This window comes from Methylophaga lonarensis MPL (assembly GCF_000349205.1).
Taxonomy (GTDB): domain Bacteria; phylum Pseudomonadota; class Gammaproteobacteria; order Nitrosococcales; family Methylophagaceae; genus Methylophaga; species Methylophaga lonarensis.
Window position 1 is genome coordinate 1 of record NZ_APHR01000002.1, and the last position, 57,671, is coordinate 57,671.

Here is a 57,671-nt window from a genome sequence, read left to right on the forward strand (position 1 = left end):
AGCCTCACCACCACCATGAGACCTTCTCAGCAGCAGCGGAGCTGGCAATTGAACACCTCACTCAGCGGATTACAGGAATATATTCTTCACGCAGCAGGTAGAGTTCACCCTTACCGGAGACTTTTTTGATATCACTGCTGACAATCTCGACTGACTCAACAATTGAAAGCAACGGAATAATGAACTTCTCGTAGCCAAGCGAGACGGTTTGACCATCCATAATGGCCAGCGTCAGTGGCAGTCGAATGGTAAATTTCGAGCCAACACCAGGCGCTGACTCAACCTCTACATAACCCCCGAGGCTCAGGATGTTTTTGCGCACCACATCCATGCCAACACCACGACCAGAAAGGTCGCTGACTGCTTCAGCAGTGGAGAATCCGGGCAGGAAAATAAGCTCATGAATCCTGTCTGCGGACAATTGCTCATCGGCACGGATCAAGCCGCGTTCAACCGCTTTTGCAAAAATTTTCTGCTCATTCAGGCCAGCACCATCATCGGTGATTTCAATGACAATATTGCCGCCTTGATGTGAAGCATGCAGATGCAAAACGCCTGTTTCAGACTTGCCGCAAGCCCGACGAACTTCGGGCAACTCCAGGCCATGGTCCATAGAGTTGCGCACCAGATGCACCAGCGGATCACTGATGCTCTCCATGACCGTTTTGTCCAGTTCAGTTTGTTCACCGGTGATTTTGAGTTCAACCTGCTTGCCGGTTTTCTCGCACAAATCATGCACCAGACGTGGAAAACGATTAAACACGAAGCTTATCGGCAACATGCGAATGCCCAGAATACCTTCCTGTAACTGCCGGGTATTCCTCTCTAGCTCAACCAGCCCATCTTTCAGTTGAGCCAGTTTTTCAGGGCTGAAATCTTCACCAATCTGTCCAAGCATGGATTGCGTGATCACCAGCTCACCCATCATATTGATCAGCGCATCAATTTTGTCGGTCGCGACTCGAATCGAAGCGACTGCCTGGGTTTGAGCTTGGCTCTGGCGCCCAGCCTCTGGACTGGCAGCGACTGTTACCGATGTGATTGTCGATGAAGACTGCTCAGGCAGATCAGTCACTACCGCAGGTGATGACGTCTGCGGTTCGACCTTTTCAATGGTCAGTTCGCAATCACCCTCAACCCACTCAAACACCTCATCAAGTGCGGGCTTGTCAAACTCGCCGTCAAGGTGCAATTGCCAATTCAGATAGAGGTTTTCTGGTTCCAGGTCAGCAAAATCCGGTAACGCAGCAGTATCCACGTTCACCGACATGTTGCCGAGTTGATTGAGCTCACGAAACATTCGAACCGGATCATTACCAGTGAACATCAAGTCGGCAAAAGGACTGAAGCTGATTTGCCAGCTATTACGCTCAGATCCATCCGAGTCGGCCGATGGGCTGAACGCCTGTGGCACAGTTTCACCGCTTGCAGTGTCATCCAGCAGGTTCTGCAGTTGTGTCGTCGCCTGCAATGTTTCCGCCTGGTCAAACTCCTCACCTGCCTGAACAGCCGATAACATACCTCTCAACACATCAACCGACTTCAACAATACACCGGTCAGCTCATTACTAATGGCTCGCTGCTCGTTACGAATCTCGTCAAGCAAGGTTTCCATCAGGTGAGTAAAAGACGAAATGGTATTAAAACCAAAAGTGCCCGCGCCCCCTTTGATGGAATGAGCCGCACGAAAGATAGTGTTGATGGCTTCTGAGCTGCTGTCCTGCGCCAGATTCAACAGGCCATTTTCCATCACATCCAGCCCTTCGAAGCTTTCTTCAAAGAACACTTGATGAAACTGGCTGACATCAATCGTCATGTCAGGGTCCCGATCCTGCCGCTAACCCAGCACCTTGGCCACCGTGGCCAGAAGCTGTTCCGGGTTGAAAGGTTTGACTAACCAGCCTGTAGCACCTGCCGCCCGACCTTCTTGTTTTTTATCAGTTCCAGCTTCTGTAGTGAGTATCAGGATCGGCGTAAATCGATACCCTGGCAATTGCCTGATCTCACGTGTCAGCGCCAGTCCATCCATCACCGGCATATTGACATCAGTCAATACCAGATCAAATGACTGCCCCTTGGCAATTTGCAATGCCTGCTGCCCATCGGCGGCTTCAGTGACCGAATGTCCGGCCGCTTTGAGTGTAAAAGCAACCATCTGCCTCATTGAAGCGGAATCGTCCACGGTTAGAATATTTGCCATTTAGCTGTCCTCTCGATGTCAGATATGTTGTTGTTGGATATTTATTTTTTCGGCAAGCCCCAATAACTCCAGACTTTCTTTTAGGGCCTGAGAAGGCTCCTGCCAGTCAATCGGTAATTGCTGCTGCGCACAGGCTTGAGCAAAAGCGAATACAAGTTGGGCCCCTGCGGCATCCACTCGTTGAAGATTCGCGCTGTTTATCGATACTGCCTCACCAGCGAGCAGCACTTCAAGCATACGCAGGTAACAGTCTGTTACCTCTGCGACGGTGAGCTTGTCACCCAACTCGATGGTGCTTAACGATGAATCTGTCATCAAGAGGCCTCTTTTCAAGCTGCGACTGAAATATTGTGCCAGCCTCTACTGGCTCAATCTGCCGCCGGCTGTCAGTTCAGCGGCGAATATTGCCGCTTTGATTACCGGTATTTGCGTGTCTCAATAGCCATATTTTCTCCAAGGTTATGATGGCTAACCTCAATGAAATATGGGCCTTGCCGACATTCACTCACCTCAAACTCTGACGAATTAATCACTGCTACGAAGCGATTGGCGTGAATGCTTGATACTAATTGCAGAGACTGTGCCAGCGATTGTGTTCTGGCAAGCTAACGAGGGATTCTTTTCCACAAAGCCATGGAGTGTTCATCGGCTTCTGATTGCTCCTTGCGAGACAACTGCTGCCGCTGCTCAATCTGATAACGAGTGACAAGCGTCTGCACCGCCTGCTCTCGCTGACGTTTCTCCTGCCAATGTTGTTGATGTTGATTAACGATTTTTCTGGAACGTTGAATTTGTTGTTCCTGGAGCGTGATTGCCTGATCGAGCTGTGCGAGGAATGCACGAAGTTCCAATGCTTTTTGAGCCGGCATGTGCATCGGGTCGGCACGTCTGAAACGCTGCAGGTATTCCTCACGATACTGGAGCAGGCTGTCCAGTTGCTGTTGATCCCGCTGCAACACCGCGTTCGCTTCTGCCAGGCCGCGTGCAGCTTGCTCCACCGCTTGCGAAGCCATTTTTACCACAGGTGATAATTTAGCAGCTCGATTCATCACTCAATTCTATAGTCTTTGAGCCTGACAGACACTGTTTTCAGTAAGACTCTAGAAGCCTGTGGAAACGGTATCAGGAAGATGACTACTTGGCGACATCAAGGCTTTTTCCAAGGCATCGCTACTCTGAGTCCAGTTGCGTGCTTCATGCATGGCTTGCTTCAGCATCGCCTGTAGCTGAGGATAAGCCGCAATGGCCTGATCAATAAAGGTATCGCTGCCAGAAGCATAGGCACCAATGTTGATGAGATCCTGATTCTGTCGATAGGTGGAGTAAATTTGCTTAAAAATCTGGGCTCGTCTCAAATGTTCAGCGCTGACCACTTGTGGCATCACCCGGCTGATGGAAGCCTCAATATCAATCGCTGGATAATGGCCTGATTCCGCCAGTTGCCGTGACAAGACAATGTGGCCATCCAGTATCGCACGCGCAGCATCTGCCACAGGATCCTGCTGATCATCACCTTCAGTCAGAACTGTGTAGACTGCGGTTATCGCGCCGCCCCCCCTCGGGGCCGTTGCCAGCACGTTCTACCAGTTGAGGCAGCAGCGCAAATACCGAAGGTGGATAGCCTTTGGTCGCAGGAGGCTCACCAATAGCCAAAGCGATTTCTCGCTGTGCCTGTGCATAGCGTGTCAAAGAATCCATCAGCAACAAGACCTGCTTGCCCTGATCACGGAAATACTCAGCGATACTGGTAGCCAGCATCGCGCCATGCAACCGCATCAGTGGTGAGTGATCGGCCGGAGAAGCCACCACAACTGAACGAGACAGTCCCTGTTCACCGAGAATATCTTCGATAAATTCCTTGACCTCTCGGCCACGCTCACCGATCAGTCCGACCACAATGACATCGGCTTCAGTAAAGCGAGTCATCATGCCAAGCAATACACTCTTTCCGACACCACTACCGGCAAACAGCCCCAGTCGCTGGCCACGACCAACGGTTAACAGGGCGTTGATTGCCTGTACCCCGACATCAAGGTGCTCTCTGACAGGTGAGCGCGCCAAGGGGTTGACCTGCTGTCCATGTAAAGGCTGTTTATCATGAACATTAAGCGGACCTTTGCCATCCAATGGTTTGCCTGCCCCATCCACCACTCGTCCAAGCAATGCTTCACCGACCGGCACCATTGAATCATTGCGGATGGGGCGAACCCGGGCATTGGGCACCAGTCCTCGGATATCCCCAGTCGGCATCAGAAACAGGGTTTGATCATGAAAGCCCACCACCTCGGCTTCAATAGTGCCGCCATGATGGCTATGAATTTCACAGCGGCTGCCGACCGGGGCCTGAAAACCGACCGCTTCGAGCGTCAATCCGACCATGCGGGTCAGACGCCCTTCGGCAACCGTCAAGGATTGAGGATCAACCTGCTGTAGTTTGTGTTCAAACTGCTTGATTTTTGCCTGCAGCCGATGATGCTGTTCACTGCGCAGGGTCATGATGTCGAGCCTCCCCCCAGACAGCTTGAATCAGACTGTTCAGGCGAGCTTCTACCGTGGCATCAATACTGGTATCTGCGGTTTCGAGCCGCACACCGCCTCGTGTCAGCAGCGGATCTTCAATCCAGTGCCACTTTTGCTCATCTTGCTGAATTGAGAATGCACCCTGAAGAATTTCCAGATCCAGTGGATGCACATAAACCTTGAGCTTACGTTCACTCAATGGCAATGCAGTCAATGCTGAACGCATCGCTGCGACGACTTGATCAGGCTGAGTGCTCAATTCACGACGAACCAGTTGCTTAGCCATCAAAATGACCATTTGCACCAGATCCTGCTCCATGGTTTCGTGCAGCGATTCCAGCGGTTGCGCTAAAAAGTCCACAATGGACTGCAGGTGTTCAATCCGTTGCTTGATTTCATTTTCTGCAGCCTTGAGTCCCGCGCTGAACCCAGCTTGATGGCCTGATTCATACCCCGCTTTGTAGCCTTCTTCCTCAGCCTGCTTTTGCAGCGACTCCAGTGCTTCAATATTGAGGAGGCTCTGTGCTTGTTCTTTTTCGGCATCATCAGCAGATAACACTCTGGGGGCTTGCCAGCGCTTGTAAGCATTGGCTAGTTCTTCTGCCGATAAAACATCCGGTAGTTCGGTCAATAACTCATCAGATGAAGTCATCGCCAGCCCCACCGCCCAGCATGATATCGCCTCTGTCGGCCAGACTTCTTGCTGTAGCCAGAATCGCTTTTTGGGCAGTTTCTACGTCACTGACGCGCACTGGTCCCATTGCTTCAAGATCGTCACGCATCATTTCGGCAGCGCGTTGTGACATATTGCGCAGGAATTTTTCTTTGAGGTTTTCATCTGCACCTTTAAGTGCCAGTTGCAGTTGATCCGTCTGAATTTCTCGCATCAAGGTTTGCATGCCACGGTCGTCGACATCAATCAGATTCTCGAACACAAACATCAAGTCTTCGATGTTCTGCCCCAAGTCAGGCTCAGCTTCCTTAATTTTCTCCATGATTGCCGCTTCGCGGGCGCTTTCGACAAAGTTGAGAATATCAGCAGCCGTTTTGGGGCCACCCACCGTCGTGGTCTGAGTACCGGCATTACCACTGAACTGACGTTCGAGAATGTCATTTAATTCGTTGAGTGCAGATGGTTGAACACCGTCGAGTGTAGCAATCCGCAAGAGCACGCCCGCCTGATCCCGTTCAGGGAACATCGACAACACCTGCGCCGCCTGATCAGCTTCCAGAAATGAGCAGACAATTGCGATGATTTGCGGGTGTTCCAGCCGGATAACTTCATAAATACCGCGAGGATCCATCCATTTGAGCTGTTCCAGGCCACTGGTATTTCCACCCGAAAGGATCCTGTCCAGAATACTTCCAGCCCGATCTTCTCCCAGTGCCCCTACCAGCATCTTGCGCACATAATCGTGGGAGCCGATACCGAGTCCGGTCTCCTGCTCAACGGTACTGACAAAAGTGTCGAGCACTGATTTGACTTCTTCCCTGGTGACATTGGCAAGTGTGGCCATGGCCGTGCCGACTTTTTGTACTTCCTTGGGGTTCATGTGCCGCAACACCAGTGCCGCATCTTCTTCCCCCAGGGAACGGAGGAAGACTGCGGCTCTTTCTGTACCTGTCAGTTTACGGCTTTGCTCGGCCATTATGCGTCACTCGCTGTCCAGTTTTTGACTACTTGTGCAACCAATGCAGGATCTTGTTGCACCAGACTGCGTACATTATCAAGTTGCTTTTCCATTGTCTCTGAACCTGTCGTCAGTTTAGCAATCTCGTCACCCCCGGCGCCAGCAGCGGCAGCAACCTGAGCGGTCAGACTATCCTGATCGCCTTCTGCAGTGCGCTGACCCGCAGGTGCTTTGTTGAGATCACGAAACGCTGGACGAAGCACACCAAATATCAGGAACAATACAACCATGGCACCGAGTACTTGCTTGGCAATATCCCATGCCCAGGCTTGCTGCCAGATCGGAACCGATGGCAATGGTTCGATTTCGGTCTCCATGAAAGGCGCATTGACCACATTTAGGCTGTCACCCCGGGCCACATTGAAGCCAACCGCATCCATGACCAAGGCGTTGATTCTATCCATCTCGGTCTCGCTCAATGGTTCTGAGACGACATTTCCACCAGCATCAACTGTTCTGCGCTCGTCAATCAACACCGCAACGCTCAGCTTTCTGACAGCTCCAGGTGCCAGGCGACTGTGACTAATCGTACGGTCGAGTTCAAAGTTCCGGGTTGACTGTCTGCTGGAACTACCGGGAATCACTTGCTGAGCCGCTTCCTCACCCTCAGGTGGCAAAGCTTGTTCAGGTGCAATGCCGCCACCTGGAGGTTGGTTTGCCAATGCGCCGGGCACACCCAACGGACCGCCAGCACCTACACGCTCATCTTCTCGCAATTGTTCGCTTCGCAGTGCGGCCAGATCCGGATTGTAACTCTCGTGAGTCTGCTCTGTAACTGTGAAATCAACATCAGCAACTACCTGAGCTCTGACGCCACCCATACCAGCAATCGGCATCAAAATATTTTCAATCCGCTGGATATAGAGTTGCTCGAGCTTTTGGGTGTATTCCAGCTGACTGTCGCTCATTGCGATGGTGCTGTCGCGTTGTGGTTGTGTTAACAAATTACCTCGCTGATCAACCACAGTGACGTCACTGCTGGTCATGTCCGAGACACTGGAGGCAACCATATGGGTGATCGCGGCAACCTGACTGCGTTCCAGTGTCCGACCTGAATAGAGGTTCACCACCACCGAAGCGGTAGGCGCTTTACGATCTCTGACAAATACCGACTGCTTGGGAATCGCCAAGTGAACACGCGCCGAGCGCACATTCTGTAACTCACTAATTGAGCGGGACAGTTCCTGTTCGAGTGCTCGCTGATAGCGGGCACGTTCGATAAATTGGCTGGTACCAAAGCCTGATCCTGATTCAGAATGTCCATACCTTGGGAAGCACTTCGAGGCAGACCTTCTGCCGCCAGACGCATTCTTAATCCCTGAAGCTCTGAAGCCGGAACCAATATCGCACCACTGCTGGGATCGAGCCTGTAATTCACTCGCATTTGCTGCAGGGCATCAGCAACTTCTGCAGACTCCTGGGCTTGCATGCCATTGAATAACACCTGGTATGACGGTGTTTGTGACCACATCAACACATAGCCACCCAAGGCGATACTGGCGGCGATTGCCAGCAAAAACATGATCTGTTTTGTCGCAGGCTGACGTGCCATGTTGCTTTGCATAATGGCCAGCGCTGAATTGCCGGACATTAGACCCGTACCTGTTGATGCGCCTTGTCTGGTAGTTACTGGTGCGTTTTCCATTTATAGACTCTCTGATATTAGGGGGGCCAAGTTCAAACTGGCATCCGCATCACTTCTTCATAGGCCTGTACCAGTTTATTACGCACCTGTACCGTTGCCTCAAACGCCACACTGGCTTTTTGTGAACTGATCATCACATCCACCAGATTGACATTGGGATCCCCCAATTCAAATGCCGTTCTGAGTGAGTTGGCTGATTGCTGTGTGGCATTGACCTGATCAACGGCCCCTTTCATCAAGTTGGCAAAATCTACACGACCTGATTGATTGTCTTGCTGACCCGGCATGTTAGTCGGAGACTGGGTGGCCTGGGTTTGCATCGCACGCATTTGCATCAGTAGCTGGTTAGGATCAATCGCTTTAATCATGTCGTGGCTCCACAGAAATTGGGGTTGATGTCAGATAATCGTCTCTAACAGGGGTTATGCAGTCTTCTTGCCAAACTTGTCAGGAATCTCGATACCCGCTTCTCTGAACCTGGCAATCTTATAGCGGAGTGTTCGCTCACTTATGCCCAACTCAGCAGCAGAGAGCCTTCTGCTACCACCATGTTTTGCCAAAGTCTCCAAAATATGACGCTGCTCATGACTTCTCAAATCATCATTTGCCTGGACGCTGACCGGCGCTTGCGTCTCCCAAAAACTTGTCACAGACGGCATCGCCTCTGTGGTAAACCGCTCAAATGCCAAATCTCTGGCGGACAGGTTTTGACCTGATTGCAAAATCAGTGCACGTTGTAAAACATTGTCCAACTCGCGAACATTGCCCGGCCAGCTGTGTTGTTGAAGCGCCTCCACTGCCGAATCGTCAATCAACGGCACCACACGACTCTGGTTTCGACAGTGACGTGTCAATAATTGTTGTGCCAAGGGCACAATGTCCTGAACACGCTCTCTGAGCGGTAGCAAGCGAAGTGGAAACACATTGAGGCGGTAAAATAAATCTTCTCTGAAACGGCCGGCAATGACCTCATCCTTGAGTGTCCGGTTGCTGGTCGCCAGCACTCGCACATCGAGCGACAATACTTTTCTGCCACCAATACGCTCTACCTCACGCTCTTGCAAAACGCGCAGTAACTTGGCTTGCAGGCCCAAATCCATTTCCGATATCTCATCCAGCAAAATGGTGCCGGTATGCGCCTGCTCAAACTTACCTGCATAGGCCTGACTTGCCCCTGTGAAAGCCCCTTTTTCATAACCAAACAAGGTTGCTTCAAGCATGTTTTCAGGAATTGCAGCACAGTTAATCGCCACAAATGGACCATTACGACGCGCGGAATGTTTGTGTAAAAACCGTGCCAGTACCTCTTTACCCGTGCCACTCTCGCCGTTAATCATGACAGTTGCGTCGGTATCTGCAACGCGTCTGGCAAGTGTCAACAAATCCTGTGAGGCTTTGGACACTGCGACCATTTCTTCGGCGGGTAACTCCGTGCGCACGTAACGCTGAACTCTGTCGAGCAGATCATCCGCTTCAAACGGCTTAATCAGATAATCACAGGCTCCCTCATGCATGGCTTCGACAGCGCTCTGCACAGTGCCATAAGCGGTCATCAAGACGATCGGCAGTGACGGCAACATGGCTCTGGCCTTACGCATCAGAGTATGACCATCCATCGGTTGCATTTGAATATCACTGAGCAGCAAACCAAAGCTTTCATTGCTCAGTTTGTCCAGAGCCGCCTGACCATGATCCGTGGCTGTCACCTGATAGCCGGCCAACTCTAGAATATCGCACAGAGCACCGCGTAAATTGATGTCATCTTCAACCACCAGAATGTTTGATTGTTTCATTATTGAACTCCTCTTCGAGTCATCTGATGAGTGGATGGCCCCATATAAGGGCGATATATAGGTAGTCGCATGCCGAACGTGCTGCCTTCGCCAGGCTCACTGTCCAGCCAGAAGCTGCCTTTGTGTGCCTTGATAATTGAGCTGGCTACCGCCAGTCCAAGTCCTGTTCCAGCGGGACGCGTGGTGAAAAACGGCTGTAATACCCGATCCTTGTCGCTTGCACTGATGCCACAACCATTATCTTCGACGGTGATTTCAATGCATTGCTCGCCCGCATCACCCGCCACATAATCTGCGTAGATAGTGATTTCACCCTGCTCACCGCAGGCCTCTCTGGCATTATTCAGTAAATTGTTGAGTACACTGACCAAAGCGGGCTGACTGCCATAGAGATAGCCATCAACCACACTATTCACCACCTGCAAAGCATATCGCTGGGCATCTGGCTGAGCATCGAACTGTTGCTGTACTTCGTCCAGTAATTGCTCCAGGGCGACAGGGCCGGTTTCATTCATATCACCACGGGCAAAAGCCAGCATATTGCGCACCAGCTGCTCCATATGAGTGAGACTCTGATGTAGTTTGCTGGCAAAACGTTGCTTTAATTCAGGTTCGGTCTGCTGTTTCAGTATTGGCGCCAAATACAGCAACGCTGAAGAAAGTGGTGTTCTGATTTGATGCGCGAGCCTTGCCGCCATCTCTCCCATGGCAGACAAGCGCTGCAAGTGAGACACTTTTTGCTGTAGTGCTCGCGTCTCGGTCACATCTTGCAACAACACAATCTGGCCAGGCTCGTCTTCCAGAGGGCTGGTTGAAATATGACAGCGTCGGCCATTTTTCAGTGATACATCGTGTCCATCATCAGGTTGAGGCGAAAAGGCACGATCAATTACCGAAATCCATTTTTGACCGTTAAGTGGCTCTCCCAACAAGGCAATCGCCGCCGCATTACTCTGCTGCACTCGTCCGGCACCATCCAAAACCACAACGCCTGCAGGCAAAACCTGCATCAGACGGGTCATTCGATTTTCCAGTCTTCGGGTATTTTCCGCTTGGCGGTTTTTGCGAACAGCTTGTGACAAGCCACGACTAAAATCGAATACCTGATTGTTCGTGACTAAATCGGAGGATGCACTGCTAACGGGCAGCGCTGAGCGAGGCTCACGGGTAACCGATAATTCTGGATGCATGACATTTTCACCAAATGGATTCATGCATCCATTTGTGCAAAAACCATGCCCCCGAATAATATCAGTTAAAAATCAAACACTTGAAGATGCAAGTCAAAATGGTGGCGGACAAGTATTCTGTCACCAACAGGCGTTATTACTATTCACCATCTCGCTGAATACCATACTTGCGCATTTTTTCAACCAGTGTTGTGCGTCGCATCTTCAAACGTTGTGCAGCATGAGCCACCACACCACTGGCTTCATCCAATGCCTGCTTGATCAGCAGATATTCAAGGTTAGCCAAATGTTCTTTCAGATCAAGACCATCCTCGGGCAAATTATCAATCACAGCTTGTGGTGTGATCACAGTATCTGGTGCATCGTCGGGTGTTGCAGTATCTGACTCAACCTGTTGGCTATGTGGGGCAATTCTATTGGCCGAGGCAGGGGTTGCCGCAATGATCTCAGCAATCACATCAGGTAACTCATCACCTTCCACTCTGTATTTTTCCGGCAAGTCATCAAAATCAACCGTGCCGTATGGATAGAGGATAACCAGCCGCTCAACAACATTGGCCAGCTCTCTCACATTACCCGGCCAGGCAAAGCGACATAACGATCCAATCGCCGCCGGCGTCAATCTAACCGTGCCCCGGTTTTCATGTTCAATGCGTTTTATCAGTTCGTTAATCAGTAATGGGATGTCTTCCGGCCGTTCTCTGAGCGCAGGCATTTCAATCGGAAACACATTCAAGCGATAGAATAAATCTTCACGAAATTTGCCATCTTTGATCTGATCTTCAAGATTTCTATGCGTGGCTGCAATCACTCTGACATTGGCTACTTGAGTTTTGTTACTGCCCACCCGCTCATAGGTTCGTTCCTGAAGTACTCGCAGCAGCTTGACTTGCATTGGCATTGGCATATCGCCAATCTCGTCAAGAAACAGTGTTCCGCCTTCTGCCATTTCAAAACGACCTTTGCGGGCAGTGATGGCTCCTGTGAACGCGCCTTTTTCATGGCCGAACAGCTCACTTTCAAGCAATTCACCCGGGATGGCGCCACAGTTGACGGGCACAAACGGTTTTTCGCGGCGTGATGAGTAATAGTGTAGGTTGCGCGCGACTACCTCCTTGCCCGTACCTGACTCGCCCAGAATAAGTACATTGGCTTCTGAGTCGGAAACTTGGTCGATCATCTTTTGTACCGACTTCATTGCCGGACTGTTGCCCACCAGCACTCTGAATGATGGTGTGACTTGATCACGTTGGCGCGGTTGCCCGCGATAGAAAGTTGCCTGCTGCAAGGCGTTACTGAGTTGTGGGTATTTGATTGGGAATCTGAGCGAGCCAAGCACACCGGGGAAATCCACAACTTCACAGTTAGGACATTCCAGCGTGAATACCGGGACTCTGGCTTCGTGATTGACCAGCTCTCTCAACAATTGCTTGGTTTGATGTTTGTCGCCGCAGTCGCCAACAATTGCCATCGCCACATCATCCAACTCGTCAATCACTTCTGGCCAGGCATCGGCACCGTTGACTTCAAGCGGTTGGCAGTTAATGAATGCAATCAGGGTGGATAACATCTCGCGTCGTTGTTCGTCAGTCTCTATGACGAGGACGTTATTGGCACTCATTGCATGGCTTTCCTCATATTGTTCGCACCAGATGGCTACAGGCTGTTAGTGGCAGTTAAGCATCATCAGGAAAGGTTTGTCAAAAAAATGACACGTGAATACCAACCATTACGAGGGCTTGTTCCATGATGCTTTCGGGATGTGTTTGTTACGTTTGGAGGGCAAAGTTCACAAAAGTGAAAATGCTTTATTCCTGATAGGCCTTACGCGCCTTGTCACTTTTTTTGAGTAACTGTAATTGCTGCAACAGCTCAGTACGTTGTGACTGACATAGTTGCTCAAGTTGTTCGTTGAGACTGATTAATTGTGCCAACCCTTCACGCACTTGGGTCACTTCATCAGGATCGACGGTTGAGACATCCAGCTGCTTGACCAGCGCTTGCCTCTGCGGCTCGAGCTTCTGAAAAACCTCCCAATCGCCTTGTTCAGCGATTTGGATCAGACGCTCACTGAGCGCAATGCCCTGGCCGATAGTTTTCTTCAGCTCAGACATCAAACTCATGCGTCCCGGTTGTCATGAAGTTCTGTGGGAATTGCATCCCAGCCAGCTTTGATCTCCAGCATCAATTGAGCGACTTCATCAAGAATGCTGTCATCATTTTTGAGATTGGCCTCCAGCAGTCGCTGCTCCATGTAGGTATAGAGCTCACGCAAGTTCACAGCCATTTCGCCACCCGCTTGCGGGTTGAGACACGCTCGAAGGTTATCTATGATGGCGATTGCCCAGCTGATCTGCTCACCTTTTTGGGCAACATTACCTTGCCCCATAAAACGACGTGCGTTGATTATCCTTTCAACCACTCCTTCCATCAACATCTGAACTAAACGATGCGGCGATGCGCTTTCAACACCGCCATGGATATGGTTTTGACGATATTGCTGCGTTGCAAGACTTGCATTCATCTTGGAGTCCTTATTCATAAGCGGTTAGTTCACCCTGCAAATAGGTTATCGACCGAGAATCTGTTGGCTTGATAGTTGAAAGTGAGTTTTTTCTTCAAACCGCATCATCGCGCTTATCGCCGTCTGCCAATTGAATTGGGCTGTGGCAGGTTTGACAGCTGTTGTTCCAGATAGCCACTCAAGCCTTGCAGCTGCCCGACCAGGATATCCATCGCCGTAAACTGCGCACGATATCTTGATTCCAGGGCTTCCATACGGGTATCTAGCCGCTCACGCTCATTGTCGATCTGTCCAATTCTGGACTGAATGCCATTAGTGCGTGAACTGAGAATGCCATCGCTTGCGACATAGCGATCCAAGATGCCATCAAGCGTTTTTGTCAGGCCATTTTCAGAAGCAAATAGATTGGCAATCGCGCTGAAGTCCTGGGCAATGACTTCATCCAGTCTTGTGTTGTTAATGGTTAACTGACCACTGGAGTTGGTGGTCACGCCAATTTCTGCCAATGTGGAAAATGTGCCATCGCCTACAGAACCTGAAAGCGCTTGTCGGATCTGACTCTGAACACCACGTAACGCCGAATCTCCAAGCAAAGGACCGGCATCGCCTGTGTCTGCATTGAAGGCCGACAACTGATTCATCACTCCAACCAGTTCGTTGTAAGCACTGACAAAGGTTTCAACTCTGGTTTTGACAGAAGCCGTATCCAAGGTAACTGTGAGTGTGCCAGTGACGTTTTCATCAGCTTTTCGCAAGTTCAATGTCACACCTTGAATCACATCCGAGACGGTATTGCTGTCGCGGCGAACTTCCAGCCCATCGACAAACACAATTGCATCCTGAGCGGCTTGAACGGTGTTAAGGCTATTGAATCTTTCCAGGCCACCACCGGGAACATCGTCATCAGTCGCCGTAATGGAAATATCATTGCCTTCACCGACACGGTTAGAAGTCAATACCAGTCGACTGTCACCTGGCCCTGCTGAGATGATGGATGCTGTGATGCCAGGATTATTACTGGCTGCATTGATAGCATCTCGAATACCTTCAAGCGTGTTGTTTTCACTATCAATATCGAGCGTAAAACTGTCACTGCCCAGACTGAGCGTCATGGAACCTGTGCCAATGTTTTCACTAGGGTCGAAGGCGTCACTGCGCATCTTGGCCGCTTGTGCCAGTTGTTGCACATTGATGCTGTAGGTACCTGCCACAGCATCTTTTGTTGACGTGCCGGTGAAAAGGTCCGTGTTACTTGATGAGGTTCTGCGAGCCTGGAAGGTATCTGGGTTTTGCAAACCTTTCACAGCGGTCTGAAAGGTACTTAAGGCACTCTTGAGAGTGCCATAAGCAGACAAGTTTCCAAGCAGACTGGCTTCTTTCCGATCCAGCCGTAACGACACGGGCTGCCGCTCTGCCGCAACCAATTGCCTAACCAGACCATCAATATCCAAACCCGAACCAATACCGCCAGCGGTAATTGCCATAACCTACTCCCCCTCTGTTTAGTTCCTGGAACGCTCCGGTATCAATCAGGCTTCCGAGCTAAACAGATTAATAGTGTCATCCTGTTGTTCAACAATACGACGCGCAAAGGCAAGCACCTCTTCCGCCGGAAATTGTCGAATAATTTCTTCAGTTTGCTTATCCAGCACAGTCACAACATTACGACCACTGCCTTCATCAATACTGAATTGCAGACTCCGCTGCAAGTTTTGTGCAAAGTCATTAATGCTCGCCACCGCAGCCGACAATTCTTCAGGAGATACGCGGGCTGTTTCGGGCTTGCTTTCCTGAGTTGACACAGATTTGCTTGCCTCTTCAACCACCGGATTTACGGGTGTTTTAAGCACAAAATCCCCAGCAGCAGCTCGTGCCGGTGGGGAAATATTATTAATATTTTCCATGTCCATAATCTCTGCCCCTTTTACCTTGATAAAAGGGGGTGCCTGTCAAAAAACAGGCACCCTCAGGGTTAATATTACAACAGACTCAATACGTTCTGTGGTAATGCGTTGGCCTGAGCCAACATCGCTGTACCCGCCTGCTGCAGAATCTGTGCTCTGGTCAGGTTGGCAGTTTCAGCAGCAAAGTCAGCATCCAGAATCCGTGAGCGTGACGCTGACAGGTTCTCAGATGAAATGCTCAGGTTGGCAATGGTCGACTCAAAACGCAGTTGCACCGCACCCAGTTCAGCTCGCAGGCTGTTGACCTGAGTCAAAGCACCGTCAACGATGGCCAAAGCTTCTGCTGCGCCAAAACGGTCACTGACATCGATATCAGTCAGGTTGCTTTGTGCAGAGTCATCCTCATCGAACATAGCAATTTCGGTATCGTCTTCGTCGTCCAGAGTGACTGTACCACCATCTGCAACAAACTCACTATCAAAGGCACCACGAATAGTGATAGTGGTGTTGCCAGCATTGTCAACAATCAGTGCTGCACTCAGGCCCGCTTTTCTGACAGCATCGACGTCATCCGGATCACCGGTGAAATCTTGAATGGCTGTGTTGATTTCACGAACAGCGTCTTCCAAGGTTGTGACGCCAGACAGATCCACCTCGATATCAATTTCCAGATCTGTATCTTCACCCAGAACACCCACACGGTTCAGCGTGATAGTGATGTCATCAATAGATGCGATGTCAAAGTCGTTGATCTGTGACTGAGTCATACCTTCTGCGCCAGTGACTGTGGCTGCACCGAGCTCTGTACTTCTGGCATCAACACCATCTACAGCAATATTCTGACCTTGGTTGGCACCGATCTGGAAGAACAGGTTACTCAAGCTACCGTCCAGAATCCGCTGACCGTTGAATTCAGTCGCATTGGCTACACGGCCGATTTCTGAAATCAGCTGTTGCACCTCGTCATTGAGTGCTCGACGATCTGATGAAGAGTTAGAGTCGTTCACTGCCTGAACTGACAGCTCACGGATACGTTGCAATGCATCACCGATAGTACCCAAAGCACCCTCAGCAGTTTGTGCAAATGAAATACCATCATTGGCGTTACGAATCGCCTGGTTCAAACCGCGGATTTGTGATGTGAAGCGCTCGGAAATAGCCAGACCGGCAGCGTCGTCTTTAGCACTGTTAATACGCAGACCTGAAGACAAACGTTCCAGTGATGTTGCCAGTGAACCTTGTGAACCTGTCAGGTTACGTTGTGCATTCAGTGACGAGACGTTGGTGTTGATAATTAAAGCCATGGTGTTTCTCCTGATTGAAGCGGGCACCCACCCGGTTTGTTAATGACAGATAGACATTCACGATGTCTTTACTGCCTCCGGAGTGGTTAACGACTCGATCAAGTGAAACTTTAGTACCAGTACACTTAAATTAAATGCTTTGTTGTGAAATTGTGAACTAGTACCCAAAACAATTTTCCAGGCATTGATGCCTGCGGCCAACAACCTGCGCTACCTCGGCTCTCCTCCTCCCTTATGCAAGGGAGGAGGCCAGGAGAAACCGGGGCCGGCCCAATATTAGCCCAACAAGTTCAACACATTCTGTGGCAAGGCATTTGCCTGAGCCAGCATGGCAGTACCCGCCTGCTGTAGAATCTGAGCTCTTGTCAGATTGGCCGTTTCAGCCGCGAAGTCGGCATCCATGATCCGTGATCGTGATGCAGAGAGGTTCTCGGATGAAATGCTCAGGTTGGCGATAGTTGATTCAAAACGCGCCTGTACCGCACCGAGTTCGGCTCGCAAGCCGCTGATTTGCGTCAAGGCTCCATCGACAATCGCCAGTGCCTCAGTTGCACCAAAGCGAGTACCCACATCAATGTCGGTCAAATTTTTGACGACTGAAGCAGTGTCATTAAAAAACTCAACTTCGGTATCATCATCGTCATCCAGTGTTACTGTTCCACCTGCGATTTCAAACTCAGTATCAAAACCACCTCGAATGGCAATCGTTGTAATACCTTCATTGTCAACAACCAATGCCGCACTCAATTGGGCAGCTCGAACAGCCAACGTTTCGCTGTCGTCAGCACCAACAAAGGTTGTGATGGCAGTATTGATTTCACGAACAGCATCTTCCAGAGTGGTAATACCGGTCAGGTCGACTTCGATTTCAATTCCCAAATCTTCCAGAATGCCAACCGTATCCAGTGTGATTGTAATGTCATCAATTGACGCAATACCCACCTGGTTAATCTGATCCTGGGACAAACCTGCTTCGCCCATGGATATCGCACGGCCCAGCTCAGTATTACGAGCATCAACGCCTGAAACGGCGATGCTCTGTCCCTGATTGGCACCGATTTGGAAGAACAAATCGCGCAAACTGCCATCAAGCACTAACTGACCGTTGAACTCTGTTGAGTTTGCAACCCTGCCAACTTCAGAGATCAACTGCTGAACTTCATTATTCAGCGCCTGACGATCAGAAGCTGAGTTGGAGTCATTGGCTGCCTGAACAGATAGTTCACGAATGCGTTGCAGTGCATCGCCAATTGTACCGAGTGCACCTTCCGCCGTTTGAGCAAAAGAAATACCGTCATTAGCATTTCTGACTGCCTGATTCAAACCACGAATCTGTGTAGTAAAGCGCTCAGAGATTGCCAGACCAGCCGCATCATCTTTTGCACTGTTAATTCTTAACCCTGAGGACAAGCGTTCAAGCGAAGTCGCCAGAGAGTTTTGCGTTGAATTCAAATTTCGTTGCGCATTAAGCGACGAAATATTGGTGTTAATAATTTGGGCCATGATGTTTTCTCCTGAATGAGCCGGGCATCAACCCGGTATGTGTTTGCACACAAGGCATCCCACATCTGCGTCAATGCCAAGTGCTTCAAACAACCAGTCAAATGATAAAAATCACTTCCTTTAATTGAGTGATACCCATGCTCAGCAAACACCATACCAAGTTTTTAACTTATTGTTTTATATGTTATTTTTAGGGGTAATGTAGCATACAAACAACGCGCAAGCAGTGTGGTGACGATCAGTCAGTTATTTGGCGCAAGTAGCTTGAGGGGGTCGGGAATTCAAAATGAGCTCAGCTAGAAACGGCATCGGCATAAACTCGATGGTCCGTTGAGCGTGGCTCATCATCCCTGCAGGCGGTATTTCCCAGTGAAACGGAAGTGAAGCCATGACATGGTTGATTGATTATAAAAAGCTCTGAACAGCAAGCCTGTTGGGGACTTTCAGGCTATGAAAGGATGGACTTTAAAACGAAGCTTGACTGAGCAAGCACAGTCACCTGCTGCACGACTTTGGCTTTTGTATGACTTGATAAACTGCCTAGAGGAAGTTGAAAAGTGACAGGCTTTGCACACGGCTAAAGGTTTGCTGGGCAGCTTGCAGCCCTGTCAATTGCCGGGTCAGCCGCGAAATCGCTTCTGCATAATCAAGATCCTGTATTTCAGAAATACTTTTTTCCATCGCAAAAGCCAGACTTTCATTGATTTCTGTTTGTTGATCAATCGCATTCAATCGACCACCGACCTGTGCCCGTCCATCGACAATTCTGTCCAGCGCCGCGTCCATGTTGATCAGAAAATCACCATTATTGGGCGAATCACCCGCCCCGACCCTGTTTTCAGCCAGTGCATTGGCAAAATTCTGAATGGTGATAAACATGGTTTGCGCTTCATCGGCAGGTTCTTTGGTGATGGTCAGTTGATCACCATCATCAGGTGTCCCTTCCAATCGAATACCCAATCCTGGAAATGCAGGGTCAAGTTCACCGAGGTTGACGGTCATGCCTGGTTGATAACTAAAGCTGGCGCTGTTCACGCCATCGGTGACCGTATATTCACCCGGCGGATCCGCATAGGTAAAAGTCAGCTCCGGAAAAGTCGCCGCCACACCACTGTTGTTGGTGACGGTGATTTGTCCTGAACCGGTATTGCCGCCATCGGGAGTGATCAGTGTTTGGGTAAAGGCTGCTTCAAAAAGTTTTGAGGCCGGATCGTTGGTGGCGATAAACACCCCTGCACCCACCTTCATGTTTCGCTGACCTTCATCACCCTGATAACTGCCGTAGATATTGTCATAAGGCTGAATATCTGTTGCAAAACCAGAAAACAAATAATCACCATTGGCATCACGTGTATTGGCCAACGACAATAATTGTTGATTCAGCTGATTGATCTCCGTGGAGATGGCTTTTCTGTCGGCCGGTGTATTGGTGTCATTCAATGCCTGTACCGCCAACTCACGAATGCGCTGCAATAAGTCGGTCGCACTGGCAAGCGCACCTTCTTCCCGCTCGAGTTTATTTCGCGCATTGACACCATTGGAGACATACTGCTCGGAAAGGCTGAACTCTCTTTGCAGATTTAACAATTGAACTGAGCCAGCGGGATCATCCGATGGATTGAGAATTCGTTTCCCCGTGGACACTTGTTGCTGTGTCTGCGCAACATTCGTCTGCTGAGCCAGCATAGATGCCAGGCTCTGATTAAAAATCTGTGAGGTTGAAATCCGCATGGCTGCTCCTAGAAAGCGTTCAGCAAGGTGTCAAAAATGGTTCTTGAAACCGTAATGATCTGCGCCGCCGCCTGATAAGACTGCTGATATTTGATGAGGTTGGCAGCTTCCTCATCAAGGTTGACGCCAGATACCGCTTCAAGCCTCGCCTGGGTTTGCTCCATAAGTCCCTGCTGTGTCACCTGACTTAAGCCAGCCTGCCGGGTTTTGGTGGCAACACTGGCTACCAGATTGCCATAAGCATCAGCAAATGAGCGGGTACCACCATCCAGTACTTTCTGTACCTGCAGTTCTGCCATGGCCAGTGCGTTACGGTTATCCCCCGCAGCCCCTGTGCTGTTATTGACCACAAAACTATCGCCATCGGCCGGAACACCTGTCAGCGTAATAGTCAGCGGAGGTGGTTCATCGGTGGGCGCAAATGTCAGCTCGCTCAGATCAAAACTGCGGCCACTATCAATCGCCGGGTTATAGTTTAGTGTTGCCGTGTTGCCGTTGTAGTTGACCGTATATTCATTGGTCGCCTGGTTAAAACTGAAACTCAGTGGCCCTGCCAGAGCATTGCTTGCATCAAAGGCAGGATCACTGCCGTCAACTGAAGCAACCGTCAGTCCACCACTGCCAGAATTCAAGCTATTAGTCGTTACAGCAACCGGAAAAGCGACTGCCAGATCACGTGGATCAGCAATGGCTACAGCAATCGCTGCTGCTGCACCGGCTGGCCAGTCGGCAGGGAGCGGGTCTGGAATCGCAAACAAATTGCCGCCAGCAGAACCATTCAGTGTTAAACCAGTGGAGTGCTGCTGATTGAGTGCTTCGGCAATATTCGCGGCCAGCTCGTCAATCTCCGCTCGTGCCGGATCAATAATTTCACTTCTGACCGTTAATAACCCTCCTAACGCTCCGCCGACAATCTGGCTTGTGACCACGGTACCACTGGAGCCAAATGCAATATCCAACCGTGTTGCGTCTGTGGGATCCACCGCTGTGGTCAGTTCGTTCAGGGTACTGCCAACTACCAGCCCCTGACCGTTACCGACAAAGATGTTAATCGCCCCATTACTCTGTTCAACCGTTTGAACCGATACCAATTTTGACAGGTCGTTGATCAAGCGATCCCTTTGATCCAGCAGGTCGTTGGGTGCTCTGGAACCGGCCTCAACGATCACCTGATTGAGTTCCGCAATACCTCGGGTGATGGTGTTGATATCCTGAACAGTAGCTTCGATGTTCTGATTTATCTGACGATTGATTGAGTCGAATTGGGTATTCAGCGTGTTAAACCGTTTTGCCAGCGAATCAGCTTCGGTCAATAATACCTGGCGGGCGGGAATAGAGGTCGGATCATCAGCCACTTCCTGCATGGCGTTAAAAAAGCTCTCCATGCCGCTGGCAATGGACAACTGTGGCGAACCGAGCATGTCATCAACTTGCTTTGCGAATGTGCCAAAGGTCTTGAAGTTTTGTTCTTGTGACGTGAACTGTCTGAGCTGATCTGCCAAAAATTTGTCAAACAGTCGTTCGATGCTGGTGATTTGCACGCCGGAGCCAATGTACTGACCACCATAAAAATTCGCTGGGGTGGTGCCCTGGACGACTCTTTGACGACTGTAGCCTTCAGTATTGACGTTACTGATATTGTGGCTGGTCGTGGTCAAAGCCCCCTGTGTGGTCAGCAGTGCAGAAGTACCAATATTTAACATGCTCATAAGGTGATCCCCGGTTCAGCCTGTTGTGGCTGGATTCATGAATACGCTGACCCATGCGAGTTTTGTGCCACGGTTGCCCCTTGCATAATCCGTTTTATCTTGTCGGCATAATTCGGGTCAGTGGCATAACCGGCCCGGTGCAGCTCTTCAATGAATCGCTCCGGATTATGGCTGTATCTCAGTGCGGTCTGATAACGCGGCTGGGTTTGCAAAAATTCGACGTAGTCATCAAAGCTCTGCTGATAGGAGCCATAGGATCTGAACTGTGACAATTCCCTGACGGCTTTGCCATCATGAAACTCTAGTGCATTCAGTTGCGTGGTGTTGCCGGTCCAGCTTCGGCCGGCTTTGATGTTGAACAAGTTATGGCTGGAACTACCATCTGAATTTTGTAGCACATGCTTGCCCCAGCCAGTTTCAAGCGCTGCCTGAGCAATAATGACTTCCGGCGACACACCTATTTTTTCAGCGGCTTGTTCGGCCATTGGCCATAGTTGACGCACAAAGCTGGCCGGTGAATCGAATACCAGTGGTTTTCCGCTCTGGATTGCTCGAATGTTATCGAGTTCAAGCTGATCCCTGGGTGTTAACCTGTCAGGCTTCGCCTGACGTACCTGCTCCAAAATTCGTTGTTCCGCATGAGGCATCAAGCTGCTGCGAATATTGACGGTATCCATTGAAAAACCCTTGGCAGCAGGGGTATCTTCCAAAACCGAGGGTTTCTCATTGCCGCCCAGTTGCCGCATGATGACATCCTGTAAACCCAGGCCACCTCGCCCCGCCATATCCATGGCCATCTGCTGATCTGCCATTTCTCGATACATCTTGCTTTGAGAAGAATCAAAAATTCCATCGGCCAGGCTGGCTTCACGCATGCTCTTGAGCATCATGCTGATGAACAAGGCTTCAAACTGTCCGGCAACCTCACGCAAAACCTGCTGCTGATCTTTATCCCCAGCAGAGGTCTGGGCAGCTTGATTTCTGAGCTGATTGAGCCCATGAAAATCCAGCGCATTTTGCTTGACAGCATTCAAGGTCATCGGAGTACCTATATGATGACCAAATCTGCACGAAGTGCACCGACCTGCTTGAGCGCTTCAAGGATGGCCACCAGATCACCTGGCGCAGCTCCTACCTGATTAACAGCCCGGACAATTTCATCCAGAGTCACGCCCGGGTTGAAGACAAACATCCGGCTGGCTTCTTCAGTAATCTCAATATCGTAGTTAGGTGTAATCACGGTCTCTCCCGGTGAGAAAGCACCCGGCTGACTGACCTCTGGACTGGCCGCAATTGTCACCGACAAACTGCCATGAGTAACGGCCGCTGGACTCACTCTGACATTCTGGCCGATAACGACGGTTCCGCTTCTGGAATTCACCACGACTCTGGCTGCTGCTTCACCCGGGCTGACTTCAAGGTTTTCAATCATCGATAAAAACGGCACACGCTGATTCGGATCACGCGGCGCAAATACAGTGACTGAACCGGCATCAATCGTGCGAGCGGTCCCGGTGCCGAGATTTTGATTGATTGCTTCAGCCAGACGGCTGGCCGTCGTAAAATCAGGCTGATGCAGGTTCAGTGTAATGGTATCGCCGACATTAAACGCATTGTTGACGGTACGCTCGACAGTGGCGCCATTGGGGATTCTTCCAGCACTGGGTACATTGACAGTGATCCTGGAACCATCTCTGGCCTCTGCCCCAAAACCACCCACAACAAGATTACCCTGAGCAACGGCATAAATCTGTCCGTCAATACCGCGCAAAGGCGTCATCAACAAACTGCCTCCACGCAAACTATTGGCATCACCCAGCGATGACACCGTGATATCAATGGTTTGACCTGGGCTTGCAAATGGCGGCAAATCAGCATGGATACTCACGGCAGCAATGTTTCTGCTTTTTGGGTCAATACCGGGAGGCAGTGAAACCCCCATTTCGCCCAGAAAGCTTCTTAAACTCTGCCCGGTAAATCGGGTTCGATCGCCAGTACCACTGAGGCCAACGACCAGCCCATAACCTACCAGCTGGTTATTCCTGACCCCGGCAATTGACGCCATGTCTTTGATCCGCTCAGCGGCTTGAACGCCGGAAGATATCGCCAGCAATGCCGAGACCAGAATCCACTTGATGTTCATAGTTGTGTCCCCTTAAAACGGCATCAGCGCACTAACAAAGAATCTGCTCAGCCAGCCCATGACATTGGCGTCATTGGTAGCACCATCACCGGTATAGGAGATCTGTGCATCAGCGATTCGAATTGAAGAAATGGTATTGCTGCCGTCAATATCTCTGGGGCTGACAATGCCTGACAGCCGAATGTATTCGTTACCCTGATTGATGGTGACGATTTTTTCACCACGAATAATCATGTTGCCGTTGGGCAGGACCTCGACCACTGAAACACTGATATCCCCCACCAGGCGATTACTCAGATCACTATCGCCCTGACCACGGAAGTTGTGGCTGGAGCTGACGCCAAACGCCAGATTGTTGTTGCTGGTATCAGCCAAAGGCAGTTGATTGGGTAAACTGAATTGCGGCTGTGTTCCAAACACCGTTGGATTGTCGATATTGCTGTTGTTTTGCTTTCGAACGGTTGTTTCGCTCTCTTTTTCACCAAGCGTTCGCTCTTCAAGCCGCACCGTCAAAATATCGCCAACCCGTCTCGCCCGATAATCTTCAAACAATGAGATATTGGTCGCAGTATTGAAAATCGCGCCATCATTTCGCTCAACCTGTGGAACAGCAACAGGTCTGGTGGCGGCATAAGCCGGATCACGCTTGGGCGTATCGTTGGCACATCCGACCACAGCAACGAGTGCCAATGGTGTCAAAATTTTGTATCGCAACTTCATGATAGCCTCCGATAATGCGTGTTGATTCATTCGCTGCAGGCTTCATGCCAGAACCTGAAAAATGTCAGTAGTGCCGTGATGTTCGGAGGTTATGGCCAGAGCCAGCGACTCATTGAATACACTTTTCCTGAATCTTTTCAGGTCATGCATCCATGCAGGGATAAAAAACAAGAGATGCAGGTGCCTTTGCCAATCATGACAAAGACACCTAAAAAAACCGATTACAAATTCTGACTGGCGTATTGCAGCATCTGATCTGCGGTTGAGATCGCTTTTGAGTTCATCTCATAAGCTCTTTGTGTCTCAATCATGTTAATCAGCTCTGTCACCACGTTGACATTCGAGGTTTCCAGTGCCCCGCCAACCACGGTACCAATGCCATCCAGGCCCGGAATTCCAACAATCGCTGGACCACTGGCACCCGATTCTTTAAACAGGTTTTCACCTACAGGCTGCAAACCTGCCGGATTGACAAAGTCTGCCAGCTCAATTTCGCCAATAATGACTGGCTCGTTTTGACCCGGCTGAGTCACACTGACCGTGCCATCGACACCGATAGTGATGCTCAAAGCATCTTCAGGAATTACCAAGCCGGGTTCGAGCAGATAGCCGTTAGACATGACAACCTCACCATCGGAGTTCAGCTGAAAGCTGCCATCGCGGGTGTAGGCCAAATCACCATCTGGCATCAAAATCTGGAAGAAGCCTCTTCCTTGGATGGCAATATCCAGTGCATTCTGCGTTTGAATGATATTGCCCTGGGTATGTAATTTTTGGGTGGCAACAGTTCTAACACCAGTGCCCACCATCAAGCCTGAAGGCAGCTCAGTATCTGTTGTTGATTGGGCGCCAGGCTGTCGAATGGTCTGGTAAAGCAAGTCCTCAAAAACCGCTCTATCTTGCTTAAAACCAGTGGTATTTACGTTTGCCAGATTGTTTGAAATCACTGACATTCTGGTTTGTTGAGCATCAAGCCCTGTCTTGGCGATCCATAAAGCCTGATTCATAGTCGTTCTCCAAATTTTTGACGCTATTCGCGCTTATCCACCAAGCTGCAACAAGCGTGCCGATGCTGCACTGTTTTCTTCTGCTGTTGACATCATCTTGACCTGCATTTCGTATTTACGCTGCAGCTCAATCATGTTCACCAGCGCACCGACAGCATTAACGTTACTGCTTTCAATCGTGCCAGAGGCCACTTTGACAGAAGCATCCAACGGTGCTTCACCACCATCACGCATCCGCATCAGGCCATCACTGTCTTTAAAGATGTCCTGCAAGTCAGGTTTTACCAGCTTGATCCTATCCAGCACCGCGAGAGCATTTTCCTCAGCCCCAACAGGACGAATCGAGATGGTACCGTCAGCGCCAATTTCAATTTTTTCCGCGGGTGGAATAGCAATTGGGCCGTTATCCCCCATCACGGCCAGTCCCGTCCCAGTCAGTAACTGTCCGGTTTCAGTGAGATGAAAATCCCCCGCACGGGTATAACCTTCACGACCATCCACCCCAATGACGGCAATAAAGCCTTCTCCCTGAACTGAAACATCCAGCTCACGCCCGGTAGAGACAACCGGACCCTGCTGATAATCAGTTGCAGGCCGCTCGGTCATCGAATAGACCCGGCTCGGCATTCCCTCACCAAACACCGGCATCGCGCGAAACTGTTCCAGATCAGCGCGAAACCCGGTGGTGTTGATATTGGCCAGGTTGTTGTTATTGGTCGCCTGAGCCAGCATGGTTTGCTGGGCGGCATTCATCGAGATGTACAACATGCGGTCCATAAAGCTAGCCCTCTTTAATCCAGGTCATTACCTCAGATTGATAATGGTCTGAGTAATGGCATTGTTGGTCTCGATGGCTTTTGAGTTTGCCTGGAAGTTACGCTGTGCTGTGATCAGTCCCACCAGCTCCTTGGTGAGATCAACATTTGAAGTTTCCAGAGCACCCGCTTTGACTTCACCAAAGCTTCCGGTACCGGCTTCACCCGCAATTACAGGGCCGGAATCCGTTGTTTCCTTCCAGGAGGTATTGCCGATTTTGTTCAAAGCCTGTGGGTTAGCAAAATTACCTAAGGCAATTTTGCCGATAGGCACAGCCTGACCGTTACTATAGGTTGCCCGGATAAGACCATCGTCACTGACATCCACTCCGGTCAGGCGGCCTGTCGGGAAGCCATTGACCGTTAACGCGCCAACATTGAACGGGCCGGAGTTCTGCGTCGTGCCAGCGAAACTGACATTCACATCCTGAACTGCAGCACCACTTTGGAATTGCGTCGTTGGCGGACTGAAATTCAGTTCAAGCGGCGGATCAACGCTATCCAGTGCGCCTTGAGTGGTAAAACTCAGTCGTGATTCACCCAAAAGCACTCGACCATTTACACCCGCGTTATCGAAAATATCGTCCGCAGAAATATAAGCCGCTACCTGCCATTGGTTGAAACCCACAGGACCACCACCATCATCAGCATCTGGGTCGATTTTCTGATAGTAGTAGGTAATGACATGTTCATTCCCCAATGAGTCATAAATCGTAGCCGAGGTTGAATGGTTGTAAGTCGTTGGATCTGATGGGTCAATCGTCAGTACGTTGCCTGCACCATCATCAATCCCTGTCGCGTTCGATGGCAAGTTGGTCGCAATTCGAAGATCCGTCGTTGACTCTGGCGCTCCAACTGCAGGTGGCAATTGTAACGGCTGTGTCGCATTCATTGTGGTAGCAGAGATATTACCCTCAGCATCGACAGGGAATGTGCGTAAATACCAACCTTGATTATTCACCACATAACCATCCTTGTTAACACCAAACTCACCGGCACGGGTGTAAATGATCTCACCGGAACCCAGCTCAGGTGCCAGAGCAAAGAACCCTTCACCACTGATGGCAAGATCTAGAGCATTTTCAGTGAACTCAAGGTTACCCTGGGCAAATTGCTGCGAAACATTCCTTAACACAACACCATTACCAATCGCTGTATTACTGGTAGTGCCAAAGGCAGATACCGCAAACACGTCAGCAAACTCGGCTCGAGAGTTTTTGAAACCGGTTGTGTTAACGTTAGCGATGTTATTGGATTTGACATTTAAATCGGCAGTTGCCGCATTCAAACCACTTAATGCTGTACTGAAAGACATTGACTGCCTCCTTAAATAATTTCCTGAACTTCACTGAAGGGTACCGAACCAATGGCACCCAGATTTATCGTCAACCCCTGACCGCCAGATCCCACCAAAACGCTGTCTACTTTGGCAATCACGGCAGTTCCAAATGCATTGTTTTTACCATCCACGGTTCCTGTAGCTCGGAATTGATAAACGGCTTCAGGGGCTACTTCACCATTGTCATCAAACCCATCCCAGGTAAAGTTGGTGTAGCCTCGGGCTGCGCCCATGTCGATGGTTCTGACCACAACCCCTGCTTCGTTGTAGATGGTGACTTTCAAGTCAGTGACCGGCTCAGCGACATTGATTTGTCCTTTAAGGCCAGTCTCTGCCGACAGGTAGCCAATAGAGGCTGGAACCAGTACCGAACGCCCCACCAGTGAAGATCCCTGAAGAGCTTGATCTGATTGCATGGCCTTGGCAAAGCTGGCAAATGATTTCTGCAAATCTGAGATGCCACTGACCGTTCCAAACGAGGCAATTTGCCCCAGGAAATCACCACTCTCCATTGGCGAAAGCGGATCCTGATTCATCAACTGGGTTGTCATCAGAGACATGAAATCCTCCATTGCCAGCTGACCTACGTTTTTCTCCTCATCTTTGCTATTCAAATTTGAGTTGAGGAAAGCATATGGGTTGTCGCCTACACCGTTGATTGCCATGTCGATGCCTCAGTGAATAAGGTTGCAGAGCTCATGCTGCTCAGCAACCAGAAGATTAGTAAAAAGTTGTTGTTGGTAAGGCTGTTGCCTGGCTGGGAAGTCCAATTCGTCGACAACCACCCCAGATTGAGCAGGGCTTGGCAAATCCTGCCACCAGATGATGGCTGGCATGCCTGATTGCAAATCAATCGCTATCGGATTTTGGTAGGTGTGACTGCTCATACTATTTACCCATCTGCAGTGTGCGTATCAGCAACTGTTTGGATGTGTTGGCTATCTCGACATTGTTTTGATACGAACGGGATGCCGACATCATGTTGGCCATTTCAGCAATGGGATCGACATTTGAGTGGTACACAAAACCATTTTCATCGGCCATCGGGTGTGCAGGGTTGTATTCCTGTTTAACCGGCGCCTGGCTTTCGACAATGCCTCGAACTTGAACGGAACCGGGTTTGAAACCATCCTGCGCATCATCAAGCACCGTCGCGAAAACTGGCTGTCTTGAGCGGTAAGTTTCGCCAACACTACTGCTCACACTATCTGCATTGGCCAGGTTACTGGCTGTGGTGTTGAGCCGAAGCGATTGAGCACTCATTCCGCTTCCTGCAATATCGAAAATATTGAATAACGACATCGTATTATTCTCCTCGGATAGCCTTGGTCAGGCTCTGAAAGCGACTGCCAAGGAACTCAAGACTTGCCTGATACTGGACTGCATTTTGCATAAACTGTGATTGTTCGACTTGCTCATCGACCGTGTTGCCATCCAGAGAATCTTGCATGGTTTGACGGTACTGCAGCTGCGAGTCAAAACTGCTGCTTCCGGAACCGGCAATATGTTTCTGATGGGTGGTATTAAGAGAAGGTGAAGTCTGGCCGCTGGCGGCCATTTTCAGGGCTGATTGAAAATCAATATCCCGAGCTTTGTAATTAGGGGTATCAGCATTGGCCAGATTCGTTGCCAGCAGCTCAGCGCGCTGAGAACGCACACGCAAGGCGTCTGCGTGAATTCCTAGGGCTGAATCGAAGTTTATCGGCATGGTTGACTCCAACTTTAATCTTTTTGTACAGAATCAAAGCATCAAACATGCCATAACGAAAAATTATATATAATTCAATTAGATAAAAATAATGCGGCAACAGCGTCAAAAAAATAGCGGCAAGCTTTGCCGCTCTCCGGCAAACACCGGTCAAAGCCTCCTAAGTCTTTGATAAATGACAACCAATTCACGCTTTTGTGAAATTGTCCTGATGGATCATCAATAAGGCTTGACCCTGCAATATCCAGGGTCTATAACAAAACATAAACTCAATATTGAGGCCAGCAGGTGAATACAACTCGTTACACCGGCGGTTTCACGATCATCGAGCTGATGATTACCTTGTTCATTGCAGGGATTTTGGTTGCCGTCGCGGCACCCAGTTTTAATCGGCTACTCGTGGATAACCGCCTGACCACAGAAGCAAATTTATTGCTTTCAAGCCTACAGACAGCTCGCAGTGAAGCGGCAATGCGGGGTGTTAACGTCACCCTGCGCATACCCGATGCGGCTGCCAATCAAGTGTGGGATCAAGGCTGGATATTGTTCACTGATTGGGGCGCAAACGCGACGCCCGGTGCCAATATTGATACTGGCAATTGCGCCAACGAAGAAAATTGCATTTTGCAACAGAGGGATGCAGTCACTGCAACTGGCCTCACCATTCGAAGCAACAACTACGCAAGATGGATTTCATTTGATCCATCAGGCAGACCCCGAAGTGCTGCCTTACCTAACGGTACGTTCACTCTGTGCATTGGTGATCAGGGCCGTCAGGTCATAGTGAACAACACTGGCCGCTCTCGAGTTCAGGAGGCACCGAATGGCACCTGTCCTTAGACATCAAAAAGGCTTCAGTCTGTTTGAGGTACTCATTGCCTTGTTTGTGCTGGCCGTTGGCTTGTTAGGACTGGCACACCTTCAACTGACTACACTCAAAAACGTGCAGAGTGCAGAGTTTCGCTCCCAGGCGTCTATCTTAGCTGCCGATATTTTTGACAAAATGCGCGCCAATCAGCCAGCCGCAAGAGCAGGAAACTATAATTTTGCTTTCGATGATGATGCGCCAGTGGCCCCTGATACAGTTGCAGAATTTGACCTCATCGACTGGCTGGGTGCTGTATCAACATCCCTGCCCCAAGGTAGCGGCGCCATTGGCTGTCCCAACTTTAATCCCGGTGCAGATTTTATCTGTCAAATCACCATTCGCTGGAACGAAACACAAATCGGTGACGCTGATACTGATTACGGTGAGCTCGGCCAGTCAGAATTCATTTTCTCCGGAGCCATCTGATGAATGGCATAAAACATCTGCAAAAGGGTCTGTCCTTAATCGAGCTCATGGTGGCGATTGTGATTGGTTTACTGCTGGTTGCTGGTGTAACCCAACTCTTTGCTAACAATCGTCAGGTCTACAATGTTCAGGACAATCGCGCTCGCATGCAGGAAAATGGACGTTATGCACTGCATGCCCTGACAGAAGCAATTCAGCGTGCAGGCTATATCGGTTGTGCCACTCGAAGTGGTCCAAACATCACCAATACACTGGATAGTAACCCCGGCTTTCTTGAAGACTTTGAAATTTCACTTCAAGGTAACAATGCCAGCGGACCAAGCAATTGGACGCCTAGCCAGGATGCCAGCATCAGCAGCCCACTATCTGGAAATGACATTATCACGGTCAGAACAGGCATTGGTTCTCCTATTCGGGTATTGGATCACGATAGCAGTAATCAGCAGATTGAGCTGGGCTCCAATCATGGCCTTGCTGCCAATGACATCGTCATGGTCTCTGATTGCTTAAGCGCCGTCATCCTTCAAATTGAGAACGTTGTTGGCAATAACATTACCTACGATGCAGATATTGATCTGCAATTTGATATCCCAAGTGCCCATATCACTCGACTGGCCACCCGTAGTTTGTACATCAGAACGAATCCTGATGGTCTTCCCGCTCTCTACCAGCGTATCAACAACGATGCGGCACAAGAGCTGGTAACCGGAATAGAAAATCTGCAAATCTTGTTCGGTGAAGATACCAATCAGGATGGGGCCGCCAATGTTTACGTTTCTGCCAATACCATTGGTGATTGGGGAGATGTGGTGAGCGTGAGAGTCATGCTGGACGCCACCAGCATTGAAGACAACGTGGCATTGCAACAACGCGCAGAAGGCGATCGCCGTCTGAGTACCAGCTTCCAGAAAACAATCGCTCTCAGGAATCGATTGCCATGAACCGATTTCACCGAATCAAGTCAATCCAACAAACAGGCGCCACTCTGATTATAAGCTTGATCGTCTTGGTGTTAATGACCATTATCGGTCTTGCCGCTATGAGAAGTAGCATGATGCAGGAACGCATGGCGTCTAATACCCGCGACTACGAACTGGCCAGTCAAGCTGCTGAAACAGCACTCCGCGAAGCTGAGAACTGGCTGATTTCCCAGGTCAACGAGCCCATCCCTGGTGCATCTCGCGTGTGGTTGCTCAACGATATGCATCCCAATCCCAATGAAGCTCGAAACTGGTGGGAAATGCCGGCAAGAGGACGCGCCTGGTGGCTTGCGAATGCAGTTGCATACTCGGGTCCAGCTTTGGCAAACATTAACAGCCAACCCAGATCAATAATCGAACATCAGTCCTTTATCACCGACGACTTGCTAATCGGCACAGGTAGCAATACGACCGGAATCGACTACTATCGCATCACTGCTCGAGGTTCAGGTGGTAGTGACCAGTCCCGTGTGCTGATACAGAGCACTGTGAGTAAAAGGTATTAGCCATGAAAACTGCTTTAAACAGATATTTTGCGATGCTGGTGCTGAGCGTCCTATCAGCTTCAAATGTCGCCAGCTCAGAACTGGATCTGGCTCAGGTTCCGCTCTACCTGACTTCGGGTGTTGATCCCAACATCATGTTTATTATTGACGATTCAGGCTCAATGTTTTTCGAGGTTACCCCGGACTCTGTTGCTTTTCCTGAAAGTGCCAGTTCTTATGCTGCTTACGTGTATCCAAGAGCTAATAATGTCTATGGCCCATCAGACTATTCTCATACATTACTCAGAGTTGCTGAGGTCACTGATACAGATCCGTATGCGGCAATGACCCGTACACACACTATTAATACTAACTACTACGATCCAAGTAAAACCTACACGCCATGGATACGAGCTGATGGTTCACTCTATCCTAATGCGACTCCAGCATGTGCGTGGCATAATCCCGAAAATACTGGCACCTGCCCAAGTGGCTCTGGAACTGATGGGGCGGTCAATAACCTTGCCCGAGACCTGACACGTAACAACGGACGCTGGAATAGCAACACCTGGCAAACCTGTACTAGTGCAGGAACTTGTACCAGTTCAAGTACCGCGAGAACTTTCTGGCCAGCTGTTTATTACACTCATACAGGTGGTGATATTTGGAATCGTAATAATTACACGCGCACCGAAATTCGCTCCACCACCGCCACATACTCTGGACACGGCCGTATCAACCGAACCGACTGTACCGCAGGTGTCTGTAGCTACGCACAGGAAATACAGAATTTTGCCAACTGGTATACCTACTATCGCTCTCGCATACTTGCTTCCCGGGCAGGTATCGGAAGGGCATTTGCACAGCAAGGCCCTAATATGCGGGTTGGCTACGGCACCATCAACAAAGGCAACTCCACTGTTGATGGACAGAGTAACACCAGCACCATCGTTCGTGGTGTTCGTCAGTTTACTGGCACTGGACGTACTAACTTCTTTAACGAGCTGTATACACGGGACATTCCGGCATCCGGTACGCCGCTGCGCAAAGCACTTGATGATGCCGGTCAATACTTCTCCAGAACCGATTCTCGAGGTCCATGGAGTGACACCCCAGGTAGCCCAGATGGTGAGGACTTGATGTGCCGTCAAAGCTTTACCATCCTGATGACTGACGGTTACTGGTCTGGTGGCACAAGTTTTCAGGCCAGCACGGCAGCAGCCCGTGCCAACGTCGACAATTCCGTCGGGCCGGTAATCACCGGCCCGGGCGGTCAGAGTTATCAATACACCCCAACAGACCCATACAGAGACAACCAAAATAACACACTGGCCGATGTTGCCATGTACTATTGGTATCGCGATTTAAGGCCAGATCTGGATAATCTGGTGCCAACGACACCGCAAAACGAGGCGTTCTGGCAACATATGGTGACCTTTGGTGTCGCCTTTGGTTTGACCGGCTCAGTTGATGCAGATGACGCTTGGGCAGCCGTCTCAACTGGCACAGCTATTAACTGGCCGGATACCGACTCAAACTCAAGTGTGGCGAACTGCCCTACGGATATTTGCCCAGCACGACTTGATGACTTGTTGCATGCTTCGATCAACGGTCGTGGTGGGTTCTTCAGCGCAGCTGATCCGGATACCTTTGCCACTGAGTTGAGTGGTGTTTTGTCTAATATCGCTGACAGAACCTCCTCTGCCGCCTCAGTAGCACTCAACTCCGGCACAATTTCTGGAAGCACACGTGTCTATCAGGCACGTTTTGAGAGCGGTGGTTGGACAGGACAGCTTTTAGCTTATCCAATCCAAAGTAATGGAACCCTGGGTGGGCTTGAATGGGATGCTGGAAGTCTGATACCTGCGGCGAACAGCCGAGTCATTATTTCCCATGATGGAACGGAAGGGGTGCCGTTTCGCTGGAGTAATCTTTCAGCCTCGCAACAGACTCAGCTGGTTAATGAAAACGTGCTCAACTACATTCGTGGTTCGCAATCCAACGAGGCTGTTAATGGTGGTACATTTCGAAATCGAACTCGAGTACTCGGAGATATCATCAACTCAAGTCCTGTCTTTTCTGGCGCACCTAATTCAAGATATCCAGATAACTGGGGCATCGGCGCCGCTGAAAACGCACAGCCCTATCGTAATTTCCGCATAGCACAAGCAAATCGCACTCCCTTGGTATTGGTAGGCGCTAATGATGGTATGTTGCATGGATTTAATGCCAACACAGGCGTTGAAATGTTCTCCTATGTACCTGCCAGCGTCTACTCACAATTACCTTTGCTAACCAACCCGAACTACAGTCATCGTTATTTCGTTGATGGCAATCCAACGGTAGTTGATGCCTTTATCAATGGACAGTGGAGAACAGTGCTGGTCTCTGGATTAGGTGCTGGCGGGCAAGGAGTTTTTGCTCTCGATATCACAGATCCAGATTCATTTGCATCAGAAGCGACTGCTTCAAATAATGTCTTGTGGGAGTTCACTGATCTGGATGACAGGGATATGGGTTATAGTTTCGGTCAACCCAGTGTGGTCCGCCTCAACAACGGTAGCTGGGCCGTAATATTCACAGGCGGTTACAACAATACTGCTGACAACGGTAATACTGGTAACAGTACCAACGACAGCTTAACCGGTAATGCCGTGCTTTATATCGTTGATCTTGCTACTGGTGATTTAATCAGAAAATTTGACACAGGTGTCGGACGAGCCCAGGATCCTACAGGTAACAACAGACCCAATGGGCTTGCCTCTCCAGCGGTTGTTGATATCAATGGTAGCTCCAGTGCAGATGCTGTTTACGCTGGCGATTTATTCGGCAACGTCTGGAAAATCAATCTCGCCAGTAGTGACCCGACAAGCTGGAATTTTGCCTACAACTCAGGAGGAAATCCTCAGCCACTGTTCACAGCCTGTCATGGTGTAAGCTGTAACTCTGGAAATTCACAACCAATCACCACCAGACCACAGGTTGTTCGCCATCCATCAGGAGCAGGATATCTGGTCCTGTTCGGGACCGGTCAGTACATGGAAGTTGGTGACAACGCCATATCGGGTCAGACCACCCAGAGTTTTTACGCGATATGGGACAAAGCACAATCAACCCTAACGCCTTTCAATCGAAGCAATTTGCTACAGCAAGAAATCATGTTCGAGATAAGTCAGGCAAATGGTGATTTCCGTATCACCTCTGACACAAGTATTGATTGGAATAGTCAGAATGGGTGGTTTCTGGACTTACAATATGGTGCAGAAAATTTCGGAGAGCGCCAAGTAAGTAATGCCTTGGTAAGAAGCAACAGAATTATATTCACCACGCTAATGCCCTCTGAAGATCCCTGCCAATTTGGTGGAAGTGGCTGGCTGATGGAACTGGATATTTTCTCAGGGGCGAGGTTGCCGTTTTCTCCATTCGATCTCAATGACGACGGAATCTTTGATATCAATGACTTTATCAATGTTGGAGACATCACAGGCGATGGAAATGACGATTACCTGCCTGCCAGTGGCCGCAAGTCAACCGTGGGAATTATCCCAACACCGAGTATCGTCAATGACACGGGGGGACAACGCGAGTTCAAGTTCTTGAGTGGTTCCTCTGGCGAAATTGAAGTCATTACGGAAAACCCTGGTCCCGGTGAAACAGGCCGCCAGTCCTGGTATCCTCTGGACTTTATTTTTCAGTGATTTTGGAGCCTGATGAATGAAAAACATTGTTTTGAATGCAGTCTTCATATTGCTGATGTTGGTTTCAGCGAAAGCAGTATTGGCAATCGCACCTTTTGAACATTCTGGAGAAGTAACGCTATTAAGTTCGGATATCCGCCAGATCATCATTAATGGAACGCGATATGAACTTGCCGATCCACTCTTAGTGAATGGTAAACCCTTCACAGGCAACGATTTACCATTTTCTGTAGGAAGCCAGGTGGGTATAACGATTCGTCAACAGGATCTGGGGAGACTACCGGTAGTTGATGAAATATGGCTATTGGATACTCAGGAGGGGGACTCACCATGAGCTTTTCCGGCAAAAAACAAACAGGGGTCACCCTGATAGAACTAATGATTGTCATTGTCATCGTAGCGATTATCGTCGCCATCGCCTATCCATCCTACCTGACCCAAGTACAACAAACCCGTCGGGCCAATGCTCAGGCAGATCTGGTAGAACTGGCCGCATATATGGAAAGGTTTTACACAGAAAACTTCACCTATGCTGGTGCAGCATTGCCTTACAACACCTCCCCCAAATCAGGCGGACAAAGCTTCTATAACATTGCGCTTGGTAATGCAACCGCAACCACTTATACGCTCACGGCAACACCACAGGGTCCTCAAGTAGGCGATGCTTGTGGCAATATGACAATAAACCAACGCGGACAGGGAACCCCGGCAAATTGTTGGTAACTGTTGTTTTGATTTAGCCGGTTAACATTAAACAAAAATGCCGACGAAAGTCGGCATTTTTGTTTTGAATACAGGCCAAAATTAACTTTGATCAACCTGAATCTGACCTTGTGAAAGCAATGAGTTAATGATCTCGGCTTGTTGCGTGGCAGGGTCAAAATGCCCCACACCAAGATCACCCAATGAGGTTCCTTGCAAGGTTATTGTCTGAAACTCAGCTCCATCTCCATTGGGAGACAAGTTCAATACCACATCATCACCCACTTGCTCGATTCTGATGTAGTCAGTGAGATTGCCTGCTTCTTCACCCTGTAACAGGTCAGAAATATCAAGAACATCCGCTTGCCCATTGTTGAAGTCGGTAATCGTATCAGATGCTGGCCTCATAGCACTGGCATCGCCACTTTTCCAGACAAACACATCGCGACCACCACCGCCAGTCATTATATCGTTGCCAGCGCCACCGTAGATAATTTCATTTGCTTCAGAGCCAATCAATGTGTCAGCCTGACGAGTGCCTTCGAGTAAAATCGGCGGCAGTGCGGTTACGGTGATCGTAAGCGGAATCTCGGTTGTCGCAGTGAGTGAACCGCACACCTCTGAAGGATCCAGTGAGTCTGCCAGACTTTCTTCCGAGGTTGCAGAGACAGTGAGCTGGAACTCTGTTGTCTCATAAACTGCATTGCCCGGCACTTGCAAAGATAGCAACGAAAGATCCCAATCCTTGACATCAATCTCATTCAAGTCATCTGTAGCTGTGAATGTATTTGTGCCATCAGTCAACACAAAGCCTGATGGAATATTGCTCACCACAATTTTTGTAATGCTTTCGGAGCCATCGGTATCAGTCAATGCCGCCGAGATTGACAGAAAGACTGAGTCACCAGCCTCGACAGTAATTTCATCTCCGCTATCTACCCATTCTGTGTAGGTGATGCTGTTGATCAGATAATCATCGCCTTCACCTTTGGCAGAAAATCTGATTTCGTTGAATGGAACACCGCTGGATGGTTGAAAAGTAAACGGACCATCGACTCTGTCAGTACCACCGGCATGTTCGATCGACTCAATCAGCACGCCGTCCATATAGAAGGAAATAACCGCGGTTTCTCCTTCAATGGCACCACTTCCAGTCACCGAGTTGTAGTTATATCCATGCTTCCATGCAAATGACACATCAACCGTGGTCACATCGTTTTCAAACTTAACGACCAGATGCTCGGAGGCGCCGAGATTGAAATCAAAACCAATTTCGTCAGGGTTGCCTTGATTTGCCCCGCCGAATGTCGCACCAGAGACACCAAACCCCGGGGCAAAAGTACCTCCGCGAATTGAAATATCAACAGGTGAAGCATCAGGAGCATCCGGATCAACACCCGCAGCAAACGCGAGTACTGTATATGTGCCCGCTGTATCCGTTACATTATATGTATTGATAGTGACTGTACGCGGCTCTTTACTTGAAACAGACAGTTCTGGCGCGTCAGCAACAGGCGTTACATCAATAGTCATTGTGCTGGATGAAGGGCTCCAGTCGGTGCCATCAGATACACTGAACTCAAAGCTCGCGTAATCAGTTTTCATATTGCCCGTGGTGGTATCGTCACCATATTCGTCACGACCCGAGGCGTTTTCTTCTGGCATAAACGTCAACAGACCATTTTCGATATCTTCTGCCGAGATTTCGAGACCAGGTTCAATCACAGCAATGCCGTTGAAAAATAGCTGCCCATCGAGAGGCAGTGAGTCGATACGGATAAACTGAACCGTATCTCCATCAGCATCGCTGTATCTGAAATCAGCTAACTGAAAAGTCAGTAATGTGTCCTCACAGGTAATCGCGTTTGAGCTTGCTGCCTGTGGAGGTGTGTTGGGCGGTGTCACATCAGGATCATCACCATTGACTGGCGGAAAGATCGCATCATCCCCGGTGTTCAACAAACCAAGAGTAGGCTCCGGATCGAAGAAATCGAAGCTGATGCCCGTTGTTTCAAAACCGTTATCTGGTCTGGTTTCAGGAGCGTTGAACTGGTTATAGAAAGGTTCACGTGTACCTTCACTCCCCGCCTCAGGGCCTGCACCAGCAGCTGTAGCTTCAGCTATTTGTGTAGGGTCAGCACCTTCAAGAATGGCTTGTTGAATCAGATCGACATCATCAACCAGGGCTTCGTCTTGTGCGTCTGCCATGGGGGTTGTTGGATCGAATACTTCAGAATCCAGAAGTGCGTTCGAGCTTCTACCCAAATCCATGACGCTGCCATCAGCAAAATGAATCTCAACAGCGCCATCAGCACCAGTGCTGATCAAGTCATTTTGGAAAACTTTGTCACCGACTTGTAGATGGCGAATGCTTCCATCTGTGGAAACGGCTGTTGCAGTTCCAATTAATACTGTCACTGTACCTATTTCTGTCGCCATGAGCGTGTCTCCATGTGTGCACCCGCATATAAAAATTATTGTATCGGCAAAAAATATGCCTATTCGGGTATCTTTATGGTGTCAGTTTGCAATTTTTACAGCTAGAGATCTATCGTACTTAGGTACAAGTTTTTAAATAAATTTGTAATATTTTCACTGACTCAAAGAAGTTTTGGTCTGAAATTAGCTGAAGCGCTCACTGAGGCCACAAAACGATCCAACACTTCTGCAACCAGTCTTCTTGGTATCCATGCCTCACCCGCGTGCACAACACGAATCGCCTTGGTCAACAACTGATGCTGCTCTGGTGCAATCAAGGCACGGGCTGAATATCCCGAGTTCTCCAGTGCAGAGAAGGTAGGTTGGGAGCTGGATAAAATCAAAGTTTTGGTTTGTGGGCAATGTCTGGATAACAGCAGGCTAATCACATTGGCATCAAAACTGTCATCTGATTCATCAACAATCAGAATATCCGCCGAGAACATGGCAATATCATCGACCAGCTCTTCAAGCGTGGCAAAATCCAACACGCGAGCCAGCATATCGGAGGCAAAAGCAAATCGGCTTCTGACAAAAGTTTTCTGTCCCAGTACAGCAACTCTGATCATGCGTAGCTCCTTAACATCCCTGATATTAATTGCCATTTAGCATCCCATCCCTGCAGAGGGGATTGACGATAGCCGCTTCTCACAAATTGTTGAATATGTCCTTCCAGCACAGCGACCAGCAAGCTGGCTGTCTCATTAACGGGTCTGCCACCGGCCTCAGTCAATGTAAGTTCTCGTTCACGCAGAATTTGCCTGAACTGAGTTTCCAGTCTGTCAAAAAACTGACTAACTCTTTGACGCAAACGTTCCGTCTCACCTGTCAGGGCAACGCCAACAAGAATACTGCTTATTCCCGGATTTTTGGCGCTAAAGCCCATCAACAGAGCCATGATTTTTTCACAGCGGGACAAGGCGTTATCATCTTCATCGACAATTTTTCGAATCAAGCCGAATACCGTGTCTTCAGCAAACTCAATCAAGCCTTCAAACATTCGCGCCTTGCTGGGAAAATGCCGATAAAGGGCGGCCTCAGACACGCCAAGGCTGGCAGCAAGTTTTGCGGTGGTGATTCGTTCCCCTGGATGCTGTTCCAGTTGAACAGCCAATGCCTCGAGAATCGCTTGCCGACGCGATTGTTTGAGCTCGCTCCGGCTCGATTGTACCGCGTCGTTCATCGTCCCCCTCCACGAATCAATGTGCCGACCCCCTCGTCGGTAAACATCTCCAGCAACACTGCATGCTGAACACGACCGTCAATAATGTGTGCAGTAGTGACACCAGCAGCAACTGCGTCCAGCGCACAACCGATCTTTGGCAGCATTCCGCCATAGATCACGCCTTGCTCAATCAACTGGCTTACCCGCTTTGCATTGAGTCCTGTTAAAAGCTGTCCGTCAGAATCAAGTAAGCCGGGGGTATTTGTCAACAAAATCAACTTCTCAGCCTGCAAAACCTCGGCAATTTTTCCAGCCACAAGATCTGCATTGATGTTGTATGACTCCCCATTTTTTCCCACGCCAATTGGCGCGATAACAGGGATAAAATCACTGTGGATCAGCATATCAATGACACTGGTATCAATACTTGACACCTTGCCAACATGACCAAGGTCAATCATTTCCGAAGTTTGCAATGCCGGATCAATAGTCTCCCCTGTCACCTGCAGTTTTTCAGCGAAGATAAGACTGCCATCTTTTCCGGTCAGGCCTACTGCTCGACCACCATGATTGTTGATCAGGTTAACAATACTCTTGTTGACCTGCCCACCCAAGACCATTTCAACGACATCCATGGTTTCCTGATCGGTCACCCGCATGCCGTTAATAAATTCCGATTGTTTGCCGATGCGTTGCAACAATTGACCGATCTGTGGCCCACCACCATGCACAATCACCGGATTAATGCCGACAGCTTTGAGCAATACCACATCACGAGCAAAACTGTTTTTCAGAGACTCGTCGGTCATGGCATTACCGCCATATTTAATGACCAGCGTCTTTCCTGAAAAACGTTGTATGTATGGCAACGCTTCAGTCAAAACCTGTGCGATGTGTCCGGCACGCTGTGTGTTCAAACTCAAAATATCATCCTCAAAACACTAATAGCTTATGACGCTCGTCTCGACTGCTATGTCGCGAAAGTCATGGTTCATATCATCTGGCAATCATGGATATCAGCCCAGATGAATATCAGGTCTGATTTGAAGCATCTGACGCAGGAACCGCAATTTAATTTCCTCCAAGCCTTCCTCGGAGCTTGCCTCAAATCGAAGCGTCAGCCCAGGCACGGTGTTGGATTTTCTGACCAGGCCCCAGCTGTCCGAATAATCGACACGGTAGCCATCGATGGTGGTTATTTCAGCATCGGTGAATTCGGCGCGCTCTTGAAATCGTTCAATGAAATCAGCGGCGGCAATATCATCCATAGCCACATGGATTTCCGGAGTATTGAAACGGGCCGGTTGGCCAGAGAATATTTCCGCAGGCGAGCGCCGCTGGTCGTCAGCGGTCAGCAATTCTAGCAAGCGACATGCTGAATATAAAGCATCATCAAAACCAAACCAGCGGTCAGCAAAGAAAATATGTCCGCTCATTTCACCACCGAGGATAGCACCGGTTTCCTGCATTCGCTTTTTGATGATGGTATAACCAGACGGTGCCAGCACCGCTTGTCCACCTGACGACTTGATAATGTCCTCCAGCAAATGGGTACTTTTGACGTCATAAATGACACTTGCACCGGGGGTTCGGCTTAGCATCTGCTCAGCGAACAGCATCAGCAAGCGGTCTGGCCAGATAATTTCTCCGAGGCCATCCACAACGCCCAAACGATCTCCATCGCCATCAAAAGCAAGGCCAAGATCAGCATTTGTTTCACGCACTTTGGCAGCCAATGCCTGCATGTTCTGTGGTTGTGCTGGATCAGGGTGATGATTTGGAAATTCACCATCCACTTCACAGAACAGCTCGACCACCTCACATCCCAGGTCTCTGAATAATTGAGGTGCGATCATTCCAGCGACACCATTGCCGCAATCAACCACCAATTTGAGTGGCCGGCTCAAGAAAATATCTGAGGACACCTTGGCAAGGTAATCTTTGACAACATCTGCTTGCTCTTGCGAAGCCGTACCGAGCGTAAAATCACTTCGCTCTATGCGACGATACAATTGCTTGATTTGATCGCTGGACAACATCTCGGCATCGACCATGATCTTGAAGCCATTATAGTCTCGAGGATTATGACTGCCGGTCACCATGACACCTGAACGGGACGACAAAGTGTGGCAGGCAAAATAAAGCACGGGAGTGGGCACCATGCCAATATCAATTACGCTGGCCCCTGCTGACATCAAGCCTTCACTGAGCGCCTTACTGAGTGACTCACTGGAGTTGCGACCATCCCGGCCAACGATGATTTCGTGGATATTCTGGCTGACCAGCTGACTGCCTATGGCACGTCCAATCTGTCTGGCCACTTTTTTATTGAGCGTATCCCCCACAATGCCACGGATATCATATGCCTTGAATATCGAGCTACTGACTTCTGGAACTGCCTGATCAGCAGTCTGGGGCGTGTTTTGTTTGGCAACACCCCGAGCATAATCATAGCCGGATTCAACCATCAGAGGTCTGCGAACCGACTGTGTTTGCCACTTACCTGATCTGGCAGAAACCGATAACCAGCGGCTTTTTGGAAACAACTGGATCAGCAACTGAGCTATCAACCACCAAACAATACTGGCGATAGCAAGTGCCAATGCCAATTGCACCAGCGAAATCTGCAATGCCGGTTTAGCTTCGTCTGGATAAAAGACAACTTGCCAATGGCTGAATGGAATGCTCTGCTCAAATGCTGGCATTGATTGGAACTGAGCATTACCTGAGCTGGCGACGCTGACACGCTGCTGGCTACCTTGCTGCAGCTCGACAAAACCAGGTTCGTTCAAAATCTGCTGCATCATCAACGACAGTTGTTGCACCGGTAAGGCTGCCAGCACAATCGCCAGAGGAGGTTCAGGCAAAGCTTCAGCCATCAGAAGATAGGCGTTATCAGTGCCTGGCAACATCACTGCGTAATCAGCTCGTCCTTCAGCTTCAACCTGATATAAGGTTGCCAGCGCAGCATAGCTCAACGGAATACAACCCTCGGTTGTTGCCTGGCTGGGAATACGACTGACTAAACACAAGGCAGAAGCATCCGGCCACTGCGCCGTCAAGTCCTGCAATAACACACCAGATTCTGAAGCTTCGCTTTCTGCGCGCATCTGAGGAGTAACATTGGCTGCGATTGCCTCAAGTTGTCGCTCCCATTGGCCAATCACCGAACTGACAGAGGCCGCTAATCGCTCAGCAGTCTCCTGATGTTTTTTTCGATAATCCTGATAATCGGTGGTCTGGTTTTGGTGGCTGAGGAAAAACAATATGCCGACAGCAAACAGCCAGATCAGCAACAGCAAGCCGCCTAACACTGGCCTGCCGATCATTCGCAGATCGTCAGGAATCAGCCGTCGCCAGCGCTCAGCTCCCGGTTTCAACTGCTTCAGCTCCGTCCTGTATGCCCAAATCCACCGGTACCTCGCTCACTTGAAGAAAACTCGGTGACCGCTTCAAAGGCAACTTGTACAACCGGGATAATGACCATCTGCGCAATCCTTTCTCCGACAGTTATCTCAAAGGGCGTATCACCACGATTCCAGCATGAGACAAAAATTTGTCCCTGATAATCACTGTCAATCAGCCCAACCAAGTTACCCAATACAATACCATGCTTGTGTCCCAACCCTGATCGCGGAAGAAGTACAGCCGCCAGTGAAGGATCGTCAATGTGAATCGCCAACCCCGTGGGTATCAGGTGGGTTTCACCCGGATGAATGGTCAGATTCTCTTCCAAACAGGCCCTTAAGTCTAATCCCGCACTACCTGTGGTGGCATAGTCGGGTAAGGGAATCGAATCACCCAGCCTTGGGTCTATCAGTTTTAGTTGTATCTTTTGCATGATATCGCTCAATTATCAAAGTCATCAAAGCATCCGCCAGCAGGCGTTTGTGTTGTCTGGGTAGGCGCTGGCCGCCACCTGACCAAAAAACTTCCAATGCATTTTCTTCACTGGCAAAGCCAATACCCTTGCCGACATGATTGCCTGCAATGATATCCAATCCTTTTTGTTGACGCTTGCTGTCTGCATGTTCAGCCAGCAGCTCAGTTTCGGCAGCGAAGCCTACCACCAGTTTCGGCCGATATTCGCTGGCACTGACCGTGGCAATGATATCTGTTGTTGCCTCCAACTCCAGAGTCATCTGTTGTCGGCCTTGTTTTTTGATTTTCTGCCCTTCAATCACTGCCGGTCTGAAGTCGGCCACCGCTGCACAGCCAATGAAAATATCCGTCTGCCGGATATTCAACATGACCTGTTCAAGCATTTCTGAGGCTGATTCAACTGATATTGTTTGACAAGCAGTGGGCGCAGTCAGATGGACGGGCCCGGAAACCAGAATCACTTCAGCACCTGCCGCCAGCGCAGCTTCTGCCAATGCATATCCCATCTTGCCTGAACTTCGATTGGCAATATAACGAACCGGATCGATTGCTTCGTGGGTGGGGCCAGCAGTAATCATCACCCGCTGACCCGTCAAGGCTCCGGGTGCCATGATGCTGGAGAGCTGAGCAACGATCTCAACAGGCTCAAGTAGCCGACCTTCTCCCTGTTCACCACAGGCCTGATCACCACTGGCAGGGCCAAGCACAAACGCGCCTCTGGTTTGTAAGGTTGCCAGATTCTCTTTGGTAGCGGGATTGGACCACATCTTGTTATTCATTGCCGGCGCAATCGCCAGTCGCGCCTCGGTTGCCAGTACTGTAGAAGTCAGCAAATCATCGGCACGACCAAAAGCTAGCCTGGCTATGGTATCGGCGCTGGCGGGCGCAACCAAAATCCAATCAGCCCATCGAGCCAGTGCGATATGCCCCATCGCAGACTCCTGATCAGCATCCAGTAATTCAACTGCGACAGGATGTCCGCTCAAAGTCTGCAAGGTCAGTGGCGTGATAAATTCGCAAGCGGCCTTGGTCATGACCACCCTGACTTCTGCACCTGCCTCACGCAATCTGCGAGTCAAATCGGCAGCTTTATATGCCGCGATGCTGCCGGTCACGCCCAGAACGATACGTTGTCCGGCCAGACCCTGTTCAGCCATGATTTTGTGTTCCAAGCGCCAGATCTCGCAAGGTCAGTTGATCCAGAACCTGACTTTGAGCGGAACTGACCTTGCTAAGCAGCCCTTCAATCGCAGGCTCTGCTCTGCTGCGATTTTGTGTCAGTACGTTTTCTTCCGCGGTGCGCAACACATCCAAAATATCATTCACCTTGAGTGTCGAAATATCCTGCCCCGGAATATAGCGAACGCTATCGCCAGCAACTTCTGCCAACATGCCAGCGGCTTCCAGAATAGAAATCAATTCCTGCAAAGTCAGATTGCTCAATGCGGTTTCCTGTTCCAATTCCTGAATGCTCAATGGCGTTTCATGATTGCAAAAGCGCCTGGCAATAAGAGTCATTAACCAGAGTCCTTCCTTTTCTCGAAGGCGTGGACTCAGGCTAAATGATTTACCACCCACTTGCACCAGTTTTGGGTGCTGCAAATAAAAGGCGACCTGTGAGCCCGTCAACAGAATAAACCATGCCAGATACAACCAGATCATAAAGAAAAACAAAATGGCAAAGCCGGAATAAATGGCGGTGTAGTTGGATGACGTGGCGACAAACGAAGCGAAAATAGTGCCCAGCGTTACCCACAAGGCACCCGCCACTGTTCCACCCATCAATGCGGGAGCCAGCTTGACCCGGGTATTGGGAATAAAGGTATAAAGAAATGTAAAGGCCAGGATGATCATCACATAAGGCACCATTTTGCTGATAAAAATCAGCACGGTGCCAAACGGTTCGATCGACTGTAACTGCACCATGACATTGTGATTCAACACCGAGGCCCCCACGCCCAAGGCAGTGAAGACCAATACCGGGCCGATCATCATCACGCTGAAATAATCAGTAAAACGTCTTGCCAGACTGCGTGGTCGTTTAACTCGCCAGACAAAATTGAAAGCACTTTCGATTTTCTGCACCAGCGAGATAATCGTGTAAAACAACATGGCCAGACCGACAGAGCCAAGCACACCAACTTTTATATTTTCTACAAAGCCAATGATATTTTCCGTCAGCTCTTCTCCCCGGCTACCGAGCGGCTCCATAAAGCCCAGCAAGAAGGGTTCTATCTGGTTATGAACACCAAAGGCTTTCAATACCGAGAAGGCCACCGCTATCAACGGCACCAGTGATAACAGAGTGGTAAATACCAGGCTCATGGCACGCAAATTCAGTTCGCCTGTTGCCAGCTCCCGGATCATCACATAGCAGACACGCAACAACTCGGTTAGCCAGCGTCTGACAGGATTCACCTTGGACAAATCCTCTTGCCAGAGGCTGACCGTAAAAAAATGTTTTAGCTTATCAAGCGTGTCTTGCACGACCATAACGCTTTCCTTGTGTCCGATGATGCCTTACACCGGATTTTCAATATCGACGAATTGCTGATCCAGATCAAAGATCTCGGCCAGATGATTGCCAAGCGCCATGATGCCATACCGTTCGGTTGCATGGTGACCTGCCGCTATGTAGTGGATACCCAGCTCTCTGGCAAGATGGGTCGTTTGCTCGGAAACCTCACCGCTGAGAAACGCATCCAGCCCCAACTCGGCAGCTTGTTGAATGTACCCTTGGGCCGCTCCAGTGCACCAGCCGATGGTATTCACAGGCCTGTCATGTCCGGCAATCACAACCGGCTCGCGTTGCAAAGTATCTGCGACCGAATTGGCAAAGTCATCCAGCGACTGAGGTTCTGACAAACAGCCACACAGCGCAATCGCCGGCTCTCCAGTACCAGAAATTCGCCCATCTATTTCAAGTCCTAATTGATGAGCCAGTTGGACATTATTGCCAAACTCAGGGTGAGCATCGAGGGGTAAGTGATAGGCAATCAGGTTAATATCATGGCTTAGCAAGGTTTTGATGCGCTGTTGTTTAATACCAATCAGCCGTGCATCCTCACCACGCCAGAAGTAGCCATGATGCACCAAAATTGCATCAGCATTCATCGCCACCGCCTGATCCAGCAGCGCCTGACTGGCCGTGACTCCCGTAATGATACGGTAGATATCCTCGCAACCTGCGACTTGCAGTCCATTGGGGCAATAGTCTGCAAATCGACCCGGCTCAAGCAGATTATCCAGGTAGGCGAGCAGTTCAGTTCGAGTTATCATCAGCGAAGTTCCTGTGACCAATCAGACGTCACTATAACAAAGAGGATGCGGCCGTGGATGCAGTCAGTGTCATCGCTCTCACCATGGGAGTTGCCTGGGCAAGTGGCATCAATCTCTATGCCACGATCTTTATGCTGGGTTTAATGGGCATAACCGGACATGCCGTGCTGCCTGAAGAACTGGCCTTTGTCAGTGATCCTGTGGTGATGTTTGCGGCTGGCTTCATGTACTGCGTGGAGTTTTTTGCAGACAAGATTCCGGGGGTCGATTCTGGCTGGGACAGCTTGCACACCTTTATTCGTATTCCGGCGGGTGCTTTACTGGCAGCATCAGCGGTCGGCGATGTCAGCCCGGCGATGGAACTTAGCGCGGCATTACTGGGCGGAACACTGGCTGCTGGCAGTCATTTCACCAAAGCCGGAAGTCGGCTGTTGATTAACACCTCGCCGGAACCGTTCAGTAACTGGACTGCCTCAGTCAGCGAGGATGTACTGGTCATTGCAGGTCTGTGGGCGGCTTTGCATTATCCGTGGCTGTTCCTGGCATTTTTGTGTCTGATAGTCATCCTGATGATCTGGCTGTTGCCTAGACTGTGGCGCTTGATTAAAGCGCTTTTTGCAAAACTGGCAAATCTATTTCGCAAACAATCCAACAAAACACCGCCTGATGAAATAACGCTGACCGAGAACAAATCAGCAGAAATCTCTGAGGATCAAGAACGTCGGTAGACAACGCCCTGTGGGGTTCGAATCATTTCAAAACCGTCGGAATAACCGGTGATAGTCTCTGAGGCCCCCAGAAACAGATAACCACCAGGGTTTAGCGATTGCCTCATGCGACTCAAAATATCGGCCTTGCGCAGCCCAGCAAAATAAATCAGTACATTTCGACAAAAAATCATGTCAAATTTGCCCAGCGCGGTAAAAGGCTCGAGCAGGTTTTGTTCCTTAAAGCTGACGCGCTTACGCACCTCATCTGTCAGACACCAGGCATCGCCCTCTGGCCGGAAAAAACGACTGCGCCGCTCCGGCGTCAAACCACGGGCTATCGCGTGATTTTCGTAAATACCTCGACGAGCAAGTGCCAGCATGCTGCTGGAAATATCGGTGGCGACTATCTGGCTGCTGGCCAGTTTGCTGGTTGGATTTCGTTGCAGGTATTCGCTTAGCACCATGCTGATGGTGTAAGGCTCTTGCCCTGACGAACAGGCTGCAGACCAGATCTTCAAACCGGTTCTGGCTTGTTTATCCAGCTCGGGTAACAAGGTTTTCGCCAGAACTTCAAACGGAGCACCATCACGAAACCAGGAGGTTTCATTGGTGGTCATGGCGTCAATCACTGCATTGCGTAAATGCCTGGGTTGTCCATGCTGCAGTGCTTTCAGTAGTGCTGACACTGACGGGATATTCTCATCCCTGAGTAATTTGGTCAGCCGACTGACAATCAGGTATTGTTTGCCATCGCCCAACAGTATCCCGCAAGCCTGTTCCAGGAACTGTTTGAAGTGCTCATAGTCAGCTTGGCTAATGTCTTGCGTATGCAACATGGAAACGTGTTCTTTTCATTGTGATTTTGACTATAGCGTTAACGGCACACCAAAAACAATATTTAATAGTTAACGCTGATCGACTGAGAAACTTTTACGGATACCCACATGAAATCCATTCTTATTTCCGGCTGCTCAAGCGGCATTGGCCAATGTGCTGCCCTGATGCTTCATCAACGAGGTTATCAGGTGATTGCCACTGTCCGTCGACCTGAGGATGCTCAGCCACTTGAGCAAGCAGGCATCAAGACGCTACTGATGGATCTGAACGACAGTGCCTCGATACACAAGGCTGTTGAAGATGCCCTGTCCTACGCTGGACAAATAGACACTCTGTTTAATAACGCCGCTTACGGTCAGCCGGGCGCGGTTGAAGATCTCAGCCGAACCGCCCTGGAAGCTCAATTCCAGACCAATGTGATTGGTACACAGGAACTGACTAACCTGGTTATCCGGCAGATGCGACAGCAAGGTGCCGGCCGCATCATCTACAACAGCTCGGTACTGGGGCTGGTCGCCATGCCATACCGCGGCGCATACAACGCCAGCAAGTATGCGATCGAAGGGTTGGCCGATACGCTTCGCCTTGAACTGCACGGCACAGGTATTTACATCAGCCTGATCGAACCCGGCCCAATTTTGAGCCGTTTTAGACAAAACGCCATGAAACAATACCAGCAGCATATTGATAAAGACTCAAGCGCACACAAGTCTGTCTATCAGGCCATGGAAGCCCGTTTGACCACCGAAGGACCCGCAGCGCCATTTACCCTGGGCCCCGAAGCCGTGGTCGCTAAGCTCATCAAGGCTATCGAATCAAAACGGCCAAAATGCCGCTATTTTGTTACTTTTCCGACCTACCTGTTTGCCACACTCAAGCGATGTCTGCCTCAACGCCTGCTTGACATGCTGCTCAGACGAATTCTCTGAGCAGGCAGCCTCACCGGCTGTTTTTTTGGCTGGGCCCCGAGTACACGTACACCAGGTAATAGGCCATGGCGACAAACCCAACACCACCAACAATATTGCCCAGGGTCACTGGAACCAGATTTCCCATCAAACCGGAAAAATCGAGCGCTTGCAGTTGCGAAGCATCCAACTGGCTGGCGGCAACAATCGCCTGATCAGCTGCGGCCACCATGGCAATTGGAATCATGTACATATTGGCAATGCTATGCTCAAAGCCCATGGCAACAAAGCCGGAAATCGGAAATAACACCGCCATCACCTTGTCGGTGACACTGCGTGAGGCATAAACCATCCAACTGCCCAGACAGACCAGCACATTACAGAACAAGCCACGGACAAAAGCTTCGGTCGTGGTCAACTCGACCTTGGCAAGGCCGGTTTTCAGCGCAGTGACACCAACGCCATATTCCGCATTGCCCAGATAGCCCGATAGATACACCAGATACACGGTGACCAATGCGCCGACAGCATTGCCGAAATAGACAATTCCCCAGTTACGCATAAGACCTAGAAAAGTGATCTGTCGCTTGGCATATGCCATCACTACCAGCGTATTACCGGTGAATAATTCTGCACCCGCGACCACCACCAGAATAAAACCCAGCGCAAATACCAAACCACCGATCAGGCGCGACAGACCATAAGCCATGTTGGCATCCGTCATAACCACGGTGTAATACATCGCCGCAAAAGAAATGAACGCGCCTGCCATCAGCGACAACACAACCAGTGGCAGCAATGGCATATTGGCCTTGTCTACCCCCACGGTTTTGACTTTTTCAGCCACTTCCGCAGGCGTAAAGGCATCGACAAACTTGCCGAAATCAGACATGAGGGGTTCCCCGAAACAGGAAGGAAACCGCGCATTATATCAGTGCTTTAGGCGACTTTGCAGACTATGTCTCACTATTCGGCGCTAAAGATTTGCGCTGAGCAACCGCAGCGCCATGCCGGACCCTGTATGGATGAAATTTGATCATTTCACAAGGATCCGCCTGACTCTGCGGTTGTGCTGTGAACAACTCAGTGCTTGAGCTCGCTGCTGAAGGTCAACATCTCATCCTCCAAATCGACCTTGATCACCTGACCGGCGCTAAAGCGACCGGCCAGTAAATCCTGCGCCAAAGGATTCTCCAGCTCATGCTGAATTACCCGCTTCAACGGGCGCGCACCATAAACAGGATCAAAACCTGCCGCAGCAATATGATCCAGTGCCGCATCACTAACCTGCAGTGTCAGATCACGATCAGCCAGTCGTTGCCGTAAATGGGCCATTTGAATCTCGGCAATGCTACGAATCTGCTCTTTTTGCAAAGGATGAAACACAACGACATCATCCACCCGGTTGATAAATTCCGGCCGGAAGTGCTGACCCACAATTTCCATCACGGCGGACTTCATTTGCTGATAATTTTCCTCACCCGCCATCTCCTGAATCACGCTGGATCCAAGATTTGAGGTCATGACGATCACCGTGTTGCGAAAATCCACGGTTCGGCCTTGTCCATCTGTCAAACGCCCGTCATCCAAGACTTGCAGCAGAATATTAAAAACATCTGGATGGGCTTTTTCGACTTCGTCCAGCAAAATCACCGAGTAAGGTTTACGACGAACCGCCTCAGTCAGATAACCGCCTTCTTCATAACCGACATAGCCCGGAGGCGCACCAACCAGTCGTGCCACTGAGTGTTTTTCCATGAATTCAGACATATCAATCCGAACCATGGCTTCTTCGGTATCAAACAAAAAGCTGGCTAATGCTTTGCAAAGCTCAGTTTTACCGACACCAGTCGGCCCCAGGAACAGGAAAGAACCATTAGGCCGATTAGGATCTGACAATCCCGCGCGACTGCGACGAATGGCATTGGCAACCGTGGTCACGGCTTCGTCCTGACCCACGACACGATGATGCAGTGCCTCGTCCATCTTCAGCAGCTTGTCGCGCTCGCCTTCCAGCATCTTGCTGACCGGAATACCGGTCCACTTAGAGACCACTTCGGCAATTTCTTCCTCACCCACTTTGTTACGAAGCAGGGTAAATTCCTGCATCTCTGCCTGGGTTGCCATATCCAGCTGTTTTTCAAGCTCAGGGATGCGTCCATATTGCAGTTTTGCCATCTTTTCATAATCGGCATTGCGATTGGCGGCTTCCAACTCAAAGCGAGCTTTTTCCAGCTCCTCACGAACATGCTGGCTGCCATGTAAGGCCGCTTTTTCCGATTTCCAGACTTCCTCCAGATCGGTATATTCACGCGCCAGTTTTTTCATCTCTGATTCAAGTGTATCCAGCCGTTTTTTGGAGGCATCGTCGCTTTCTTTCTGCAAGGCGACCCGCTCAATTCTCAGTTGAATCAGACGTCTTTCCAGCCGATCCAGCACTTCCGGTTTGGAATCAATTTCCATGCGGATACGACTGGCCGCTTCGTCAATCAAGTCAATCGCCTTGTCAGGCAAGTTGCGGTCGGTAATGTAACGATGAGACAGCGTTGCCGCCGCCACAATCGCGGGATCGGTAATATCGACTTTATGATGCAGCGCATATTTTTCGCTCAGGCCACGCAAAATACCGATTGTCGACTCGACACTGGGTTCGCCCACCAGCACTTTTTGAAAACGTCGTTCCAGTGCAGCATCCTTTTCCACATATTGCCGATATTCATCCAGCGTGGTGGCGCCGATACAATGAAGCTCCCCGCGAGCCAACGCTGGCTTGAGCATATTGCCAGCATCCATTGAACCCTCGGCTTTGCCGGCACCAACCATGGTGTGAATTTCATCAATAAACAGAATGATCTGGCCTTCCTGTTTTGATAAATCATTCAAGACAGCTTTCAGGCGTTCCTCAAACTCACCACGGAATTTTGCACCGGCGATCAGTGAGCCCATGTCCAGTGCCAAGACTCTTTTGTGCTTCATACCCTCGGGTACTTCGCCATTGACAATACGCTGGGCAAGTCCTTCAACAATCGCCGTTTTACCAACACCAGGTTCGCCAATCAGCACCGGATTATTTTTAGTGCGGCGTTGCAGCACCTGAATCGTGCGACGAATCTCATCATCACGGCCGATGACTGGGTCCAACTTGCCACTTTCGGCTCTGGCTGTCAGATCAATGGTGTACTTTTCCAATGCCTGACGTTGCTCTTCAACATTAGGGTCTGTCACTCGCTCACCGCCTCTGAGTTGTTCAATTGCCGCTTCAAGATTGGCTTTTGAAGCACCGTGTTGCTTCAACAGCTCGCCGGTCTGATTTTTGTCATCCACCGCCGCCAGCACAAAAAGCTCACTGGAAATATATTGATCCTGTCGCTGCTGGGCCAGTTTGTCGCATTGATTGAGCAAACGACGCAGATCTTGCGACACATGAATATCCCCGCTGGCCGCTTCAACTTGAGCGATGCGATTTAGCTGTTGTTCCAGCTCTGCCTGATAGGCAGGCACGTTGACACCACAGCGAGCCAACAGCGGTTTGACCGAACCGCCTTGTTGATTGAGCAGTGACAGCATCAAATGCACCGGCTCGATAAATTGATGATCGCGCCCGACAGCCAGACTCTGGGCCGCTGCCAGAGCTTCCTGAAACTTGCTGGTGAATTTATCTATCTGCATGGCATATCCCTTGAAATACTAAGTTAATTAGCAAATGGGGGACGTGCAATGAAATTCAAGTGCCAGGGACAGTTATGCTCTCACCCTGAGTGATGGAAATGTTCGTTCAGTCAGCACTACTGGTTTGCTGAGCCGACGTTTCTATAAGTGCTTGCAGCCTTAACATGCCGGCCTCAAAGTTCGCGCCATCAATCATCAACGCTGGATATTGACTGATCTGTACTCGCCCTGGAATTAGTGGCGCCAATAACACTTTGCCTTGTCCGGCAACACCATCAATTCTAACCGGCAGCAATGGCGCACCTGACCACATGGCCAATCGCGCCACACCCGCTTTTAATTTTCGGGGAGGATCAGTGTCCAGATGAATTTTACCGTGAGGAAACAAGGCAATCACATCGCCTTGTTGCAAAGCACGCAAGGCCTCACGCAAAGCTTTCTCCGGTCGCCCTTGACGATCCACTGGAATACATCCGGACAGTCGATATAGCCAGTTCAACATTGGCTTTCGATATTCTTCTTCAGCAATCAAAAAGCGCAGCGGCCTGGGGCTGGCAGTGATCAATAACAGTGGATCCAGGCCCGATACATGATTAGCCGCCACAATGGCTGGCCCATGCTTTGGCAAATCCAACTGGTTTGCGCCCTGACGATGCACCACGCGGCACAATAATCGGACCCAGCCGTCAATCCAGTTGACTCGTGGGCCACCCCAATCGGCACCCGCATGACGCAGGCCCCACCACCAGAGCAGCGCCAACAGCAGCAAGATGAACAAAAAAATCAGCATTAGACCTCAAATGCGCTGGCATCACCCATGCCGTAGCGAACAACTTCAGGAATATCATCAATAAACTCAACAACCGTAGTCGGCTCAGCGCCGCAAGCGCCACCATCAATCACCAAGTCCAGTTGTTTACCGATACGGTCGATAATGTCGTCAGCTTCGGTCATTGGTAAATCATCGCCCGGCATTATCAGTGTTGAACTCATTAAAGGCTCATTGAGTTCTTCCAGCAAAGCCAGCGCGATAGCATGTTCCGGAATACGCAAGCCGATGGTTTTTCGTTTGGCATGTTGCAGCCTGCGGGGCACCTCTTTGGTGGCTGGCAAAATGAAAGTGTATGGGCCGGGGGTGTGTGCTTTTATCAGACGAAATACTGCGTTGTTGACCTTTGCATAGGTCGATAACTCGGAAAAATCCCGGCAAACCAGTGTGAAATTATGGTCAGCATCCAGTTGCCGTATCCGGTGTATTCGTTCCATCGCCGCCTTGTCACCCAATTGACAGCCCAGTGCGTAACCGGTATCGGTCGGATAAGCAATCAATCCACCTCTGCGGATAATCTCACAGGCCTGCTGGATCAGGCGCTTTTGTGGGTTTTCCGGATGAATTTGAAAAAACTGACTCATAAATGGGTTTCCTGATGAGAGATAGCTAAGACGCGATTATTGCCAAAGCTGCCAGATAGGTGTTGATTCTGATGGTAAGTCGGTGATTTGTCCCAGCTCTGACCACTGTTTGTCAGGGCTGTGAAAGTCACTGCCACAGGAGGCAAACAGCTCATGCTGATTGGCGATACGCGCCATGACTTTGACTTCTTCAGGATGTTGTCTTCCAGAAGCAACTTCAAAGCCAACGCCTCCCGCCGCCTTAAAATCCGTGATTAAGGCGCGCAGTTTAGTGGCCGTCATTTTGTACCTGGCCGGATGCGCAATCACCGCTTGCCCACCTGAGGCGCTAATCCAGCGGACAGCGTCCTCCAATGAGGCCCATTGACCAGGCACATAACCAGGCTTTGTGCGAACCAGAAAACGCTTGAACACATCGTTCATATCTCGGGCATGGCCTGTTTCCACCAAAAACTTGGCAAAGTGTACTCGGCCTAGCATCGTCGCTGAGGCATGTTTACTGGCCCCTTCCAATGCACCGGCAATACCTGCCTTGTCGAGTCGTTTGGCTATTTCCTCGGCACGATGCTGACGATATTGCCGAAGCGCCGATAATCCTTGCTGCAATTCCTGATTGGCAGGGTCAACATTCAGGCCGACGATATGAATGGTTTTGGTATGCCAACTCACTGAAATTTCAACGCCGTTAATGAGTTTCAGTGTCGTGCCTGCGGCGGCAGCGCTGGCTTCTGCAAGCCCCTCAGTGCCATCGTGATCGGTCAACGCCAACACATCGACACCCTTCTCCAAGGCTCGATTGATAAGTGCATTCGGCGACAGGGAACCATCGGAAGCGGTAGAGTGACAGTGCAGGTCATAGTGAGTCATGAGATATATTTTACGTTAGAATGCGTCATCACTGAATGAATCATTGAGATCTCATGAAACTGCTGTCTGACTTTTTGCCGATTCTGCTGTTTTTTCTTGCCTATAAATTCGGCGGTGGCGAATACAGTTTCGCAGGCGAGATATATCTGGTTGAGGGAATTTATGCCGCCACGGCGGTGATGATTGTGGCGACACTGCTGCAAGTCAGCTACACCTGGCTGCGTTATCGAAAAGTCGAAAAAATTCACCTGTTAACGCTGGCACTGGTTGTGCTGCTCGGTGGCGCGACTCTGTGGTTACAAAACCCGGAATTTGTCATGTGGAAACCCACCGCGGTGAACTGGCTGTTTGCTCTGGGCTTTGTAGCTGCCAAGGTGTTCACCGACAAATCCTTGCTGGAAAGGCTGATGGCCGAACACGTACAAATGCCCGCTAAGGTCTGGTCTCGATTGAATACCGCCTGGGTACTGTTTTTTATTCTGTCCGGCATTGCCAACATCTGGGTCGCTTATAGCTTTTCCGAGGCAACCTGGGTCAACTTTAAATTATTTGGCATGCTGGGCCTGACCATTCTGTTTATCATCGGCCAGTCTGTTTATCTGGCCAAACACGCAACTGAAGTCCCAAAAAAGGCACAGGAATAACCCATGTGGTACGCAATTATCAGTCAGGACACACCTGACAGTCTGCAAAAACGATTGGCGGCAAGACCGGCACATCTTGAACGGCTAGAGGCGCTAAAAAACGAAGGTCGCCTGTTATTGGCAGGTCCTCATCCGGCCATTGATAGTGAAGATCCGGGTAGCGCAGGATTTACCGGAAGTCTGGTAGTGGCTGAGTTTGCTGATCTCACCAATGCACAGCAATGGCAGATGCCGATCCTTATGTCGCCGCAGGTGTTTACGCTCAGGTGGTAGTCAAACCCTTTCGCAAGGTAATGCCATGACCGACACCACCGAACAATTGCGGCAACGTCTGCAAAGCCTTGAACCTCACAGCCTGAAAATCACCGATGAAAGTCATTTGCATGCGGGCCACGCCGGAAATACCGGAGGCAAGCATTACCGCATACTGATTGTCAGTGATGCATTTCAAGGGCTGGGGCTGCTGCAGCGACACCGGCTGGTTTACGACAGCGTGGGCTCATTGATGCAATCCCATATTCATGCCTTGAGTATTCAAGCAAAAACACCCGCAGAATCAGGTCTGGACAGCTAACAGCCCATGGCCGAACAAGACAGCAAAGCACGCAATCAGGCTTTTCTGCAACAACTGGAAAAACAACGTCTTCAAAAGCCCTGCCAGCGAGTCATCGATTTGCGGGGCCGGGTTCCCGGTGATTGTGATGCCTATGAATTTGCTGGCCGGGTGCACTATCTCGATGACCGTGCCTATCTGATACTCAAGCAGCTTATGGACCGCACCCAGGGCCAATATACCGTGGGGGTCTACGAAGCATTACAACGTGCTTTGAAAAAATTGGCTCCCACAGAAACCAGTGAGGCGTTCAGCGCCGAACAACTGGTGTTGCAACGAGACCCAACCAGGCCGCAACAGCTCAGATTTGATCAAACCCTGCAGCGTCAGGAGCCTCGAATTCGCCATGTCACGCCTCTGACACTGTCACTCAAGGATGTTGAATACCGGGCGGCGACCGTTGATCTGACCACCAGCAGCCTGCGTATCAGCATGAAAAGAGCTTTTACCCTTGAGCTGGCTGACGAAATACTGGTGACCTTCAACTCACTGCAAGGCGAAGCACCAGAAGGATTGTTAAGCAACATCCCCTATCGAATCAGCAGACTTGATCATGATACTCAGCACAGCTACGCCGTACTGACCCGGCAACGCGAAGCCA

General features: G+C 50.0%; 55 protein-coding genes and 3 pseudogenes (1 of these 58 running past the window's edge). 13 read left to right on the top strand and 45 right to left on the bottom strand.

The annotated features are described in order from the left end of the window. Positions 1-61 precede the first annotated feature (61 nt). The 30 genes and pseudogenes from MPL1_RS00255 to flgB form a co-directional block, all read right to left on the bottom strand. Complete coding sequence (locus tag MPL1_RS00255; RefSeq protein WP_009725127.1) at positions 62-1,816, bottom strand: chemotaxis protein CheA; 1,755 nt, start codon at positions 1,814-1,816, stop codon at positions 62-64. Between the two features lie 21 nt (positions 1,817-1,837). Continuing rightward, positions 1,838-2,200, bottom strand: coding sequence for a response regulator (locus tag MPL1_RS00260; protein ID WP_009725128.1), 363 nt, complete (start codon positions 2,198-2,200; stop codon positions 1,838-1,840). Positions 2,201-2,218: 18 nt separating this feature from the next. Further along, positions 2,219-2,515, bottom strand: coding sequence for an STAS domain-containing protein (locus MPL1_RS00265; RefSeq protein WP_009725129.1), 297 nt, complete (start codon positions 2,513-2,515; stop codon positions 2,219-2,221). Positions 2,516-2,805: 290 nt separating this feature from the next. After that, positions 2,806-3,249, bottom strand: coding sequence for a flagellar export protein FliJ (fliJ, locus tag MPL1_RS00270; RefSeq protein ID WP_009725130.1), 444 nt, complete (start codon positions 3,247-3,249; stop codon positions 2,806-2,808). A gap of 51 nt (positions 3,250-3,300) precedes the next feature. After that, a pseudogene (fliI, locus tag MPL1_RS00275) lies at positions 3,301-4,696 on the bottom strand (flagellar protein export ATPase FliI). Continuing rightward, positions 4,680-5,372 carry a flagellar assembly protein FliH gene (locus MPL1_RS00280; protein ID WP_009725131.1) on the bottom strand — a complete coding sequence of 231 codons (693 nt, stop codon included), beginning with the start codon at positions 5,370-5,372 and terminating at the stop codon, positions 4,680-4,682. Before MPL1_RS00280 ends, fliI begins: the two are co-directional and overlap by 17 nt. After that, complete coding sequence (gene fliG, locus MPL1_RS00285) at positions 5,359-6,369, bottom strand: flagellar motor switch protein FliG (RefSeq protein ID WP_009725132.1); 1,011 nt, start codon at positions 6,367-6,369, stop codon at positions 5,359-5,361. Before fliG ends, MPL1_RS00280 begins: the two co-directional genes overlap by 14 nt. Then, a pseudogene (gene fliF / locus MPL1_RS00290) lies at positions 6,369-8,056 on the bottom strand (flagellar basal-body MS-ring/collar protein FliF). The gene fliG and the pseudogene fliF overlap by 1 nt, the downstream one beginning before the upstream one ends. Before the next feature lie 32 nt (positions 8,057-8,088). Then, entirely contained in the window at positions 8,089-8,424 is a 336-nt protein-coding gene (gene fliE / locus MPL1_RS00295; protein WP_009725133.1) for a flagellar hook-basal body complex protein FliE, read from the bottom strand. 54 nt (positions 8,425-8,478) lie between these two features. Continuing rightward, positions 8,479-9,849, bottom strand: a complete 1,371-nt coding sequence (locus tag MPL1_RS00300) for a sigma-54-dependent transcriptional regulator (RefSeq protein WP_009725134.1) — start codon at positions 9,847-9,849, stop codon at positions 8,479-8,481. Beyond that, positions 9,849-11,063, bottom strand: coding sequence for a sensor histidine kinase (locus MPL1_RS00305; protein WP_009725135.1), 1,215 nt, complete (start codon positions 11,061-11,063; stop codon positions 9,849-9,851). Before MPL1_RS00305 ends, MPL1_RS00300 begins: the two co-directional genes overlap by 1 nt. Positions 11,064-11,178: 115 nt before the next feature. After that, positions 11,179-12,660: a sigma-54 interaction domain-containing protein gene (locus tag MPL1_RS00310; RefSeq protein ID WP_009725136.1), complete on the bottom strand. Its 1,482-nt coding sequence runs from the start codon at positions 12,658-12,660 to the stop codon at positions 11,179-11,181. A 187-nt stretch (positions 12,661-12,847) separates the two neighbouring features. Then, complete coding sequence (locus MPL1_RS00315) at positions 12,848-13,153, bottom strand: flagellar protein FliT (RefSeq protein ID WP_161604002.1); 306 nt, start codon at positions 13,151-13,153, stop codon at positions 12,848-12,850. A gap of 5 nt (positions 13,154-13,158) precedes the next feature. Beyond that, positions 13,159-13,563, bottom strand: coding sequence for a flagellar export chaperone FliS (gene fliS, locus MPL1_RS00320; RefSeq protein WP_009725138.1), 405 nt, complete (start codon positions 13,561-13,563; stop codon positions 13,159-13,161). A gap of 113 nt (positions 13,564-13,676) precedes the next feature. Continuing rightward, positions 13,677-15,047 (bottom strand): flagellar filament capping protein FliD, encoded by a 1,371-nt coding sequence (fliD, locus tag MPL1_RS00325; protein ID WP_009725139.1) that lies wholly within the window; start codon positions 15,045-15,047, stop codon positions 13,677-13,679. A 45-nt stretch (positions 15,048-15,092) separates the two neighbouring features. Beyond that, the gene (locus MPL1_RS13140) at positions 15,093-15,467 is read right to left on the bottom strand and encodes a flagellar protein FlaG (RefSeq protein ID WP_161604003.1); all 375 of its coding nucleotides are present in this window, start codon (positions 15,465-15,467) and stop codon (positions 15,093-15,095) included. A 74-nt stretch (positions 15,468-15,541) separates the two neighbouring features. After that, complete coding sequence (locus MPL1_RS00335) at positions 15,542-16,771, bottom strand: flagellin (RefSeq protein ID WP_009725141.1); 1,230 nt, start codon at positions 16,769-16,771, stop codon at positions 15,542-15,544. A gap of 276 nt (positions 16,772-17,047) precedes the next feature. Next, the gene (locus MPL1_RS00340; protein ID WP_009725142.1) at positions 17,048-18,274 is read right to left on the bottom strand and encodes a flagellin; all 1,227 of its coding nucleotides are present in this window, start codon (positions 18,272-18,274) and stop codon (positions 17,048-17,050) included. Between the two features lie 540 nt (positions 18,275-18,814). Continuing rightward, the gene (gene flgL / locus MPL1_RS00345) at positions 18,815-20,005 is read right to left on the bottom strand and encodes a flagellar hook-associated protein FlgL (protein ID WP_009725143.1); all 1,191 of its coding nucleotides are present in this window, start codon (positions 20,003-20,005) and stop codon (positions 18,815-18,817) included. 8 nt (positions 20,006-20,013) lie between these two features. Beyond that, complete coding sequence (gene flgK, locus MPL1_RS00350; RefSeq protein WP_009725144.1) at positions 20,014-21,714, bottom strand: flagellar hook-associated protein FlgK; 1,701 nt, start codon at positions 21,712-21,714, stop codon at positions 20,014-20,016. Between the two features lie 35 nt (positions 21,715-21,749). Beyond that, positions 21,750-22,754 (bottom strand): flagellar assembly peptidoglycan hydrolase FlgJ, encoded by a 1,005-nt coding sequence (flgJ, locus tag MPL1_RS00355; RefSeq protein ID WP_009725145.1) that lies wholly within the window; start codon positions 22,752-22,754, stop codon positions 21,750-21,752. A gap of 8 nt (positions 22,755-22,762) precedes the next feature. Beyond that, positions 22,763-23,857 (bottom strand): flagellar basal body P-ring protein FlgI, encoded by a 1,095-nt coding sequence (locus tag MPL1_RS00360; RefSeq protein WP_009725146.1) that lies wholly within the window; start codon positions 23,855-23,857, stop codon positions 22,763-22,765. Between the two features lie 12 nt (positions 23,858-23,869). Then, positions 23,870-24,577 (bottom strand): flagellar basal body L-ring protein FlgH, encoded by a 708-nt coding sequence (locus MPL1_RS00365; protein ID WP_051056941.1) that lies wholly within the window; start codon positions 24,575-24,577, stop codon positions 23,870-23,872. Positions 24,578-24,798: 221 nt separating this feature from the next. Then, positions 24,799-25,584: a flagellar basal-body rod protein FlgG gene (flgG, locus tag MPL1_RS00375; protein WP_009725148.1), complete on the bottom strand. Its 786-nt coding sequence runs from the start codon at positions 25,582-25,584 to the stop codon at positions 24,799-24,801. 33 nt (positions 25,585-25,617) lie between these two features. Further along, positions 25,618-26,361, bottom strand: coding sequence for a flagellar basal body rod protein FlgF (locus MPL1_RS00380; protein ID WP_009725149.1), 744 nt, complete (start codon positions 26,359-26,361; stop codon positions 25,618-25,620). Positions 26,362-26,388: 27 nt separating this feature from the next. Then, positions 26,389-27,714, bottom strand: coding sequence for a flagellar hook protein FlgE (gene flgE / locus MPL1_RS00385; protein ID WP_009725150.1), 1,326 nt, complete (start codon positions 27,712-27,714; stop codon positions 26,389-26,391). 11 nt (positions 27,715-27,725) lie between these two features. Continuing rightward, positions 27,726-28,403, bottom strand: a complete 678-nt coding sequence (locus MPL1_RS00390; RefSeq protein ID WP_009725151.1) for a flagellar hook assembly protein FlgD — start codon at positions 28,401-28,403, stop codon at positions 27,726-27,728. A 9-nt stretch (positions 28,404-28,412) separates the two neighbouring features. Next, positions 28,413-28,625, bottom strand: a complete 213-nt coding sequence (locus MPL1_RS00395) for a hypothetical protein (RefSeq protein ID WP_009725152.1) — start codon at positions 28,623-28,625, stop codon at positions 28,413-28,415. 1 nt (position 28,626) lies between these two features. Then, positions 28,627-29,040 (bottom strand): flagellar basal body rod protein FlgC, encoded by a 414-nt coding sequence (flgC, locus tag MPL1_RS00400; protein WP_009725153.1) that lies wholly within the window; start codon positions 29,038-29,040, stop codon positions 28,627-28,629. A gap of 4 nt (positions 29,041-29,044) precedes the next feature. Next, positions 29,045-29,446 carry a flagellar basal body rod protein FlgB gene (gene flgB, locus MPL1_RS00405; RefSeq protein WP_009725154.1) on the bottom strand — a complete coding sequence of 134 codons (402 nt, stop codon included), beginning with the start codon at positions 29,444-29,446 and terminating at the stop codon, positions 29,045-29,047. A gap of 288 nt (positions 29,447-29,734) precedes the next feature. Here flgB and MPL1_RS00410 point away from each other — a divergent pair, with 288 nt between their 5' ends. From MPL1_RS00410 to MPL1_RS13955, 7 genes are read left to right on the top strand one after another with little or no spacing between them, the layout of a single operon-like run. After that, entirely contained in the window at positions 29,735-30,286 is a 552-nt protein-coding gene (locus tag MPL1_RS00410) for a GspH/FimT family pseudopilin (RefSeq protein ID WP_009725155.1), read from the top strand. Then, entirely contained in the window at positions 30,270-30,740 is a 471-nt protein-coding gene (gene pilV, locus MPL1_RS00415) for a type IV pilus modification protein PilV (RefSeq protein ID WP_009725156.1), read from the top strand. Before MPL1_RS00410 ends, pilV begins: the two co-directional genes overlap by 17 nt. After that, the gene (locus MPL1_RS00420; protein WP_009725157.1) at positions 30,740-31,681 is read left to right on the top strand and encodes a PilW family protein; all 942 of its coding nucleotides are present in this window, start codon (positions 30,740-30,742) and stop codon (positions 31,679-31,681) included. Before pilV ends, MPL1_RS00420 begins: the two co-directional genes overlap by 1 nt. Next, positions 31,678-32,226, top strand: coding sequence for a pilus assembly PilX family protein (locus MPL1_RS00425; RefSeq protein ID WP_009725158.1), 549 nt, complete (start codon positions 31,678-31,680; stop codon positions 32,224-32,226). Before MPL1_RS00420 ends, MPL1_RS00425 begins: the two co-directional genes overlap by 4 nt. 2 nt (positions 32,227-32,228) lie before the next feature. Next, entirely contained in the window at positions 32,229-35,903 is a 3,675-nt protein-coding gene (locus MPL1_RS00430) for a pilus assembly protein (protein WP_009725159.1), read from the top strand. 16 nt (positions 35,904-35,919) lie between these two features. Beyond that, a complete protein-coding gene (locus tag MPL1_RS00435; RefSeq protein WP_009725160.1) occupies positions 35,920-36,237 on the top strand; it encodes a hypothetical protein in 318 nt (105 codons plus the stop codon). Continuing rightward, positions 36,234-36,626, top strand: a complete 393-nt coding sequence (locus tag MPL1_RS13955; protein WP_009725161.1) for a type IV pilin protein — start codon at positions 36,234-36,236, stop codon at positions 36,624-36,626. Before MPL1_RS00435 ends, MPL1_RS13955 begins: the two co-directional genes overlap by 4 nt. 81 nt (positions 36,627-36,707) lie before the next feature. On the opposite strand, the gene MPL1_RS13145 is transcribed toward MPL1_RS13955, so the two are convergent. The 9 genes from MPL1_RS13145 to MPL1_RS00485 all read right to left on the bottom strand — a co-directional run bounded on the left by MPL1_RS13145 (position 36,708) and on the right by MPL1_RS00485 (position 47,409). Beyond that, positions 36,708-39,044, bottom strand: coding sequence for a retention module-containing protein (locus tag MPL1_RS13145; protein ID WP_009725162.1), 2,337 nt, complete (start codon positions 39,042-39,044; stop codon positions 36,708-36,710). Between the two features lie 161 nt (positions 39,045-39,205). Then, the gene (locus tag MPL1_RS00450; protein ID WP_009725163.1) at positions 39,206-39,652 is read right to left on the bottom strand and encodes a response regulator transcription factor; all 447 of its coding nucleotides are present in this window, start codon (positions 39,650-39,652) and stop codon (positions 39,206-39,208) included. Further along, complete coding sequence (gene slmA / locus MPL1_RS00455) at positions 39,649-40,266, bottom strand: nucleoid occlusion factor SlmA (protein WP_009725164.1); 618 nt, start codon at positions 40,264-40,266, stop codon at positions 39,649-39,651. The genes MPL1_RS00450 and slmA overlap by 4 nt, the downstream gene beginning before the upstream one ends. Next, positions 40,263-41,171, bottom strand: a complete 909-nt coding sequence (gene argB, locus MPL1_RS00460) for an acetylglutamate kinase (protein WP_009725165.1) — start codon at positions 41,169-41,171, stop codon at positions 40,263-40,265. The genes slmA and argB overlap by 4 nt, the downstream gene beginning before the upstream one ends. Before the next feature lie 93 nt (positions 41,172-41,264). Beyond that, complete coding sequence (locus tag MPL1_RS13960; RefSeq protein ID WP_009725166.1) at positions 41,265-43,628, bottom strand: phosphomannomutase/phosphoglucomutase; 2,364 nt, start codon at positions 43,626-43,628, stop codon at positions 41,265-41,267. 5 nt (positions 43,629-43,633) lie between these two features. Next, entirely contained in the window at positions 43,634-44,089 is a 456-nt protein-coding gene (dut, locus tag MPL1_RS00470) for a dUTP diphosphatase (protein ID WP_009725167.1), read from the bottom strand. Then, positions 44,046-45,287 (bottom strand): bifunctional phosphopantothenoylcysteine decarboxylase/phosphopantothenate--cysteine ligase CoaBC, encoded by a 1,242-nt coding sequence (gene coaBC, locus MPL1_RS00475; RefSeq protein WP_009725168.1) that lies wholly within the window; start codon positions 45,285-45,287, stop codon positions 44,046-44,048. The genes dut and coaBC overlap by 44 nt, the downstream gene beginning before the upstream one ends. Next, positions 45,280-46,623 carry a YhjD/YihY/BrkB family envelope integrity protein gene (locus MPL1_RS00480; protein WP_009725169.1) on the bottom strand — a complete coding sequence of 448 codons (1,344 nt, stop codon included), beginning with the start codon at positions 46,621-46,623 and terminating at the stop codon, positions 45,280-45,282. Before MPL1_RS00480 ends, coaBC begins: the two co-directional genes overlap by 8 nt. A 27-nt stretch (positions 46,624-46,650) precedes the next feature. Further along, the gene (locus MPL1_RS00485; RefSeq protein WP_009725170.1) at positions 46,651-47,409 is read right to left on the bottom strand and encodes a Nif3-like dinuclear metal center hexameric protein; all 759 of its coding nucleotides are present in this window, start codon (positions 47,407-47,409) and stop codon (positions 46,651-46,653) included. Positions 47,410-47,462: 53 nt separating this feature from the next. Between MPL1_RS00485 and MPL1_RS00490 the strand changes: the two genes are divergently transcribed. Continuing rightward, entirely contained in the window at positions 47,463-48,137 is a 675-nt protein-coding gene (locus MPL1_RS00490; RefSeq protein WP_009725171.1) for a DUF4126 domain-containing protein, read from the top strand. On the opposite strand, the gene MPL1_RS00495 is transcribed toward MPL1_RS00490, so the two are convergent. Then, on the bottom strand, positions 48,122-48,955 hold the full coding sequence (locus tag MPL1_RS00495; protein WP_009725172.1) for a CheR family methyltransferase: 834 nt from the start codon (positions 48,953-48,955) through the stop codon (positions 48,122-48,124). The two genes, MPL1_RS00490 and MPL1_RS00495, sit on opposite strands and share 16 nt — an antisense overlap. A 108-nt stretch (positions 48,956-49,063) precedes the next feature. Between MPL1_RS00495 and MPL1_RS00500 the strand changes: the two genes are divergently transcribed. Beyond that, positions 49,064-49,885, top strand: a complete 822-nt coding sequence (locus MPL1_RS00500) for an SDR family NAD(P)-dependent oxidoreductase (RefSeq protein WP_009725173.1) — start codon at positions 49,064-49,066, stop codon at positions 49,883-49,885. Positions 49,886-49,895: 10 nt separating this feature from the next. Here the strand turns inward: MPL1_RS00500 and MPL1_RS00505 are convergent, their stop codons facing one another. From MPL1_RS00505 to MPL1_RS00525, 5 genes are all read right to left on the bottom strand, one after another. Then, positions 49,896-50,756: a formate/nitrite transporter family protein gene (locus MPL1_RS00505; RefSeq protein ID WP_009725174.1), complete on the bottom strand. Its 861-nt coding sequence runs from the start codon at positions 50,754-50,756 to the stop codon at positions 49,896-49,898. Between the two features lie 191 nt (positions 50,757-50,947). Then, positions 50,948-53,533, bottom strand: a complete 2,586-nt coding sequence (gene clpB, locus MPL1_RS00510; RefSeq protein ID WP_009725175.1) for an ATP-dependent chaperone ClpB — start codon at positions 53,531-53,533, stop codon at positions 50,948-50,950. Between the two features lie 106 nt (positions 53,534-53,639). Further along, entirely contained in the window at positions 53,640-54,323 is a 684-nt protein-coding gene (locus MPL1_RS00515; protein ID WP_009725176.1) for a lysophospholipid acyltransferase family protein, read from the bottom strand. After that, the gene (locus tag MPL1_RS00520; RefSeq protein ID WP_009725177.1) at positions 54,323-54,946 is read right to left on the bottom strand and encodes an L-threonylcarbamoyladenylate synthase; all 624 of its coding nucleotides are present in this window, start codon (positions 54,944-54,946) and stop codon (positions 54,323-54,325) included. Before MPL1_RS00520 ends, MPL1_RS00515 begins: the two co-directional genes overlap by 1 nt. A 36-nt stretch (positions 54,947-54,982) precedes the next feature. Continuing rightward, a complete protein-coding gene (locus tag MPL1_RS00525) occupies positions 54,983-55,813 on the bottom strand; it encodes a PHP domain-containing protein (RefSeq protein WP_009725178.1) in 831 nt (276 codons plus the stop codon). A 53-nt stretch (positions 55,814-55,866) separates the two neighbouring features. On the opposite strand from MPL1_RS00525, the gene MPL1_RS00530 reads away from it, so the two are divergent. The 4 genes and pseudogenes from MPL1_RS00530 to MPL1_RS00545 form a co-directional block, all read left to right on the top strand. Continuing rightward, a complete protein-coding gene (locus tag MPL1_RS00530) occupies positions 55,867-56,457 on the top strand; it encodes a septation protein A (protein WP_009725179.1) in 591 nt (196 codons plus the stop codon). Positions 56,458-56,460: 3 nt separating this feature from the next. Further along, positions 56,461-56,759: pseudogene (locus MPL1_RS00535) on the top strand (YciI family protein). Beyond that, on the top strand, positions 56,756-57,031 hold the full coding sequence (locus MPL1_RS00540; RefSeq protein ID WP_009725181.1) for a BolA family protein: 276 nt from the start codon (positions 56,756-56,758) through the stop codon (positions 57,029-57,031). Before MPL1_RS00535 ends, MPL1_RS00540 begins: the two are co-directional and overlap by 4 nt. A gap of 6 nt (positions 57,032-57,037) precedes the next feature. Next, positions 57,038-57,671 carry the start of a PilZ domain-containing protein gene (locus MPL1_RS00545; protein ID WP_009725182.1) on the top strand. The gene runs 1,565 nt beyond the window's last position, so only the first 634 of its 2,199 coding nucleotides appear in the window; the start codon lies at positions 57,038-57,040; its stop codon lies beyond the right edge, outside the window.

What these genes read in the sequence shown, in the direction of transcription:
- MPL1_RS00255 (WP_009725127.1), bottom strand. Translation starts at nt 1,816, where the DNA reads ATGACGATTGATGTCAGCCAGTTTCATCAAGTGTTCTTTGAAGAAAGC.
- MPL1_RS00260 (WP_009725128.1), bottom strand. Translation starts at nt 2,200, where the DNA reads ATGGCAAATATTCTAACCGTGGACGATTCCGCTTCAATGAGGCAGATG.
- MPL1_RS00265 (WP_009725129.1), bottom strand. Translation starts at nt 2,515, where the DNA reads ATGACAGATTCATCGTTAAGCACCATCGAGTTGGGTGACAAGCTCACC.
- fliJ (WP_009725130.1), bottom strand. Translation starts at nt 3,249, where the DNA reads ATGAATCGAGCTGCTAAATTATCACCTGTGGTAAAAATGGCTTCGCAA.
- MPL1_RS00280 (WP_009725131.1), bottom strand. Translation starts at nt 5,372, where the DNA reads ATGACTTCATCTGATGAGTTATTGACCGAACTACCGGATGTTTTATCG.
- fliG (WP_009725132.1), bottom strand. Translation starts at nt 6,369, where the DNA reads ATGGCCGAGCAAAGCCGTAAACTGACAGGTACAGAAAGAGCCGCAGTC.
- fliE (WP_009725133.1), bottom strand. Translation starts at nt 8,424, where the DNA reads ATGATTAAAGCGATTGATCCTAACCAGCTACTGATGCAAATGCGTGCG.
- MPL1_RS00300 (WP_009725134.1), bottom strand. Translation starts at nt 9,849, where the DNA reads ATGAAACAATCAAACATTCTGGTGGTTGAAGATGACATCAATTTACGC.
- MPL1_RS00305 (WP_009725135.1), bottom strand. Translation starts at nt 11,063, where the DNA reads ATGAATCCATTTGGTGAAAATGTCATGCATCCAGAATTATCGGTTACC.
- MPL1_RS00310 (WP_009725136.1), bottom strand. Translation starts at nt 12,660, where the DNA reads ATGAGTGCCAATAACGTCCTCGTCATAGAGACTGACGAACAACGACGC.
- MPL1_RS00315 (WP_161604002.1), bottom strand. Translation starts at nt 13,153, where the DNA reads ATGTCTGAGCTGAAGAAAACTATCGGCCAGGGCATTGCGCTCAGTGAG.
- fliS (WP_009725138.1), bottom strand. Translation starts at nt 13,563, where the DNA reads ATGAATGCAAGTCTTGCAACGCAGCAATATCGTCAAAACCATATCCAT.
- fliD (WP_009725139.1), bottom strand. Translation starts at nt 15,047, where the DNA reads ATGGCAATTACCGCTGGCGGTATTGGTTCGGGTTTGGATATTGATGGT.
- MPL1_RS13140 (WP_161604003.1), bottom strand. Translation starts at nt 15,467, where the DNA reads ATGGAAAATATTAATAATATTTCCCCACCGGCACGAGCTGCTGCTGGG.
- MPL1_RS00335 (WP_009725141.1), bottom strand. Translation starts at nt 16,771, where the DNA reads ATGGCTTTAATTATCAACACCAACGTCTCGTCACTGAATGCACAACGT.
- MPL1_RS00340 (WP_009725142.1), bottom strand. Translation starts at nt 18,274, where the DNA reads ATGGCCCAAATTATTAACACCAATATTTCGTCGCTTAATGCGCAACGA.
- flgL (WP_009725143.1), bottom strand. Translation starts at nt 20,005, where the DNA reads ATGCGGATTTCAACCTCACAGATTTTTAATCAGAGCCTGGCATCTATG.
- flgK (WP_009725144.1), bottom strand. Translation starts at nt 21,714, where the DNA reads ATGAGCATGTTAAATATTGGTACTTCTGCACTGCTGACCACACAGGGG.
- flgJ (WP_009725145.1), bottom strand. Translation starts at nt 22,754, where the DNA reads ATGACCTTGAATGCTGTCAAGCAAAATGCGCTGGATTTTCATGGGCTC.
- MPL1_RS00360 (WP_009725146.1), bottom strand. Translation starts at nt 23,857, where the DNA reads ATGAACATCAAGTGGATTCTGGTCTCGGCATTGCTGGCGATATCTTCC.
- MPL1_RS00365 (WP_051056941.1), bottom strand. Translation starts at nt 24,577, where the DNA reads ATGAAGTTGCGATACAAAATTTTGACACCATTGGCACTCGTTGCTGTG.
- flgG (WP_009725148.1), bottom strand. Translation starts at nt 25,584, where the DNA reads ATGAATCAGGCTTTATGGATCGCCAAGACAGGGCTTGATGCTCAACAA.
- MPL1_RS00380 (WP_009725149.1), bottom strand. Translation starts at nt 26,361, where the DNA reads ATGGACCGCATGTTGTACATCTCGATGAATGCCGCCCAGCAAACCATG.
- flgE (WP_009725150.1), bottom strand. Translation starts at nt 27,714, where the DNA reads ATGTCTTTCAGTACAGCATTAAGTGGTTTGAATGCGGCAACTGCCGAT.
- MPL1_RS00390 (WP_009725151.1), bottom strand. Translation starts at nt 28,403, where the DNA reads ATGGCAATCAACGGTGTAGGCGACAACCCATATGCTTTCCTCAACTCA.
- MPL1_RS00395 (WP_009725152.1), bottom strand. Translation starts at nt 28,625, where the DNA reads ATGAGCAGTCACACCTACCAAAATCCGATAGCGATTGATTTGCAATCA.
- flgC (WP_009725153.1), bottom strand. Translation starts at nt 29,040, where the DNA reads ATGTCGTTATTCAATATTTTCGATATTGCAGGAAGCGGAATGAGTGCT.
- flgB (WP_009725154.1), bottom strand. Translation starts at nt 29,446, where the DNA reads ATGCCGATAAACTTCGATTCAGCCCTAGGAATTCACGCAGACGCCTTG.
- pilV (WP_009725156.1), top strand. Translation starts at nt 30,270, where the DNA reads ATGGCACCTGTCCTTAGACATCAAAAAGGCTTCAGTCTGTTTGAGGTA.
- MPL1_RS00420 (WP_009725157.1), top strand. Translation starts at nt 30,740, where the DNA reads ATGAATGGCATAAAACATCTGCAAAAGGGTCTGTCCTTAATCGAGCTC.
- MPL1_RS00425 (WP_009725158.1), top strand. Translation starts at nt 31,678, where the DNA reads ATGAACCGATTTCACCGAATCAAGTCAATCCAACAAACAGGCGCCACT.
- MPL1_RS00430 (WP_009725159.1), top strand. Translation starts at nt 32,229, where the DNA reads ATGAAAACTGCTTTAAACAGATATTTTGCGATGCTGGTGCTGAGCGTC.
- MPL1_RS00435 (WP_009725160.1), top strand. Translation starts at nt 35,920, where the DNA reads ATGAAAAACATTGTTTTGAATGCAGTCTTCATATTGCTGATGTTGGTT.
- MPL1_RS13955 (WP_009725161.1), top strand. Translation starts at nt 36,234, where the DNA reads ATGAGCTTTTCCGGCAAAAAACAAACAGGGGTCACCCTGATAGAACTA.
- MPL1_RS13145 (WP_009725162.1), bottom strand. Translation starts at nt 39,044, where the DNA reads ATGGCGACAGAAATAGGTACAGTGACAGTATTAATTGGAACTGCAACA.
- MPL1_RS00450 (WP_009725163.1), bottom strand. Translation starts at nt 39,652, where the DNA reads ATGATCAGAGTTGCTGTACTGGGACAGAAAACTTTTGTCAGAAGCCGA.
- slmA (WP_009725164.1), bottom strand. Translation starts at nt 40,266, where the DNA reads ATGAACGACGCGGTACAATCGAGCCGGAGCGAGCTCAAACAATCGCGT.
- dut (WP_009725167.1), bottom strand. Translation starts at nt 44,089, where the DNA reads ATGCAAAAGATACAACTAAAACTGATAGACCCAAGGCTGGGTGATTCG.
- coaBC (WP_009725168.1), bottom strand. Translation starts at nt 45,287, where the DNA reads ATGGCTGAACAGGGTCTGGCCGGACAACGTATCGTTCTGGGCGTGACC.
- MPL1_RS00480 (WP_009725169.1), bottom strand. Translation starts at nt 46,623, where the DNA reads ATGGTCGTGCAAGACACGCTTGATAAGCTAAAACATTTTTTTACGGTC.
- MPL1_RS00485 (WP_009725170.1), bottom strand. Translation starts at nt 47,409, where the DNA reads ATGATAACTCGAACTGAACTGCTCGCCTACCTGGATAATCTGCTTGAG.
- MPL1_RS00495 (WP_009725172.1), bottom strand. Translation starts at nt 48,955, where the DNA reads ATGTTGCATACGCAAGACATTAGCCAAGCTGACTATGAGCACTTCAAA.
- MPL1_RS00500 (WP_009725173.1), top strand. Translation starts at nt 49,064, where the DNA reads ATGAAATCCATTCTTATTTCCGGCTGCTCAAGCGGCATTGGCCAATGT.
- MPL1_RS00505 (WP_009725174.1), bottom strand. Translation starts at nt 50,756, where the DNA reads ATGTCTGATTTCGGCAAGTTTGTCGATGCCTTTACGCCTGCGGAAGTG.
- clpB (WP_009725175.1), bottom strand. Translation starts at nt 53,533, where the DNA reads ATGCAGATAGATAAATTCACCAGCAAGTTTCAGGAAGCTCTGGCAGCG.
- MPL1_RS00515 (WP_009725176.1), bottom strand. Translation starts at nt 54,323, where the DNA reads ATGCTGATTTTTTTGTTCATCTTGCTGCTGTTGGCGCTGCTCTGGTGG.
- MPL1_RS00520 (WP_009725177.1), bottom strand. Translation starts at nt 54,946, where the DNA reads ATGAGTCAGTTTTTTCAAATTCATCCGGAAAACCCACAAAAGCGCCTG.
- MPL1_RS00525 (WP_009725178.1), bottom strand. Translation starts at nt 55,813, where the DNA reads ATGACTCACTATGACCTGCACTGTCACTCTACCGCTTCCGATGGTTCC.
- MPL1_RS00530 (WP_009725179.1), top strand. Translation starts at nt 55,867, where the DNA reads ATGAAACTGCTGTCTGACTTTTTGCCGATTCTGCTGTTTTTTCTTGCC.
- MPL1_RS00540 (WP_009725181.1), top strand. Translation starts at nt 56,756, where the DNA reads ATGACCGACACCACCGAACAATTGCGGCAACGTCTGCAAAGCCTTGAA.